Here is a 57,671-nt window from a genome sequence, read left to right as displayed (position 1 = left end):
GATACCGGTATTGATGAGTGAAGATCCAGAGATCATTCAGACAGCTCTGGACGAGAATGAGGAACTGAAGGAAGAAAAACCTCTCATCTACGCTGCGACCGAGGATAACTGCGAGGCTATGGCTGAAATAGCAGCTGAAAATGAAATACCTCTGGCAGTCTGCGGTGACGGTCTGGAAGAGCTGGCCGAGCTGACAGAAAAGATCGAAGAAGCGGGGGCTGAAGAGCTGATACTCGATCCCGGGGCCCGTGACCCTCTCACAGGTATGCAAAATCAGACTCAGATCAGGCGTCAGGCTCTGGAGAATAACTTCCGCCCCCTGGGATATCCCACCATGGCTTTTGCCGCAGGGGAAGATGCCCATGAAACTCTCATGGAAGCCTGCACCTATGTCTGCAAATATGCCGGCATAATCCTGCTCGAGGATGCCCGCAGATGGCAGGCTCTGCCCGTCACGGTGCTCAGACAGAATATTTATACCGATCCCAGAGTTCCACCCACAGTCGAAGCGAAAGTCTTCGAGGTCGGCGAAGATCATGACGAAAACGCTCCCGTCCTGATGACCACCAACTTTGCTCTCACCTACTTTACCGTGGCTTCCGAGGTCGAGTCGAGCAGAGTGCCCTCCTATATTGTCACCGTAGACACCGAGGGTCAATCGGTGTTGACCGCTTACTCGTCGGAGAATTTGACCGCCGAGGTAGCGGCCAACGCGCTCAATGATACCGATTTAACAGACAAAATCGATCATAAAGAGGTAATTATACCCGGTCATGTAGCAGTTATGAGCGGTGAGCTCGAGGTTGAATCGGGCTGGGATGTAGTTGTAGGACCGCGTGAAGCCAGCGGCCTTCCCGGATTTCTGCGGGATTACAGCCCGAACGGCCAGGAATAGCAGTTCCTTTCGGGTGCTCCAATTAAAACGAAGGTCAGGAGGAAAATAAATGCCCTACAATATAGCAGTTGCAGGTAAGGGTGGTACCGGCAAGACCACCGTAGCCAGTCTGGTCATAGGTGAGCTGGTCGAAAAAGAGCTTACGCCGGTGCTGGCAGTCGACGCTGATCCCAACGCCACCCTGAGTGAAGCTCTGAATATCGACGTTCCTTCTACTCTTGGCGATATTCTGGCTGAATCGAGGGATAGGGAAAATATACCTGCTTCCATGGATAAAAGGCGGCATATAGAGTTTCAGATTTCCACCGCCCTGGCGGAAAACAGCGGATTTGATTTGATGGTAATGGGCAGAACGGAAGGGCCGGGATGCTACTGCTCGGTCAACGATATTCTGCGCTCCTATATGGATGAATTAATGCCCAATTATGAGTATGCGGTGCTCGATAATGAGGCCGGAATGGAGCATATCTCCCGGCGCACAACCCGTGATATAGATTTGCTATTGATCGTCAGCGATGAAAATCCCATCGGCGTGCGTTCAGCCGGAAGAATTCACGAGCTGGTCAAGGATCTGGAGATAAATGTTGGCTCCACCTATCTGGTCCTCAACCGGGCCCGGGGAGACGTTCATCCCAGGCTTCAGGAGGAGATAGATAAACTCGATCTGGATCTGGCCGGCACTATACCTGATGATAAGGTGCTTGTAGATTATAATCTGGAACAGCGCTCGCTGCTGGATCTTCCTCAGGACAGCCAGGCTCGCAAAGCCGTGGCTGAGATGATGGATGAGCTGATGGCATGAAGCTGACAATCATCTATCAGGAGACCAATAGAGGCTGGGGCAGCAGAATGGCTTCATTTCTGAAGAAAAATGCTCCTGAGGTATGGAAGGTAAAACTGGTCGAAATGCCGGTTTTGAATCTTCCGGTCATCGATGAACCGGAAAATCATCTGCCGGAAGAAATGCCCGGGACAGATCTGATGCTGGCGCTGATCGAAACCGGATCTCTGGGGCAGCTGGTGCCGGAACTCAGCTTTAAATCCGGGGCCAGGGCTGCTCTTATACCAGTCGATTTCGAAACGGGTATGCCGGCAGGACTTCAACGTCAGATCAAAAGCAGGCTGGAAGAGCAGGATGTGGCTGTGGCTATGCCCGAGCCTTTCTGCTCTCTGACTCCAGTTGGTTACGATGAAAAATTGATCAGAAGCTTTGCTGAGGAATTTGGCCGGCCTGAATTCGAATTTTACTGTCAGGAAAGCCGGCTGGGAAAGGTCGAGGTTGAACGCAGTTCACCCTGCGGCGGCAGCCATTTTGTCGCCGGTGAGATTACCGGCAGCGAGCTTGACGAAGCATCTCAGGAAGCCGGCCTCGCCCATCAATACTATCCCTGCATGGCTTCTGTAGACATCATTCATAGATCAGCTCATGTTACCGAAGCAGCGGTCAAGCGGGCAAGGAAAGACTGCCTGCAGCAAAGCGGTTCGGAAAAAACAACCTCATAGGAGGTATGTATTATGGCAGTGGAAAAAGTAAAGAAGAGTTTTCCCAGGAAGATAAATAAGGTCACCATCGGTACGGGCGAGAACGCCGTCGAGATAGGCGGACATAATGGACTTCCCTTCATGTATGACGAGGCGGATGATCTGGGCGAGCCTGTTATCGCCATGGACATTTTCGATCAGGAGCCCGATAAGTGGACAGATATTTACAAAGATTCGATCGGCAGAGATGTAATCGAGGATCCGGTCAGCTGGGCTGAAAAAGCCGAAGAACTGGGAGTGGATCTTCTCTCTTTGCGTTTGACCCGGCATGCGGCCGAGGAAGATCCGGCCAGTCCCGAGGAATGTGCCGAACTGGCGACTGCGGTTAATGATGCAGTCGATCTGCCTCTTATAATCTGGGGCAGCGGTGATGAGGAACCCGATAACAAAATGTTTCCCGAGGTCAGCCAGGCGCTGGCCGGCGAGCAGTGTCTGATAGGTTCTGTCACCGAGGATAATTATAAAACTATCGCCGCTACCGCTATAGCCGATGGGCATAATATTATCGGTGAATCTCCTATCGATATCAACATTTGCAAGCAGGTAAATATTCTGCTCTCGGATATGGGTTTTCCCACCGACAAGATAGTTATATTCACCACCAACGGTGCCCTGGGGTACGGCATCGAATATGCATACAGCATCATGGAAAGAACCAGGATTTCTTCTCTCGGCGGTGATGAGATGATGGCCATGCCCATCATAGCCGATATAGGTCCAGAAACTCAGCGGGCTAAAGAGGTAAAAGTGTCGGCAGATGATGAACCCAGCTGGGGCAGCCAGGAGGAGAGAACCATAGCCTGGGAGACCTCGACCGCCGTGGCCTATCTGCAGGCCGGGGCCGATATTCTGACCATGGCCAACCCTGACGCGATAGAATACATTCAAAGTTATATCGATCAGATGACTCCAGGGGAATAAATCAGCAGGGCATATTTTAACATATACAGGACTGCTGTTTTATTGCTTCTGTTTCTACCGGGCATGTTCTGCAGGAGTTTGGATAGATAATATAATCGCATTAAAAACGGGGAGGTAAAAAAATGATAATTATCGGGGAAAGAATCAACGGTCAATTTACAGATGTTGAAGAAGCAATTCAAGATCGTGATGAAGAGGTGATTAAGGATCTGGCCCAAAGACAGGTTGAATGCGGGGCGGACTATCTGGACGTAAATGTGGGAACTTCAGTTCCATCTCACGAACGGGAAGAGGCCATGCTCTGGTTGATCGATGCTGTACAGGAGGCTGTGGATGCTCCTATATGTATCGACAGCCCCCGTCAGCCGGTTATTGAAGCCGGTCTGGAGAGAGTAGAAAAGCCCCCCATAATCAACTCCTGTCAGGCTGATATGGATGAGCTCGATACCTACATGAACATGGCCATGGAATATGATTCCGGGCTGATAGCTCTGACGATGGATAAGGATGGCGTGCCCAACGATGATCAAAAACGAGTTGCACTGGCCGGCAATATCGTCATGAAAGCCAGGGAACTGGATTTTGACTTCGATGATCTTTTTGTCGATCCAATCGTCCTGCCTGTGAGCGCTACTCAAACCCAGCCCGGATTTTTGCTGGAGGCCATGCAGCAGATGCAGAATCTTTCCGATCCTTTACCTCACTTTAACGTCGGTCTCAGCAATATATCTTCAAATACCAAGCATAATGAGCTTATCAACCGCACATATATGGTTATGTGCATAGCTCACGGAGTCGATACGGCTATCGTCAATCCCATGGATGAAGAACTGATGGATGCGATCATTACAGCTGAAATTCTGCTCAACGAGCACATATATAATGACGATTATCTGAGTGCCTATCGCAGCAGCAAATAATTTGTTGGTTCCAGCCGGAGTCTGACCGGCAGATGTTTAGGTGAGCAGGATCAGAGATGAGAAAATTATATAGCATTCCGAAATTTATTTCCGGTATACCTGTATTATTACACAAAAAGGCAGGTATACCGGTAACCTATTAGTTGGGGGTTTTGTGCAGTTATCCACAAGCTTTGTCCGGGAGGATGGGAAATATGTTATTGCAGGGTTATAAAAGGGGAGGGTTTTTAAAACAGCCGGTGGGGGATAAATTTTAAAAGATTATTAGCAGGATTTAGCTGGAAAGGAGTTTAAAAAATGACGGAACAATGCACTATCGAGGTAATGCCCGGCGACAAACAGCTCATCTGTGATAAAGGCGATTTTTTGCTCGAGGTTCTGCAGGACAATGAAATTCAGCTGAGGGCTGAATGCGGGGGAGAGGGAACCTGCTGCAACTGTCAGGTTAAAGCTGCTCCGGAAGATAGTATGGAGTACGAAGCTGGCGATAGGCTTGAGGCGGAAAAACGGGAAAACGGCTATTTTCTGGCCTGCCAGGTAAAAGTAACCGACGATATGCAGGTTGAAATACCGGCTTCTTCGCTTATATCGGGCCAGCAGATATTGCTGGGAGAGAGAGAAGAGGACTATCTCGAACACAGGCTGGATCATGATCTTGATATTAAAGCCGAGTCTCTTTATCAGAGGCAGCTGCTTGAGATTCCGGAGCCGAGCCTGCAGGATAATACCAGTGATTTAGAGCGTCTGCGCCGCGAGCTGCAGCAGGAAAACGGAGATGAATTTTATGATATATCCCTCGGGCTGCTCGATCAACTGGCCGGTCTGCTGCGTGACAATGACTGGGAGGTGACGGTGGATTTTTGTGATCAGCTGTCCCATCAGAAGATCATCGGACTTTCCGCCCCCGGTCCAGAGGATTATTACGGAATGGCTGTGGATATCGGCACGACCACCATGGTGGCTTCTCTGCTCGATCCTCAGAAGGGCCGGGAGATGGCTCGAGCCGGCGAATACAATCATCAGGCCCGCTTTGGTGATGATGTAATAGCCCGGATAAATTACGCCAGCAAGAACGAAGGTGGTATAGAGGAAGTTCACAGGGCAGTCGTGGAGACGATCAACGAGTTGATCGATAAAGTGAGAGATCGAGCCGATATAGATAAAAATCAAATAAGATATATCATTACAGCAGGCAATACCACCATGACTCATACCCTGTATGGTATAGACCCCAACCATATTCGCCATTCACCCTTCACTCCGACTTTTTCTCAGGCTCCTACGCTCAGAGCCAGCGAGATCGATCTGGATGCTCACGATCTCGCTCCCATTTACAGTTTTTCTGCCATAGGCAGTTTTGTAGGTGGTGATATAATTTCCGGCGTGCTCTCTTCAGGGCTGTCAGAGCAGGAAGAGATGTCGATGCTGATAGATATAGGGACCAACGGTGAAGTTGTAGTCGGCAATAGCGATTTCCTGATAGCCTGCTCGGCTTCGGCAGGACCTGCTTTTGAGGGCGGCGGCATCGAGAGTGGCGTTAGAGCCATGGATGGAGCAATCGAGCAGATTTATATCGATGATGATTATGAGCCCATCATCAAAACAATAGGGGACAAAGCACCTGTTGGAATTTGCGGAACCGGCCTCATCGATCTCATTGCATCGATGCAGAAAGATGGAATACTGAACCGCTCCGGCCGTTATAATACAGAGATAGAGACCGACAGACTGCGCCAGCGCAGCGAAGACAATCTGGAATTTCTGCTGGTCAGTCAGGAGAAAGCCGGCATCGATGAAGATATAGTTTTGACAGAACATGACATCAATCATGTTCTCAGATCGAAAGCAGCTATCTACGCGGCGGTCAAGATTATCCTGGACAGGCTCTCCTTTACAGAGGAGATGATCCAGAACGTTTATATAGCAGGAGGATTCGGCAATTATCTCAATGTCGATGCTGCCGTGAGATTGGGATTATTTCCCGATCTGCCCCGGGATAGATTTGTATTTATTGGCAACAGTTCGCTGGCAGGAGCCCGTCAGGCCACACTTTCAGCATCAGAATTTAAGCGCTCTCGCGAGATAGCCCGGGAAATGACCTACCTGGAGCTGAGCTCTGAAGAGAACAGCGCCGATTTTATGGACGAATTTGTGGCAGCTAAGTTTATTCCTCATACCGATGTTTCTCTATTCCCCAGTCTGCAGGAGTGAGCTCTGCTCGCTCCCGGCGCTGGAAGGAGGTTTGTAAATTGGAAGACATTTTTGTAGCGGCAACCGGACAGGATCGCGGCAAAACATCATTTGCGGTAGGATTTTTGTCTCTTCTCAACGATAAGGTGGGCAATGTGGGCTTTATGAAGCCGGTCGGCAATCGCTTTGTCGAGACAGAGGATGGTCTCAGGATCGATGAGGATGTGCAGCTGATGGATTCAATTTATGATTTCGACGACAATCTCAAGGATATCAGCCCGGTGATCCTCGACAGTTCTTTTGTCAGGCACTGCATTGAATCCGAGTGTCGTCAGGAGATGGAAAGACAGATCACAGTGGCTTATGATCGGATGGTTCAGGGCCGGGATATGATGGTTATAGAGGGTTCCGGTCAGACCAGCGTGGGTGAAGTGGTCAACCTATCGAACGCCAGGGTGGCCGAAATGCTGGGCAGCAAGGTAATTATTCTGGCCGAAGGTGGAATCGGCAATACAGTCGATAGAGTCATGCTGAATGTGAGTTTTCTCAAACAGTTCGATATCGAAATTCTGGGAGTGGTGCTCAACAAAGTTTATAAAAGCAAGATGGATAAAGTTAAGGAAAAAGCAGGTATGGCTCTGCGGGAGAGAGGTCTGGAGGTGCTGGGGGTCATACCCTATGAGCGCATGCTGACTTATCCCAGCATCGGCCATATAATGGATCAGTTTGAGCATTTTCAGCCCGTTACCGATGTGGGGAAATCCGTGGAAAGCCGCAGCATCAGCAGGGTTGTAATCGGAGCTATGACCCCCCGCGAAGCTTTAAAATATATCGAGGGCAATGAACTGCTGATAACGGGGGGAGATCGCGAAGATATGATGGTTTCAGCGCTCTGCCGCACCGCCATCCATCTCCAGTCAGGTAGAGGAGGGAGCGTTTCGGGTATAATTGCCACCGGCGGTATCACTCCTCACGAATCGATAATAGAAACGGCAGAAAATCTGGGTATTTTAATTATGGAATCACAGGAGGATACCTACACAGTGGCCAGCCGCATCAAGGATATGACCATTAAACTGCGGCCCAACGATCACAAAAAGATAGAGAAGACAAGAAATATCATAGGGGAAAATATTGAAATGGATAGGATAATGCATTTGCTCGAATGATAAATTGAGTTAAAAAGATCTTCTCCATATCAGCTGTTTCGGAGAAGAAACGGTTAAAAATAGTTCAGGTGATATCTGAAACTGGAGGAGGTTCAACGGTTATAAAAAGCTGAGAGAAAACGGGGAGCTGGTTCTGCCAGATCTCCAGAAATTTTTCTTCAGACAGGGTTCTGTTGCCTGGATCGCTCCGGCTGCGATCGAAGCTGCTGACCTCGGAATCGTAAAAATAAAGTTCGCTTTTTTCCGAATCGAATCCGATCAGAACCATATAATGCTGCCAGCTGATTCCCTGACCAACCAGAACGATAACCGGGATTTCTCTGGCAGCATAATGTTTTATATGCTCCAGATCCCCGGTTCGGGCGGAGGCATTTAAACTGTTCTCCTCAAAATTTCTCATTATGCGGTGGGGCGGCACTCCGATATCCACAGGTGAGTTATATGAAATTTCCCTGTACACGTCTGAGCCATAAACCTCATCGCCGTAATATCGCCTGATGAAGGCGGTAACGTAGCCTGCACACTGGTTGTGGCCCTGGACATCAAAACTAAGTGATATTTCAGGTATATGTGAGTCTGATGAAGGAATATGATTGCTATAGCCCGAGGCCTGACGGGGCAAAATTTCCGGCAGAAAACTGTGCGGGGAAAAGTAGGGCAGCATGAAGATTGCCGTGGCAAATAAGATGCTGGCCAGCAATGCAGCCAGCAGCAGCTTTATAACCAGTATAATAGTTGACTTTTCTTGCGAAAAATCATTGGAATTTCTGGCCATTTTACTGCTCTCCTTTACTTCAGGCCTTGAGGCTCTATAAGTGATCATATCGACCCACTTCGGCCTGATAAAGTAATGCGGCTAAATTATGAGAACATGAGCATATTTTTATCATAAAAATATCATATTTATATCACAAACTTATTATAATATACTTTTTATTAAAAATCAAGAAGCCCCGTCTTTATCCGACGGGGCCTTTAAAAATTATATCCAGATATGAATTCAGAGGTCGATAAGCGGTATTAACTCATCGATATTGACCAATTCGATATTGATCAATCAAATTCTAAAGCCTGTTCGAGATTTTCATTTCGACTGTAAATATCACCATAGTAATTGAGGCTGCCGTCTTCATAATCAGGCTTTACGGTGAAATATGTCAGATGTATATCGATCGGATCGGGCAGATTGACCAGAGTTTCCTCGCGCTCATTAATTTTCTTTTGAACTCTCTCCTCATCCCAATCATTCTTTTCTTCCAGCAAATAATGGGTCAGCTCAAGAGGCTTTTCCATTCTTATACAGCCAGAGCTGTAGGCCCTATAACTCTCATCAAAAAGATGCCTATCGGGAGTATCATGCAGATTTATCTGATGTTCGTTGGGAAAACGAAAATTAACCCTGCCCAGAGCATTTTGCGGACCGGCTTCCTGCCAGATATAATAGGGAAAATTATCCTGATTTTTTTCCTGCCAGTCTATCTCTTTGGGATCGACCTCGACAAATCGATCCTCTTCTTCCCGGTAAATTCGAAACTGCTTTTCCTCAAGATACTCTAAATCCTCCTGAATTTTAGGCAGGTGGTCACTAACGGCGATGGAATTGGGCAGATACCAGCGTGGGCTCAAAACCAGATGCGTAATCCGGCTGCTGATATCGGGAGTTTCTCTGTTCGTTTCTCCGACGACAGTTTTCATATCCAAGATGCGTCGATCATCCTCAAAGACTTCCAGGGTAAATGAGGGCTGATTGGCGATAATAAAGCGATCTCCCAAATCCTGCGGCAGCCAGCGCCACCTTTCCAGATTAAGCTTGAAAGATTTGATCACATCCGCTTGTTCACCTGTTTCAATTCTCTCCGCCAGTTCCTCTTTAAGCTGCCAGTAATATTGATGAGAAGGCTGTAATTCCTGCAGGGCGGGATAGAATTCGCCGCTGGAAATAATCCTTTCCAGCACCCCGCGAAGATGCTGTTTGTGCTCGGCCGAAAACTCGCGTCTTTCCAGGTTCTCGCTTTCCAGCTGTCCTAAAGCCAAATCGCCCATCATGCGGAGAAAACCATCAGTTAATTTTAACTCCATCTCCGCAATCCGGTCGGGGCTGGCCTCCTGAAAATTTTGCCGGGACAGGGAAAACCAGATGCCGTTTATTTCGTTGAGGTTGTAATCATCGACCACAAGTCCACGCTTATCGGCATCGCTCAAGAGAGAGTAGAGTTTTTCTCCCAGGGTTGAGAGCCCTTCATCATCGACCCATATCAGTTCATAATCTCGATTGCGATAAATGTCCGGCAGCACGGTTGAAGTCTTGTAGTTGTGTGAGTCTGAATTTATAGTTTCGCTGAGATAGTCGGGCAGAATTTCATCGGTAAATGCTGTCTGTGCCCGAGCAGAATCTGCCCCCGACAGGCTCATTCCGGCCGTAAAAGTGACCAAAAATAAAAATATAAACATAATTCGACATATCTGGCCGGCCCGATAATGTTTTTTTAACACTTTGTATTCACCTCTTATAAAGAATAAATACTAGTCTTTAACTCACCTTATCACAAAAAGACATTTTTGTTAACCTGTTGAACTAATAAATTATTATTATTTTTCTCTACAAATTTTAATCATATTTTCTAAAAAATTCTCCACCTGAGCAGCTCAAAGACATAATCATCGGTAGATATCATTCCGGACCAGCTTTGAAAATTTCTGCTGAACTTTTGCTTTCATGACCTTTTTCGCTTTATAATTATAGTCGAATAGTCAGAGTTTATCAATATTTATTCTTCAGCAGCTCATAAGGAGGGAAATTATAAATGAAGTCAGAAGACAGAGAAAGTTCACTGCAGCAGGCGGCCACCATGATTAAAGATGCTGATTATTTAGTCGCTTTTACAGGAGCGGGGATTTCGGCTGAAAGCGGCATCCCTACTTATCGCGGTGAGGATGGACTGTGGGATGAATATGAGCCGGAAAAAACCGCTTCGCTGAGCGCTTTTCGTGAAAATCCTCGTGTTTTCTGGAAGTTCATCAGGGAGACGGCTGTCGAGAAAGAAGCCAGCGCCAATCCGGCCCATAAAGTTCTGGCCGGCTGGGAAAAGGATAACAGACTTAAAACTGTTATAACGCAAAATATCGATCTTCTGCATCAAGAAGCCGGCAGCAGCGAGGTGCTGCCGCTTCACGGTTCGCTCGCAAAGGCCCGCTGCCTTGACTGCGGCGCCGAATACAGCTGGACCGAGATAGAGTCGATGATCGAATCTGAAGGCATTCCCGTCTGTCGCAGCTGTGGCAGCGAAAAAGTCAAACCCGGTGTGATTTTCTTTGGAGAGAGCCTGCCCCGGCAGGTTTTTCGCCGGGCGGAAAAAGAGATCAAAAGATGTGATGTTCTGCTTGTAATTGGTTCCTCTCTTTCTGTATATCCAGCAGCTGAACTGCCCGCGCGGGCGAAGCGATCGGGAGCAGAACTTGTTTATGTGAATGCTGATCGGGGCCAGAGACCCGAGATATTTGATATTATTATTACCGGCAGGGCCGGCAGTATTCTGCCCCGGCTGGAAGAAAAAATTTAGAGGGCAGCGGCTGAACATTAGTTTGCACAGGAAGTGTAAGTATGGTAAAATAGTGTTGTCGATTGTAAATTCGAGCTGAGGAGGGGAAAAGAGGTGAGAGAGGATAAGAAATGGATTTCACTGCAGCTTGTTGGGCATAAAAAAGGTCTGAAAGAGTTTGAGCGGGACAGAAGAGAGGGAAAGAGTTCTGCCGGGGCTGGCTGCGAGAGAGCAGGAAAGTCTGATCGGGAAATAGCTGATCTGCTCGGTCGGGCCTGGAATCAAAAGCTCAGAGTTATAATAACTTACTGTCGAAAAGATTGCGGCGAAAATGAAGGGAATTCCGGCTTCAGAATTTCACAAAGGCGGAAAAAGTGCCGGGGGAAAATAAAATTCCTGCAGAGAGATAGTCCTCAGGTGATCATGGCGACAGGAGAAAGACTCGATCTCGGAGAAATTCTCGACATAGAAATTTTGGGTTAACTTTTTACTTGACTGTAGGGGAAGTATGATTTATTATTTATGGTAATGGTTAAAATAGTGAGGAAGCACAATAGCAAAAATCAGGAGAATGGATAATGGAACTGATAGTTGCCGTTTTCATGGCAGTATTTTTTGCAGAAATGGGCGATAAAACACAGCTTACTACATTGATAATGTCCGGCTGCCCCTTTCCCCGCCAGGTATTTCTCGGGGCTATATCTGCACTTTTTCTGGTGACGGCCATGGCAGTCGGAGCAGGCAGGGTGGTATTCGAACTGGTGCCCGAAAATATCATTGTGCTGACAGGAGGCATCTTCTTTCTGGCAGTGGGAATCGTAGCTTTTTTCAGTCGAGGATCCGCAGAGGAAGATCAGCGAGCTATAGATTGCGAAAAAAAGGCCTTCACTCTCACCTTCAGCCTGGTTTTTTTGGCCGAGATGGGAGATAAAACTCAGCTTACGGTTATGAGTTTTGCTGCTGTAAGCGGCCGGCCTCTGGCTGTGCTGGCTGCCGCGATGGCAGCTCAGAGTATAAATCACGGACTGGCTGCATTTATGGGCTCTAAACTTCTTTCGCGTATTCCCCATCGCACTGTAAAAACGCTGTCAGCATTGATTTTTCTGGGACTGGGCATATTGATCATAGCTTTTTCCTGGCTTTGATGAATTTTAATCTGCAGGTTTGATGAAACCGGGAGGAATAAAAATGGCTTTCAGACCGGATATCGATATCGAAACAGTAAAGAGCTGGTGTCGTGAGGTGGGGGATTATCAGCTTGATAATTTTGAAGGCGATATAGATTTTGAGAGCAAAGATCAGAAGATAAATCTCGTCTCGGAGGTCGATAAAAAATCCGAGAGCATGCTCATAGAAAGAATTGCCGGTGAGTTTCCGGATCACTCCGTGCTGGCTGAAGAGCGGGGAGAGGACCGACAAAAATCATCTGTGCGCTGGATTATCGATCCTCTCGACGGCACCGTCAATTATATTCACGGATTTCCCATCTTCTCTATATCCATCGCGGTTTTCCAGGAAGAAACACCCGAACTGGCTGTAGTTTATCTGCCAGTGCGGGATGTATTTTTTACGAGCCGCCAGGGTGAAGGAAGCTGGCGTGATTCTGAGAGGCTGCAGGTCGATGATCAGGCGGAGCTGTCGACGAGCATTGTGGCCACGGGCTTTCCCTATGACCACCAGCAGGAGAGTGAAGAGGTGCTGAATTATCTGGAAGAAATCATTCCCCGGGCGGGAGGCATAAGAAGAACCGGCTCGGCGGCTTATGATCTGGCTCTGGTTGCTGCAGGGATATTCGGTGGTTTCTGGGAGATCAAACTCTCCCCCTGGGACGTTGCCGCGGGTATATTGCTGGTAAAAGAAGCCGGCGGCCTGGCCTCCGATTTTTCCGGCCGGGATATAAGCCTCTCCGGAGAGGAAATTGTGGCAGGTTCGCCGGGGGTACATGACGAACTCCTGACCTTTTTGCAGCAGGCCGTCAGATAATATCCGGGAATTATGCTTTAATTTGCTTTTTGAAGCTGAAGCTTCTATAATGTTTTTATGAGTATGAGAAGCAATTCATACTGGCAGGGTCAATTTAGGTAGAAGCCGATGCCGGGAGGTTTCAAAAATGGAGACTCTGATTGTATATTACTCAAGAACCGGTACCACCCGGGAAATTGCCGACAGGCTGTCCGTGCATCTCAATGCTGATCTGCTGGAGCTGGAAGACAGCCGTGATAGGTCAGGAATTTTTGGTCTGATACGTTCCGGCTTCGATGCCCTCACCTCCAATGTTACCGTCATTGATGATTTTGACCATCAGATTGATGAATATGATGCTATAATTATCGGCACCCCGGTCTGGGCGGGGAAAATGACTCCGGCTGTACGCACTTTTTTGCTGGGAAATGCCGGTGTTCTTCCCGAAGTAGCTTTTTTCGTAACGCTGGCCGGATCAAGCCCCCGCGGGACCCTGGAGGGTATGGAGGAGCTGGCGGATAAAGAACCGCTGGCCAATCTCATACTGAATAAGGATGAAGCTCTGGGACAAAAAGGGGATAGAGATAAAGAAATAGAGGAATTTGTCCGGATGATCTGTGACAAAATTGAGGAGAAGCCCGGGGATACCTGCGAAGCCAACAAAAAAAGTCCGATATAATGATAATAAATATATCTGAATTGGCGGATAACAATCATTTACAATATATCCGCTAAAGGAGGAATTAGTGTGCCACAACAGGAAGATATCCAGAGAGCTCTGGAAGCTACAGAAATTCATCATTTTCCAGAAAAATATCTTTCGACATCGGAAAAAACTAGACTGCATTATTTCGTGCTGACAGAACCTGCATACCTGGAAATATATCCCGAAGAGGGACCGGAAACCAGAATAAGAGAGGGCTGGATTACCTGGGAAAAGCCCAGACTCATAACGCCCGGTTATCTGCTTCAGGCGGATGGCTTTAGCGATGAAGCCCGGGAAGCACTCAGAATGCTGGCTGGAGAACATCCGGATATGGCCAGCATATTCTACAAAATGAATTATGCTCAGAAAATTGATGAAGTGAGGACCATGCCTCAGGCCATCGGAGAAACCGCTGCCAGGCTGGAGGAGGAGCAGTCCGAAGCTGATAATTTTCTGACTGCCATAGTCAGCGGTCTGGAGGAGCTGTGGGATGTTTCCCTGATGAAATTTATTCAGGAATACGTGATGGAGAGCGCTCAGGAAAATCAGGTGCCCGAGATGGAATCGCGGGGTTATCTGAGCAGAGATGAAGAAGGTCCGCCGCAGGTCACCCGCACTCTGGAAGGTCTGCCGATTGCGGCTCGCGATGAAATCGAGAAGTTTTTTGAAAAGGTGGAGGCCGGCGAGGCCCCGCCCTCAGAGCTGAAAAAAGAGCTGGATCGCTGGGGTGTTTATAAGCAGTACGAGGACAGGTTTCTGAAGCTTTTTAAATAGAGAAGGAAAAAATTTAAGAGTGATGCCCGGAATAATCCGGGCTCAAACTGGAAGGAGGGCGATGCTATCGCCCTCCTTATATAATTTGCCTTCAAAAATAAGCTTTTTTGCCGCACCTATTTACCGGCTGAAATCAAGAAGAATCCAAAAAATTCAATTTATGCTCAGCTGTTGAGCAGTTCGCGGCTGCTTTTGTCGGCCAGATAAGAACTGCGCACATAGGGACCGGCTATTACCTGCTCAAAACCCAGATCTTCAGCTTTCTCTTTTAAACGTTCAAACTCCTCCGGACGAATATATTCCTCCACCGGCAGATTGCTGTCAGTGGGCTGGAGATACTGGCCCATGGTCAGAATCTGGCAGCCAGCTCCGCGCAGATCCTTCCAGACCTTCTGGAGTTCCTCTTCGGATTCGCCCAGTCCCAGCATTAGTCCGGATTTAATCATCATTTCTCCTTCGGCGTCTGCCATCTTTGAGAGCAGCTTTAGAGACCTTTTATAATCGGCTTCCGGTCTGACCCGGCTGTAAAGAGAGGGGACCGTCTCTATATTGTGGTTGAAAATCTCCGGCTGTGCTTCCCGGATTAATTTGAGAGCTTTTTCCTCCAGCTGGAAATCGGGTGTCAGAACTTCGATGGTAGCATCTGGCTGGGCAGCTCGAATTGCTTCGATGACCCGGACAAATTGCCTGGCCCCTCCCAGCGGCAGATCATCGCGAGTCACCGAAGTTATCACCACGTGGTTTAAATCCAGGCGGATAACCGCCTGAGCCAGTCGGTTGGGTTCTGTTAAATCCACCGGCAGGGGAGAACCGTGTGTTACCGCGCAAAAATTGCAGCTGCGGGTGCAGCGGCTGCCCAGAACCATGAAGGTGGCGGTATCACGAGAGTAACATTCACCTATATTGGGACAGCGGGCGTTTTGACAGACAGTGTTGAGTTCCAGGCCTGCCAACAGCCGGCGGGTATTCATCATCTCTCTTTGAATCGGGTCTTTTTGGCGCAGCCAATCGGGCAGTCTGCTTCTATTCTCTGTCATTTTCTCACCTCCTGTAGTTCCAGGTGCTGTTTTTATATTTTTCCCGGGCGAGTTCCCCGGCAAGCCTGCGCTCTTTTTCTGTGAGCGAACCGGCTTTTAAATCGATAGATAGAGCTTCGGATATGCCTTTGCTGAGAGCTGCGCTCAGATCCTCAAAACTAAGAGAATCAGCTCCCAGTTCATCCAGCGAGGTCGATTTGAGCGAGTAAAAACGACGCATTTTTTCCCTTTCGTGATCGCTGGAAAAGTTGAAGAGATCAAAAATTTTTTGGCTGTCCTGGCGAAAGGGGAGTGAACCGTGCTGTAATATTGCTCCCTTTTTTCTGGTCTGGGCGCTGCCTATGAGTTTTTTACCATCACTGACAATTTCATACCAGGAAGGGGCATCAAAACAGGCTGAGGACTTTCCGGAGGGGGCTTTTTTTCCCTTCTGGCGGGGTTTGAGTTCTGCCGGGACCCCCACCTTTTGTAATCCGCTCACCAGTCCTTCGCTTATCTGACGGTAGCTTTCCACGACGGAGTCGGAAAGGAGGTCGAGATCCTCGCGAACTGTCAGGCTGTAGGTCAGCTCCTCGTCATGAAGAATAGCACGGCCGCCTGTCAGCCTTCTTACGATATCTATGCCTTTTTTACGGCAGGCCTCACGATCGATATCCTCTATCTGCTGAAAAAAACCCAGCGACAAAGCCGGGGGTTTCCAGCTGTAAAATCGCAGAGTGGGCGGAGTGCTGCCCTCCCGATGAGATCTCATGATGGCCTCATCCACGGCCATATTATAATGACCTGCAGCTGGATCGGTTATCAAAAGCCGCCATTCTGGCATATTTGGCCTCCTTCCCGGATTATTATAACATAGAAAAACGGCTGCTGCCAGAAGAGCAATCTGGAAACGATGGCGTCAAAGTTTTTGGTTGAAAACTATTCCAGATCAGATATAATTGTAATTGAAGGGGAGTGAATTACTCGTGATTAACAAAAATAGAGTTATTGCAGCTGAAGAGAAGTCAGAAGGAGAGGGAGCTTTAGTCAACAGGTTGTTTCCGACTGCTGAAATTAATCATCTCGATCCCTTTGTGCTGCTGGATGAATTTCAGGTGGAGCCGCCCAACAGTTTTGCCGAACACGGCCACCGCGGTTTCGAAGCTGTGAGCTATATTCTGGAAGGTGGTCTGAAGCACAGCGATAATCTCGATAACGAAGCTGCTGCCGAGGCGGGAGAACTGCAGTATTTCCGGGCCGGAAAAGGGATCAGACATTCCGAAGAACCGGTCGGAGAGGGTTTGAGTCGTGGTATTCAGCTCTGGATAAATCTGCCCCGGGAACTAAAAGAGACCAGCCCTGAATACCGGCTGATAGCTTCCGAAAATATCCCCCTCCAGGAAAAACCGGGACTGCGCATAAAGACCATTCTGGGGCCAGGAGCGCCGCTGGAAGTGTCAGCAGACGTCATCATGCAGGATGTGGAGCTCAGCCGGGAAGAGACATTCAATCTGCAGCTTTCGGACAGACATCAGGGACTGATATTTGTAATCTCCGGTGAACTGCAGGGGCAGAAAAAAGTCGCCCGGCATCAGGGTTATCTTCTGGCGCCGGCAGCCGGGTGCGAGCTCAAATCAACTGCTGAGAGCTCCAGGTTTATCGTTCTTATAGGCGAGCCCCTGGAACAGGAGATAAAGATAGAGGGTGGAGCTGTGCTTTAAAACTCTCTAAATCTCCTTTGTTTTCCAGGTCCCCCTGCGAAACCAGATCAGGAGCACCAGAAAACCCAGCATCTTGGCGAGCAGAATGCCCCACCATATTCCCTGACGCCCCCAGCTCAGTTGATAGGCGAGAAGATAGGAGAAGGGAATTTGAAACCCCCAGAGTGAAAGCAGCCTGAAAAAAGTCTGCTGGGCTGTTTTGCCGGCCCCGTTGAGTGCACCGCTGAGAACTATCTGAGCTCCAAGAAAAGCGTAGGCAAAACCGACGATATTTAAAAATTCTGCACCGACTTCGACCACCTGGTCTTCCGCCGTGAATACAGCTATTATATCAGAGGAAAAGATGAGCAGCAAAACGGCCAGTATCAGCATAAAACCGAAAGTTATTCTGGTTCCCAGCGAGGAAACTTTTCCGGCTTCGTCAGGGTGGTCCGCTCCCAGGTGCTGGCCGACCATTATTCCTGTCGCCCGGCCCATACCAAAAGCCGGCATGCGGATCATCGAAGTAACCCGATTGGCTATACCCCAGGCAGCCACAGTTGTCGTGCCGAAGCCCGCCACCAGCGAAGTCATAACGGTTATTGCTATAGCCAGACCGGAGTCTCCGAAAGCTGCTGGCAGGCCGATGCGAAAGATTTTCTTGATCAGCCCCGGATCAGGGATGAAATGTTTTGGTCTGATTTTGAGCTGGGTGAGTCCGCGCAGCATAATATAAATACCGACAATGCCGGCTGCCAGCCGCGAGAAAACGGTGGCTGCTGCAGCTCCGGCTATTCCCATTTCTGGGAATACCGACCAGCCGAATATCAAAAAGGGATCGAGAATTATATTAGCAATTACCGAAATGATTTTGATCTTCATCGGAGTTATGGTGTCTCCGATGCCCTCAAGAGAAGCCGAGAAGACGAAATATACAAAGATTATAGGTATGGCAGATACGAATATATTGAAATATTCCTCGGCCAGGGGCAGAACTTCGGCTTCAGCACCTATGAGAATTAACATTTCAGTGCTGAATATTCGGCCGGGAATCATAAAAAGCAGCGAGATCAGCACGGCAAACAAAAGCACCTGGGCTGCTGCCCTTCCGGCATTATCGTGCTCTTCGGCTCCGGTATACTGAGAAACAAGGGAAACACCTGCTATCGAAAAACCTGTCCCCATCGAAAATACGATGAAGAGAAGGGGAAAGGATAGGGTGATTGCGGCTAAATGTTCAGCACCGAGTCTGCCTATCCAGAAAGTATCTGCCAGCTGATACATAAGGTGCATTCCCTGTCCTACTATTATCGGCCAGGATAATTTGATCATCGTCGGTATGATAGGCCTGTCTATGATATTTTCCTGTGCTTCAGCCTGCTGTTTCATCTAAAATTACCACCTACTACAGAGATAGAACCCGATGTCACGATAAAGACGATATAATTAACCCGCAGGAAAAAGTATATCAAGCAATGTTTGAATCTGCAACCTTATTAGCAGCTGGAGTCCTGGAATTCAAAGAATGCCGGAAGAAGGTCTCCGGTTATTTTTCCAGAAATATAATCAAAAGCCAGGAGGTGACAGAATTATGTCCAGAGTATTCAATCCCCAGAATAGTTCCCGTCTTTTGTCCGAGGAGAGAAAGGAATGGCTTCCTCCCAAAAAAATTTTGGAAGCCTGCGGTCTAAAAGAGGGCGACCAGTTTTTTGATGTAGGCTGTGGCAACGGATTCTTCAGCCTGCCGGCTGCTGAAATGGTGGGAAGTGAAGGAGAAGTTCACGGGTTCGATATATCCTCCGATATGCTGGAAGAACTCTCCGAGCGGAGGGCAGAAAGCGATCATACCAATATCTATCTCCATCAGGTGGAAGCTGAGGGTCTGCCGGAAAACCGCATGCCGGGTTTGAATGGAAGAGCTGATGTGCTCTTTTTTGCCAACATACTGCATGAAGTTGAAGACCCCGGAGAATTTTTCGGCTCCTATCTGCGGCTGCTCGAAGAGGAAAGCGGCAGAGTTGTCATCCTGGACTGGCGCTATGATGAGATGGAGCCAGGGCCCGACCTGGAGGAAAGACTAAAATCGGGAGAGATCAAGGCTATACTCAAAGAGAATGATCTGGAGATTATTTTCAGCAAAATTTTAAATAAACGCTTTTACATGTTTGTAGGTGTCAGTGCTTAGAAAGCTTATAAAAGTTTCTCAGCCAGCAATTTTATGAGGAAGTTATAAATGCGCAAAATAACCAAAATCCTGATAATCTGTCTGTTGATAATTCTCGCCGGCTTCGCCTGGCTTTCTCATCTGCATCGTGAGAACAAAGAGAGAAGCTCAACTACGGTTTTTGTGATAGATGCTGGTTTTCAGCCGGAAGTGCGGAGAGAAGTTCAGCCACGTTCCCCCGCTCCGCTGCCCGGACACGGGCAGCTCACCTCTGATTTGATCGCGCGCCGGGCCGGAGAGCTGGCGGTAATACGAGAGCTGGAGCTGGAGGGAGCCGGTGAGAAACGCAGACAGAATTTTCTCGAACATCTGCTTTATATAGGCGATTATGCCCGGGCCAATCCCGATAAAAAAATATTTGTCAATATCAGTCTGGCCTTTTCCGAACCCTCGCCGATTGAGAAAAGGGCAATCGAAGATCTGGAAAGATTAGATGTGCTGGTGGTGGCCGCTGCCGGCAACAGCGGAGATGAAAGGGTGTTTTATCCGTCCGGTTATGCCGGGGTTTTGAGTATCAGTGGAGCTTCTTCGCGGGGCAGGTATAATTATGCCACCTATGGCGAACATATTGATCTTGCAGCTCCGGGAGGGGTACGCCGGCTGCTTCCGCGCGACTTTGGTTCTTTTTCTCTGACCCGCTTTGAATCACAGGGCACCTCTTTTTCCGCTCCCCGGGTCGTCGGAGAACTGGCCCGCCTGGCTGCTCTCACAGATCAGGAAGTCGATCCCGGGCAGCTGGCTGAGCTGAGTCAGCGCAAGGCTGCCAGTATCTCAGATGATATTTATCGCGAGGGGCTTCTGGGCAGCGGATTGTTTCAACCCGGCCATCTGGAGAGATATTTCCTCCCTGAACTTTTCTGGCGCACCCGCCTTCTATATCTTCTGGCGGTTATGATCCTGCCGACCATCTATTTTATGACAGGCGATTTCACTCGCTGGCGCCGCCGCAAAAGTATAACTGCCGCGGCCGGCGAGAAAAAACTGGCTGATCTGGCCGAAAAAGTCCCCGGTGACTATATCTCGCTGATCGATAAGAAGTTGCGCAGCTCCAGACATATGTCCCGGAGGAAATTCTGCCGGTATCTTTTAAAAGATGAGGTCGATTTCTCCAGAGTTGCAAATTTTTTGGGAGAATTATCGGAGGAAGAGGTATATCATCTGCTGATCGATGTGCTTGAACAGGAAAAGATAGACCCCGAAAAGCTTGCGCATAATCTGGTCAGCGTTGATAGAAATCTCGCCCGCAAAATGACCAGGAGAGTTGACTGGCGCCGCCGGGCGGAAAAATGCGACCGGAGAGAACTCGAGATGAGATTTTTGCTGCGTAATTTTTTGGAGCTGAGAAGTTTTGCAGAAGCCGGAGAACTGGCAGCGCTGATAATCAAAAAATCCTCTTCACCCTGGCTGCTGCATTATTCTCTGCGGGCTTTAAAACGCCTGGATTCCTCTTTGGGGGAAATCGGCCTTAAAACGGGTGATCTGCAGCGGCTGGAAAATTTAGATCACCCGCTGATTGCCGGCGAATTGAGCGGAATCAGGGCGAAAATCCAAAATAACGGATTGGAGGTGGAATGATCAATGAAAGAAGCTGAACGCGGCGAAGCGCGGCTCAGGCTGGAACAGGGAGATATATCCAGACAGCAGGATGTTGAAGCTGTTGTTAATGCTGCTAATGCCCGATTGGAAACTGGAGGAGGAGTAGCTGGAGCCATTCATTCGGCAGCCGGGCCTGAACTGGCGGAAGAAGCCAGTCAGTATGCTCCCATAGAGCCCGGTGAAGCGGTGATCACCGGAGCCCATAAGCTCCCCAATGACTTCGTAATACACTGTCTGGGGCCGGTTTACGGCCGCGATAAACCGGAGGATGAGCTTCTGGCCAGGTGTTATCGGGAATCTCTCAGGCTGGCAGAAGAAAATGAGATTGAGCGGCTGGCGTTTCCTGCTATCTCTACCGGGGCTTTCGGCTATCCCAAACGTGCGGCGGCAGAGATAGCTCTGCAGACGGTGCTGGAAGAGATGCCGGAGCTGGATGTTGTGCGCCTGATAAAATTCGTTCTTTACAGCGAATCGGACCTCGAACTCTTTGCTGATGTTCTGGAGAATGCAGTCAGGGAGGGGGAGAAATAAATTGAACAGCAAAATTGTTGTTCCGTTGGCGCGCGGTCTGGAAGAGATAGAGGCCATCACAATTGTGGATACCCTTCGCCGGGCGGGCAATGATGTTACCACCGCCGGCCTGGGCAATACCAAGATAGAGGGTTCTCATCAGATCAAGCTGCAGGCCGATCAGCGCCTCAAGAATATAAATGCCCGTGTTTTTGATGGTATAGCTCTTCCTGGAGGCATGCCGGGAACTGAAAATTTAAAACACGAATCCCGGGTGATTCAACTGGTGAGGGAGTTTGATGCCACCGAGAGGCTGGTGGCGGCTATATGTGCAGCACCTCTGGTTCTGCTCGATGCCGGGATACTCGAAGACCGGGCGGTGACCAGCTATCCTTCCTTTGCTGACAGATTTTCCGGGCTGGATTACAGGCAGCAGCGGGTGGTGAAGGACGATCATATTATCACTTCCCGCGGACCGGGAACGGCTCTGGATTTTTCTCTGGAGATTGTTGGCTATCTCAACGGGCCGGAAAAACGGGCCGAGCTGGCGGAAAATATGATTCACATTTGAGAATATAAAAAGCCCGGGGGTTATAATTATCCCCGGGCTTCAATGTGGTGCGTATGCTGATGGCCCCTGTTGTTTATGTCGAAAATTAAATCATATAGAGCATCTTGTAATAATCATCCATCATTCTGCGAGCCGAGAACTTTTCATGGGTGGTTTTGAGGCTGTATTGCATCATCATCAGCCATTTTTCTCTGTCATCATAATAGGTAGGAATAACTTCGTTGCCCAGCACATGGTAGAGGGCATGTAAATCGTGTTCATCCTGCCCCTCACCTACATAGGCATCACCGAACTGCCAGCCGTTGATGCCATGCTGACAGGCCTCCGCCCACCAGCCGTCGAGCGTGCTCAGGTTGAGAACGCCGTTCATGGCGGCTTTCATGCCCGAGGTTCCGCTGGCTTCGAGAGGACGACGGGGATTGTTGAGCCACACGTCACAGCCTCTGGTCATCAGGCGGCCTATCTTGATATTATAATCCTCCAGATAAACGACGTTTTCCGGATATCTTTCGGAAATATCTATTATGCTGGCGATGATGTCCTTGCCTATATTGTCCTCGGGATGTGCTTTTCCGGAGAAAACCAGCTGAATCTTGTTGTCTTCCAGCAGAGGTCTGATCGTGTCCATATCCCAGAATATCATATCGGGTCGTTTATAGCTGGCTGCCCTGCGGGCGAATCCGATCAGCAACCTGTCGTCATCGAGATACTGATCGTTTTCTTCGGCTATAAACTCCAGCAGTTCTTTTTTATTCTCCTGATGCAGCCTGGAGATCTCCTCCTTGTCGAAGAGAGCCTCATACATTCTTTCGTCGACCCAGCTGCCGCGATGAACACCGTTGGTAATCGACATTATGGGTGCGCGATCATCCACCTCATTCCACATATCCCGGGCGGTGATGCCGTGCAGGCGGGCAACTCCGTTGGCGCGGGAGGAAAGTCTGAGTCCCGCTACAGTCATGTTAAAGGGATTATTCCCTATATGTTCCATCTGTTCGCGGTTTAAACTGTTGAAAGCGCCCATGCGCTCGAGATTTTCTATCGGGTGAGACTCATTACCTTCTTTTACCGGTGTATGGGTGGTGAATACGATTTCATCCCGCGTTTTTTTCCAGGCCTGATGAAAATCCGGTTCTTCCTGCTCTTCCATCTTCTCTCTAATGAGCTCAGTACCGGCTAAAGCGGCGTGACCTTCGTTAAAATGATAGATGTCGATCTCTATATCCAGTTCGCGCAGAGCTTTAACTCCCCCTATACCCAGGACTATTTCCTGAGCAATGCGCTCCTCGGAAGAACCCACATAGAGGCGTTTGGTGATTTCGCTATACTCTCCGTTCTCTTCCAGATTGGCATCGAGCAGGTAGATGATATTGTTGTTAAATTTTTCTACCTTCCATATTTTACATTTAATCTCCTGATCTTCTACGGTAACTGTAACCGAGCTTCCGGTATCTTCGACGTGTTTGTAATTCTTTTCTTCGGCAGCAAAATTGTCATAGGGACGACCATAATCATCGATGAGCTGTTTGGTATACCCTTTACTCCACATGATGCCGATACCCACCAGGGGCAGATTGTTTTCCCGGGAGGCCTTCATTATGTCTCCGGCCAGTACTCCCAGACCTCCGGAATAAATCCGGAAATCCTCGTGCAATCCGTATTCCATACAGAAGTAGGCTATCCTCGGCAGTTCTTCTATTTCCTTATCGATTTCTCTCTGCAACTTGATGATCACCTCGGTAAAGATTTTTGTAAATCAGCAAAGAAAAATTGAAAATTTAAGAATTAATCCCCCTATGTTCGTTTACTTATATCCTTTTTAATTATATAATAAATAAGGAGAATAGTAAAATCCAATCCTTAAATTGTCGATAAAAAGCGGGGAGGAGTAAATTCTTGGCGAAGACTTCCAGTCAAAACGATCCTGATGTATCGAAAAAAAGAACGTTTAACAGAGAAAAGCTGGGGGCATTTTGCAGCCCTAAAACCACGATTTTTCACTTCTGGGTAAAGGATGCCCAGGCGGTAAGTATCAGTCTCACCTCCAGGGAAGAAGGTCCGGCCGAAAGGACTCTGGATCTTTATCCGCTGGCCGACAATTACTGGTATCTTCAGCTCGATGAGGACCTTCATGGAACCTATTACTGGCTGGAAATCAACAGGGAAGGCAGAATATACAAGGCTGTCGATCCCTGGGCTAAAGCAGTCAGCACCAACAGTCAGCGGGCGATAGTGGTCGACACCTCCAGGACCGATCCCGAAGGATGGCAGGAGGACAGCCGTCCAGATTGTGATCGGGCGGTCGATGCAGTAATTTATGAGGTGCATGTGCGGGATTTCAGCAGCCACCCCCAGTCAGGCATGGAAAACCGCCGTCAATATCTGGCTTTCACCGAGGGGGGAACCACAAATTCTACCGGCCTGAGCACCGGCCTGGATCATCTTGAAGAGCTCGGCATAACTCATGTGCAGCTGATGCCAATATATGATTTTGCCACGGTCGATGATACAGACCCCGAGGATTACAACTGGGGTTATGACCCATACTGTTATAATTCGCCCGAAGGTTCTTATGCCTCCAATCCGGAAGATCTTTCGCGCATTACCGAACTCAAGCAGCTTATCATGGCTTTGCACGATAGAGGTATAGGTGTCATAATGGACGTGGTTTTTAATCATACCTACCATACCAGACATTCCCCTATGAATCTGATCGCTCCCGGTTACTTCTACAGGTGGGAAACTGAGTATGAGGTTGCCAATGGATCAGGGGTGGGGAATGAGGTGGCGACAGAACGCGAAAAAGTACGCGATTTTATTCTGCAGTCAGTGACCTACTGGGCGGAAGAGTACCATATCGATGGGTTCCGCTTCGATTTGATGGGACTTATCGATCGAGAGACGATGTTTGAGGTGAGGGATAGGCTGGATGAGATCGATGAATCGATGCTGGTCTATGGTGAACCCTGGTATGCCCTTTCTCCCAATATTCCCGAGAAGAGGCTGATGGTCAAGGGAGCTCAGCGCGGCCGCAGAATTGGTGTTTTTAACGATGAATTTCGCGAGGCCATAAAAGGCGACAACGATGGTCCTGTCCCTGGTTTTATCACGGGCCGGGAAGGACTTGAACACGAAATCAAAAAAGGTGCGGTCGGACATATACCCTATCGAGAATCATTGATGGGACTGGCCGATGAACCCGGCGAATCGATAAATTACGTGAGCTGTCACGATAATTTAACTCTCTGGGATAAGCTGAAAAAAACCTGTCCGGAAAGAAGAGAAGAGGTGCTGGTTCAGCTGCATCGCTTTGCCCACGCCATAATTTTCACCTCCCAGGGAGTGGCCTTTATGCACGGCGGAGCGGAGTTTCTGCGCACGAAATACGGCGATCACAACTCCTACAAATCGGGAGATCGTGTTAATGCTCTCAAATGGAACCGCAAAACACGGTATCAGGAGACCTTTGAATATATCCGGGGTTTGATTGAGCTTCGGCGCGAGCACCCGGCCCTGAGGCTTCCTGACAGTCAGGCGATCCGGGAGAATCTGGAATTTCTCGATACTCCGGAAAAAACTGCAGCCTTTAAACTCGGCCCTCATGCCGGCGGGGATTCCTGGGCTGAAATACTGATTATTTACAACGGAAATTGGGACTGGACTAAAATAGGCCTGGGAGAAAGAAAAAAACGACATGTGGTGGTCGATGAAAGCCAGGCCGGCCTGGAGACCATCAGAAGTTTTCAGGATGTGGAAGTTGAACTGTCCCCGCACAGCGCTATGGTGATGCACTGTGAAACTGTAAGGTGAACAGCAGATTTAAAGGGCTTATATATAACAAAAATTGCCGGGGTTTTAAGAGCATCGGAAGATATAAAGCAGAGTGATACTCGAAATTTTTCGAATCTCAGGTTAAGTCCCTGGCCAAAAAATAGTGTCCCCGGCTCAGGATGTGCCGGGCTGAGCGGGAGCTCAGGGACAAGCTTTTGCGAAGAGAGCGCAATTTTTTTGGCCGAAAACTAAACTTATGCCGGGGAAAAATTTCATTAAAAAATAAAAAATCCGCCTCACCGGCTGTTGAGCCGGCAGGGCGGATTTTTGCATTTTGAGAGCACATTTTTTGAACCCAAAATTTTCAATCCATCAAAATGTACGGTTTAAAGCATATGGCTCATAAAGAGATTGGCCAGCGAAAAGTAAATCACCAGCGCGGTTATATCCTTCAGCGTCGTTATGACGGGATCAGAACCGGCGGCCTGGTCGAAATTGAAACGGAAGAGTATATAGGGAATTATGAAGCCGAGGCTGCTGGCAAGGGTGATTGTAAGCGCCATGGACAAAAACACCGTCAGACCGAAGCCGGGAATCCCCTGCCAGTAATGAGCTATCACGCCTGAAGCTGCTCCCAGTATCAGTCCCATGCCGAGACCTACACTCATCTCTTTAAAAAAGTAACGTTTGAACTGGCGCACGTTGACGTGGCCCAGAACCAGACCGCGGGCGAAGATGGTCGATGACTGAGTGCCTACATTGCCGCCCATATCCATTATGACCGGAATAAAGACAGCCAGGGCTGCTATTGCCTCCAGAGTTTCTTCGAACCCATCGATAACCCCTCCGGCTAAAAGACCTCCGGCCAGAGCTATCAATAAGTAGGGGATTCTGACTTTCCAGATCTGGGGCAGCGAGCCCTCGATCATGGTGCGGCTTTTGGTAGCTTCATCGGAGCGCAGCGAGCCCAATCCGGCCATCTCGAAGATGTCCTCTGTTGTTTCCTCCTCGATGATTTCGGCGGCGTCATCGACAGTTACCGTGCCGACAAGTCGATTTTCATGATCGACAACCGGCAGATTGACCAGGTCCTGTTCCTGCATCAGCCGGGCAGCTTTCTCCTGATCAACATCCGTATTGACCTTGACAGGATAGGGCTTCATTATATTTTCAACTTTTTCGTCAGGATCGGAAAGAACCAGATCCTGCAGGGGCACTTCTCCCTCCAGCACTCGAGTTTCATCTGTCACATACAGGCTGAGAATGTTCTTTTTGTGGTCTTTTATGGATCTGACCTTTTCGAGAGCTTCTTTTACGGTCGATCCCTCCTCTATGCGGGCATATTCCGTCGTCATGATTCTGCCGGCGGTTTCCTCTTCATAACCCAGAAGTTCCGAAGTTTCCTCTCTTTTTTCCTGACTCAGCTGATTTAGCAGCCGCTTGGCAACTCCTGCGGGCAGCTCATCCAGGAGCCGAACTCTGTCATCAGGAGCCAGTCTTTTGAAGGTGTCGGCCGCTTCCGTACCTGCGAAGTCCTTGATCAGCGCTTCCTGCAGTTCAAGATCCAGTTTTTCGAACACCTTGATAGCTGTATCCTTTCTCAAAAGCCGGAAGCTCACCACCCTGCTTTCAGAATCCAGCTCCTGCATGAGCTGCACCAGCTCGACCAGATCGGCATCGTTTAACAGCTGCTTCAGTTTTTCCAGCTTCTCCTCATGCAAAAGTTCGATCGCCTGTTCATAAATACCGGTGCTTACTTTCTGCATCCTGTTCTTAACCTCCTCTTATGGTTTTGGTATCAAATCGTTATTTTCAAAGCCACCGTGAAAAGCAGATGATCGCAGGATGAGTCCATGCTTTAACACCTCCAGTTATAATGGTTTTTCTCTCCTGACGCGGAGATGAAAAGGCGGTAAAACCTTACAGCAGCAGATATCTAAATAAAGTAGAAAAGGCTTCCCTCACGGGAAGCCGTATGCTGCCGGCAGAGCCTGCTGGAGAGGGGCATTTTCTGCCGGCGGCTGTATTTCAACGTCTCCTCGTCAGGGATTCAGCACTGACCGACGTAGATGGCATATGCACCATCAGCTACCTTGGACCTCCCTTATGCCGGGTGGGCCTGTTTTACCCGTTGGCGTCTCTGGACGTTTCCGGGCAGCAGCATCTTTTCGATCAGGAGCCTCACTTAACAAGAACTGTACTGGTTATTTAGTTGTGGCGGGTGAAAATCGGTACGAAAATGATCCTTTTCATCTCCGCAGGTAATTATATGATACTCGGAAAAAATTGTCAAGCCCGGACAGAGATCAAATCTGCGATCCTTTTTCCACAATCAGCGGGAAGCTCGAATCTCCTTTGAGCTCCTTGCCAGGGGAAACTCTCACGTTTTTATCTGTTATAACATTCTCCAGCACTACATCTTCTTTGATCTGGCTTTTTTGCATGACTATGGAATTCTTTACTTTAGCTCCTTCAGCTATTTTCACCCCGCGGAAGAGAATCGAGTTTTCGACCTCGCCGGCTACATAGCAGCCGTTGGCTGCCAGCACATTTTTGATTTTCGATTCTGGAGTGTATTGAGTGGCGGCCTCATCTTTCGGCTTGGTGTATATGGGCCCTTCCTTCTCCAGCAGCTCGGCGAAAATATCGGGCTGTAGAATTTCCATGTTGCGGCGGTAAAATTCGCTCAGGGAACCGATTATAGCCACATAATTGTGAACAGGATAGGCCCTGACATCGTACTGGCTGAGCCGGGAGGCGATTCCGTTCTTTTCGAAATCCCACTGGCCGATCGATACGGATTCGTCGATCAACTCGATCAAGAGATCCTTGCTCATCACGTATTTTTTGAGCGAAATTTTGGTATTGCGCCGCGTGTCGGGATCTATTTTCATGTCGATAACACGATCATCAGCGTCCAGAGTCAGCGTGGTGTAATGAGAGTCTCGATGAAGTGTTTCCAGATCCTTGTAAACAACGGTAATATCGGCGTCCGAACTGCGGTGAAAATCGAATATTTCCCTGTAATCAAGATTGCAGACCACAAAAGGGTAGTCGACTATAACGTATTCCTGGCGGGAGCGATGCAGGTAATCCTTATTGGTATAAAAGTTTTCCACGTCTCCCTTATAGAGCTGAGATTTATCGTAAATATGAGCCGGAGGCAGCAGAAATAAACCATCCCGCTTGGTATCGAGCCCCCAGGGTTTGCCGGGGCCTATGTGATCGAGCAGTGAGCGGAAACGGCTTTCAAGCATGATAGCCACATTGGTGATGCCTGAGTTGACCATATTGGAGAGGGGAAAGTCTATCAACCTGTATCTGCTGAATATGGGAACGGAAGCCAGCGAACGGTGGCCGGTGATCTCTTTTAATGAGATTCCCTGCGGATTATTGTTGATAATGCCCATTACATTGTCCATATATTTTGTGATCCCTCCCTGTTTTTATCCTATCGTCGAACCATTTTCGATCGTCTGACCGTGAGTTATCGTCTCGCCTTCACCTATAACGGTCACATCCAGCTCTCTGTTCTCGCCCACCCCCACGCGGGCGTTGTCGCGGATGACGGAGTTTTGCCCCACGATGGCTTTATTGATATAAGCATCCTCCTCTACGGTGACATTGGGCATCAGCACAGAATTTTTGACCACGGCGCCGCGGGCTACCGAAGTTCCATAAAAAAGCACCGAAGAATCGACCCTGCCCTCTACTTTAGTTCCTTTATTGATCATCGCGTTGGAAATTTCAGCTGTCTCGGAAATGTACTGCGGTGGCCTGTTGGGGTTGACGCTGCAGATGATCCAGTCGCGGTCATAAAGGTTCAGATTTTTCTTCCTTTCTTCGAGCAGATCCATATGACCATTCCAGTAACTTTTTATAGTGCCCACATCTTTCCAGTACCCGGAAAATTCATAGGTGTAAAGAAAACGATCATCATTGAGCAGGGAGGGTATTATATTCTTGCCAAAATCGCGATCGGACTCAGGATTGGCGGCATCGGCCTCCAGATAATCGCGCAAAAGAGGCCAGTCGAAGACATAAATGCCCATCGAAGCTAAATTGCTGCGCGGCTCGTCGGGCTTCTCCTGGAAATCATTTATGCGTCCATCTTCGTCGGATATCATCACGCCGAAGCGGGTGGCCTCATCCCAGGAAACCTCCCTGACAGCGATAGTGGCCTCAGAATCTTTCTTTTTGTGGTGATCGATCATCAGAGAGTAATCCATTTTATAAATATGATCGCCCGATAAAACCAGCACATAATCGGGATCATAAAGATCGATATATTGAATATTTTGATAGACTGCATCGGCTGTGCCCTGGTACCAGCGTCCGCCCGAATCGCTCAGATAGGGCGGCAGCACCGTCACCCCGCCGTCGCGGCTGTCAAGATCCCAGGAGCTGCCGTTGCCTATATACGAATTAAGCACCAGCGGCTCGTACTGGGTCAAAACTCCGACGGTATTGAGCCCAGAATTCATGCAGTTGCTGAGAGGAAAGTCGATCAGGCGGTATTCGGCACCAAAAGGAACGGCGGGTTTGGCAATATTTTTGGTCAGCACCCCCAGTCTGGTGCCTTTTCCACCGGCCAACAGCATGGTGACTACTTCCTTTTTGGACATATAATCCCTCCTCTAGGGAAATGTTAAAGAATTTAGTGCTCATCTTATCCGGTCTCGGGTTTGAGATAAATTACGGCCAGGGGCGGCAGATTTACTGCCAGCGAATGTTCGAGCCCGTGCCATTCCTGCGGCTGGCTGGAAAAAGAGGATTGCTGTAAATAGCCGCTGCCGCCGTATTTTTCTGCATCGCTGTCGAAAATCACGGCATAGTTACCCTGTTCAGGGACTCCAATTCTGTAATCATCTCTGGGCACAGGCGTGAAATTGCAGACGGCCAAAATCGGTCGGCCTTCTTCATCGCGCCGGAAAAAGCTGATCGCGCTCTGCTCATGATCGTTGGCCTCGATCCATTCGAATCCTTCCTCCTCATGATCCAGCTGCCAGAGTGGAGGATGGTTTTGATAGATTCCATTGAGCTCTTTGACCATCTTCTGCATCTGCTCGTGTTTTTCGTATTCGAGCAGAAACCAGTCCAGCTCCTGACGGAAATTCCACTCTATGAACTGCCCGAATTCGCCGCCCATAAAGAGCAGGTTTTTACCGGGATGGGCCAGCATATAGGAGTAGAGAAGTCTCAGGTTGGCAAATTTCTGCCAGTAATCTCCCGGCATCTTATCGACCAGGGATTTTTTGCCGTGCACGACCTCATCGTGAGAAAGGGGCAGAACAAAATTTTCCGAGAAAGCATACATGATGGAGAAGGTGAGTTTGTTGTGATCCCATTTTCGGTAAAGGGGATCTGTTTCCATGTAATTCAGCACATCATTCATCCAGCCCATATTCCACTTCAGGTTAAAACCCAGACCGCCGATATATCCCGGAGCTGTAACCTGGGGCCAGGAGGTCGACTCTTCCGCAATCATCAAAACGCCGGGGTATTTTTCGAATACCACTTCATTCATCTTCCGCAGGAATTTGATGGCATCTATATGTTCCCGTCCTCCGTACTCGTTGGGGCGCCATTCTTCATCCTCGCGGCCGTAATCATGGTAAAGCATATTGCTGACGGCATCTGCTCTGATTCCGTCTACATGATATTTGTCGAACCAGAAAATGGCGCTGGAGATCAAAAAGCTCCAGACTTCAGGCTGGGCAAAATCGAAATTCAGGGTGTCCCACTGAGGGTTTTCTGCCCGCAGAGGATCAGCACTCTCGTATAGTTCGGTGCCGTCAAAAAGCCTCAGACCGTGATCATCGCGGCAGAAATGGCTCGGCACCCAGTCAATTATCACTCCGATTCCTGCCTGATGCATGCGATCGACAAAATACATAAAATCTTCGGGCTCTCCAAAACGGCTGGTCACGGAATAATAGCCCGTGGTCTGATAGCCCCAGGAACCGTCAAAGGGATGTTCGGTTATAGGAAGAAGCTCCACGTGGGTGAAGTTAAGGTCCTGCAGATACTCCACCAGCCTGTCGGCAAGCTGACGATAATTGAGATAATCACCTTCTTCGTTCCGGGCCCAGGAGCCGAGATGCACCTCGTAAATCAATCCGGGCTCTTTGAGATGGTCGCGATCTCTGCGCCGGCGCAGCCACTGTTCATCATTCCAGTTATAATCCGAAAGATCTCTTATTATCGAGGCTGTCTTCGGTTTCTTCTCGGCAAAAAAGCCATAGGGGTCGGATTTAACTCGGGTGGTGCCGCCGGGACCGATTATGTGATATTTATATTTCATCCCTGGTTCAGCTCCAAAAATGAAAACGGTCCAGAGGCCGCTCTCTTCGATGCGGCTGAGGGGATCGGAATTTTCGGACCAGTCGTTGAATTCACCGGTTACGAAAACTTTTTCCGCATTGGGAGCCCAGACGGTGAAACGGGTCCCCTTTTGGCCGGACTCGCTGCCCGGGTTGGCACCCATAAATTCATAGGCCCGGTGGTGCTGGCCGCGGTGAAAAAGGTATTTGTCATAATTGCTGGGGGGTTCGGCAGGCATATTATCCTCTCCTTCCTGACATTATAAATATTCTTGAAAAACTTTGAAAACCCTCCTTTCGCTGCCGTAAATCGCCGGAGACGAATAAAAGAGGAGATTGGCTTTTTTTATGCAATTAATTTATAAGGGTAAAAATAGGCAGTCGGTCGATAGTTATCGCATAAGATCACTATCAGAACCTTATATTCAGACCAGGGCGGCAGCGGTATGGAAGCAGTGTTTTTTCCTGCCGCCAGCAGGGAGGAATTTAATTATGAGTGATGAGGGATTAAACATACTTCATGTGACTCCAGAGGCTTCGCCCTTTGTAAAATCGGGAGGCCTGGGAGATGTAGTTGGGTCACTTCCTCGGGCGCTTCGGCGTCAGGGCCATGATGTCCGCTGTGTGCTGCCGGAATATGATCAGATACCGCTCAAATACCGCAGCCGGCTCGAGCACCTGCTGCATTTCCGCACCCGGGTAGTCTGGAGAGAGGAATACACCGGTGTCAATCGGACGGTGCAGGGCGGGGTGCCTGTATATTTTATCGACAACAAAGAAAAGTTTAATCGGGGAACACTCTATGACAGCCCCGATAGGCACGTGCAGTTTACATTTTTCATAAGGGCGGTACTCGAGATGCTGCCCAAAATAGATTTTCAGCCGGATATCATCCACTGCCACGACTGGCAGACGGCAATACTGCCGCTGCTGCTGGAAGAGAATTACAGCAGTTTTGATTTTTACAGCGATATAAAAACCGTTTTTACAATTCATAACCTCCGCTATCAGGGAACTTTCGGACCCGGAATTATAGATGACACCCTGGGAGTCGACTGGGATCACTGGCATTCCGGCCGTATAAGACATGATGGAATGGTTAATTTTATGAAGGCGGGTATAGAATACGCCGACAAAATAACTACAGTCAGCCCCGGTTATGCCCGGGAAATTCAGACTTCCGAGTACGGAGAGGGTCTTGATTACGCCCTGCGCATGAACAGCGATGATCTGGAAGGGATAGTAAACGGCATCAGCTATCAGGAGTTCGACCCGGCCGAAGATGAGGAAATTTATTCCACATATGACCGCCATAATTTTCAGGGTAAGCGCAAAAACCGCCGCAGGCTCAAATCAGAAATGGGGCTGGCCGGGGAGAATGATCGACCGCTGCTGGGCATGGTCAGCCGTCTGGTCGATCAAAAAGGTATCGAGCTTTTGGAGGGAATCGGCAGTGAGATAGTCGATCTGGGCTTTCAATTCGTGGTGCTGGGCAGCGGCCGCGGCCGCTATGAAAATCATCTGCAGCTTCTGGCAGAAAAATATCCCGATATGGTCGCCGCCGCCATCAAATACGATTTCACCCTCGCCCGCCGCATCTATGCCGGGAGCGATTTCTTTTTGATGCCCTCGCAGTTCGAGCCCTGCGGCCTGGGACAGATGATCTCGATGCGCTATGGTACCGTCCCGGTAGTCCGTGAAACCGGCGGTCTCAAGGATACAGTAAAACCCTATGATGAGGAGGGCGGCACCGGCATCACCTTTTCAGAATACAGCCCCAAAGCTCTGCTGACAGCGCTCGAAAAAGCTGCCGAACTGGGCCATGATCGTGAAGAGCTGGAAAAGCTGCAGAAGAGAGTGATGAAAAAGGATTTCAGCTGGAATAATTCAGCCGCGAGTTACGATGAGCTTTACAGAAGTCTGGAGGGATGATTTATGGTAGAGATGAACGATTCGGATCTGGGAGATACCGAAATCACCGGTGAAGTGCTGGAAATAGTGGCCGGCATATCTGCCACAGAGATCGAGGGCGTGGCTGCTATGAGCAGCGGTTTTACGGGAGGCATAGCCAAGATGCTGGGTCGCAGCGATCTTTCTCGGGGGGTCAGCATCGAGGAACAGGAAGAGGGTGTGATTGTTAACCTCAAAGTTATCATGGAGTTTGAGGTCAATATTCCTGAGGTCAGTTATCAGGTGCAGAAAAGGGTCAAAAATGCCCTGGAGAAAATGACGGGGGTTACAGTCAAAGCCGTGAATGTAAATGTTCTGGGGATAAACATCAATGATGAAGAGGAGGAGCCGGAGGCGCAAATTTCTTCTGCCGGGGAATCCGAACCTGATGAAAATGATGAAGAGGATAATCGATAAAATTTTAAGGCCCAAAGTCCTGCTGGTGCTGGGGCTTCTGGTCATAGTAATAATCGGCGGCATATATTTTTGGCTGCGTCAGAGCCTGCCTCCTGAGGAGGAAGTCTATAGCTATCTCGAGGGGGATGAAAATATAGAGGTGGCCGCGACCGAAGCTGAGATAAAATTCTGGCCCCGGGAAAGGCTGGAAAACAGCAGGGGCATAATTTTTTATCCCGGCCCCCAGGTCGAGGCTGCAGCTTATGCCGGCCTGGCCTGGAGCCTGGCAGAAGAGGGCTATCCAGTTATTCTGGCTGAAATGCCCTTTCAGATGGCAGTGCTGAACTGGAGCAGAGCCGGAGAAATAATCGAAGCTCACGATGAGATAGAGAGCTGGGTTCTGGCCGGTCATTCGCTGGGAGGGGCCATGGGCGTGCGTTTTATAGATCGCAGCCGGCCTGCAGATGTGGAGGCTCTGATTTTGCTGGCTTCATATCCGCGGCAGTCGGCCGATATTTCGGAAAAAGATCTGGATGTTCTCTCGCTTTACGGCAGCGAGGATGAGGTTATTGACAGAGAGCGCCTGCAGGAACGAAAAGAGCTTCTGCCCCCGGATGCTCGCCTGGAAGAGCTGGAGGGAGCCAACCATGCTGGTTTCGGACAGTACGGAGAGCAGGGGGGCGACGGAAAGGCTGAGATCAGCGGCAGCGAGCAGCGGCGACAGACGGTTGAGCTGATAATAGAATTTATCCAGGGTGATTAATACTGCAAAAAACAACCCCTTCTGTCAATGAGCCAAAAAGCTTGCTATTTTGACCACAAAATGTTATATTTTATAATGGACGGAAATATGCAGAGGGTAAATTTGACCCGGAGCAGTAATTTTTTTGGATGAAAGATAGAGGCAAATTTCAAGGGAGGTAATAACATGGCAGAATTCCATGAGGACAAAGAGGATCTTGACCAGGAAGCCATTGAATATCACCGGATTATTCAAAGCGTAATCGAAGAACTGGAGGCAGTTAACTGGTACAATCAGCGGGCTACCGCCACCGAAGACGAATCCGTAAAGAACATAGTTGCCCATAACAGGGATGAAGAGATCGAACATGCCTGCATGGGCCTGGAATGGCTGCGGCGCAACAGCGAAGTCTGGGATGAGCATCTCCGCGAATTTCTTTTCACTGAAGAGGAGATTACCGAGATAGAAGAGGGCGAAGACCACGATCATGATGATGAACATGAATCCGCCGGCGATAACTCGCTGGGCATAGGCGATTTAGACTAAGGAGGAGATAAAAAATGGGAGATATTTTGAACAGAGATCTGGCGCCAATTCCGGAAGAAGCCTGGGAGCTTCTGGACGAAGAAGCCCTGGAAGTTCTGGAAAATAGATTGAAAGGACGCAAAGTAGTCGAGGTTTCCGGTCCTCACGGACTGGAAAAGGCTGCTGTCAATACCGGCCGCCGGGAAGAACTCACCGGTGTGTTTAGCTGCAGAGAATCATGCCCCATGATAGAGATGGAAATCCCGTTAACCGTGGACAGAGCTGAAATAGAGGCTTTCCTGCGCGGTGCCGAGGACGCTGAAGTAGATCCGGTACGGGAAGCTGCAGCAGAAGCAGCCCGGCTTGAAAACGAAGCTATTTTCGAAGGTATGGCTGAAGCTGAGATAGAAGGAATTCTGCCTTCTTCCGAACATGATGCTATCGAGGTAGAAGAGGATAGAAGTGCATTTTTATCCGCTATCTGGGAAGCGCGACGCACCCTGGATCTGGAAAATGTTCCCGGACCTTACAGACTGGTGCTGGGTGATAGACTCTATCAGCTGCTGAACGAACTGGAAGGTTCCGGTTATCCGCTTTATCGCAAAGTTGAGGATCTGGTCGGTTCCGAAATCATCTATGCTCCCGAGCTCGATGATCGCGGAGTCCTGCTGGCAGCAGGCGATGACTTCGAACTGGTGCTGGGTCAGGATCTCTCGCTGGGCTATCGCGACAGCAGCGCGGAAGAGTTAGATCTCTTCCTGTTTGAGACATTCACCTTCAACGTTTATGCACCGGAGGCTGCGATAGTTCTCGAATAACAGCCGGTCTGATCGGTTTTTTACAGCTGCAGGTCAAAATTAACATCCGGCGGGTTTTAAAGCCCGCCGGATTTTTGCGATTTTTGCTGTGATTTTAACTTCTGCAGCTATTTTCCCTCCTGATCAGCTCTATTCAGAGACCGGAAAAGATGTTATTATAGTTTATGCGGAGGAAAAATTTTATTGAGAATGGAGCTTTATGTCTGGTGCAGCATTCATCCTTTTAAAACGACCAGCGGTTTGAGTCGGGCGGCCGGATAGGCCAGATTGCTGCGGGTTAATGAGGATATAACATCGCTTATTTCCTTATAGGCCAGAGGCGATTCATCGAGTATATTTTCGCCGCTGGAGGAGGTGCTTTTGACCTCGCCCATGCTCTGGCGGTGCCGGTCATAGGAGATTGTCTTTTTGGCCTGGGTGCGGCTCATTTTGCGGCCGGCCCCGTGGGCTACCGACTCCAGCGAAAGCCCGGTCTGTTCGCTGTTCATCGAGAGCCCCACATAACTGGCAGTGCCCATCGATCCCGGGATGAGCGCTATACCATCGGGTGGCAGGTGAGTTGCTCCCTTGCGGTGGATCAAAACCTCACGCTCCTCCCCTTCGATCACATGAGTCTCCCGACGGGCGATATTGTGAGCGTGATCGTAAAACAATTCCAGGCGGCTGTGAGGAAAGTATTCGCGCCAGGTCTCCTCCAGATTGCGCATGAGCAGTTCCCGATTGGCATAGGCGAAATTGGCCGCACACCTCATAGCCTTGAGATAATGTTCAGCTTCCGAACTCTGCCCCGGAAAATAGGCGAGATTCTTGCGGGGAAATTTCAGGTTGTATTTATGAGCTTTATCCTTGGCCTGCTGGGAGTAATTTTTACAGACTTCGTGGCCCAGCCCCCGGGAACCTGTGTGCAGCATGATGACCAGCTCGCCCTCGTTCAGAGGCAGGTTATCGTCGGTGGAAGCAACAACCTGCAGCTCGACGAAATGATTGCCGGAGCCCAGACTGTTCAGCTGGTCGATTCCCCGGTTTACGGCTTTGCCGGGGACTGAATCGGGATCGGCTCCGGCCATAAAACCCTCGTTCTCGCAGTTTTGACCGGCGTCAGCAGGAGCCAGACCCAGCCCGGGAAGCGCGGATACGCCGTAAGCGAGTACCTCTCTGAATTCGGAGCGCGAAAAATTTAAGCTTGAGCCCTCTCCCAATCCGGCAGGCACCGTTCCGGACAGCATCCGCAGGATTTCCTGGCGTCTTCCTTCGATTTCATCTGCCTGCATGCCGGTTCTTATAAGCCTCACACCGCAGTTTATGTCGAAACCGACAGCTCCCGGGGAAACCGGCCCGTCCGTTGAACAGGCCATAACTCCGCCTATGGGGAGCCCATAACCCTGATGAAGATCGGGCATGCCCACCACTGCTGTAACTCCCGGCAGGGTGGCTGCGCTTAAAAGCTGATTGAGGGCTGTGTCCTCTATCTCATCATATATTTTTTCGGAGGCAAAGAGCTTAACATCGCACTGCATGTCTTTTTCGGCTGGAAAATTATAAAAAATACCCATGGATTTTACCCCCTTAATTTTTGTCCTCTCCTCGGCACTTTAATTTTATCATGAACTCCCGCTCAGGGCCAGACCGGTTTTGGCAGGGCAGGGAGGATACCTCAGAAAGGAGGCGGCGAGGTGACAGCTCGAAAAAAGTTTAAGGTTATGTCCATCTTTGGCACCAGGCCCGAGGCGGTCAAACTGGCGCCGGTGATAGAGAAGATAGAATCCAGCTCCCGACTCGATCACACTCTCACGGTCACCGGGCAGCAGCGGGAGCTTCTTGACCAGATGCTGGTCAGTTTCGAGCTCACACCCGATATAGATCTGGAATTGATGGAAGAAGATCAGCATCTGAGCGATCTGACCGCCCGGGTGCTCGCGGGCCTGCGCGGGGTGCTGGCCGAACATGATCCCGGGCTGGTTCTTGTTCACGGCGACACCGCCACAACCCTGGCTGCCTCGCTGGCCGCCTACCATCAGCAGATTGCGGTGGGGCATGTGGAGGCGGGGCTGCGCTCATACGATCGTTATTCTCCCTTTCCCGAGGAGATGAATCGTCAGCTGACGGACGCTCTGGCCGAGCTGCATTTCGCTCCTACCTCCGCCAGCCGCGATAATCTGCGGGCCGAAGGCATCGAAGAGGAAAGGATTTTGGTCACGGGTAATACCGTGATAGATGCCGTGCAGAGGATAGCCGGCCTGGATCCTGAACTCCCTCCCCGGCTGCAGTTGTTGAAGAATAAGGCCGCGGCGGATGAGATCGATCTCGTCATGCTGACCGCCCACAGGCGCGAAAATTTTGGCGGGAAGATGAAGAAAATTTTTGCCGGGGTTCGGGAACTGGCAGCTCGATATGAGCGGGTTGAGGTGGTATTTCCCGTGCATCTAAATCCGGGCGTGCAGAAGCCGGCAGAGGCTCTGCTCAAAGATCAGGCAAACGTCCACCTCACCGAACCGCTGGCTTACAGTCATTTTATCTCTCTTATGTCCCGGGCGCGGCTGGCATTGACAGATTCGGGAGGCATTCAGGAGGAGGCTCCGGCTCTGGATGTTCCGGTTGTGCTGATGCGCGATAATACCGAGAGGCCGGAGGCTATAAGGGCCGGCACAGTGCTGAAGGCAGGAACAAATAAAGAGAGTATACTCAAGACAGCCGGGCGGCTTCTGGAAGATGATGAATTTCACCGCGAGGTGCGCTCCCGTCCCAACCCCTATGGGGATGGGAGAGCCTCGGAAAGAATTCTGCAGGGAATTCTGCATAACTTTGGGCTCAGCGAGGCTCCTCCTGATGAGTTCGGGATCTGATCTGTTTGTTGTTATGCTGTCGATATGGTATAATGCAATTCTGCAGGATTGAAACTTTCCTGTATTTTAGGAGGGGATATATTTGTCCGCTTGTGAAGACGCTAGCAGTGATGAAGGAAATTATGATTATACCTATAAAGAGATGCTGGGAAGATTTTATCGCATTCATCTGAAGAATTACCGCAATGATTTTATCAAAGTCCAGTTTCTGCATATTGTAGCTGCGGTATTATTGCTGATACCGCCTCTGATAATGCGCGAAATTATCGACGAAGCCATTCCGAACCAGAATTTCGGCCGCCTGGGGATGCTGGTGGGAGCCGCTCTGGTCATATTCATAGCCAGAGCGCTGGTCCGAAAACACACCATATATCACGGCCACCGCATAGCTCAGGAAAGCGTGCGGGATATGCGCAATGATCTCTATCAGCACTATCAGCGTCTATCGATGAATTTTCATGATCGCAAGAAAACCGGCGAACTCATGTCCCGGATAATTGACGACCTCAACAAGCTGCAGGAGTTCGTACATCACGGCCCGGAAGCTGTGATCAATTCGCTGGTGCTCATCGGCGGTACCGTGCTGATAATGCTCTATATGAGCGTCTCCCTGACGCTTGTTACCCTGATCTTTGTTCCGGCTCTTTATATATTCTCGCGGCTTTTGATCCAGCGGATGCACGAAGCTTTCCGCGAGACCCGCGAAGCTAAAGCTGATATCAGCGACAGGCTCGAGGATAATCTGGCCGGCATCAAGGTTATCAAAGCTTTCGTAAGCGAGAGGGAAGAGCTGGAGAGATTCCAGGAGACCACTCAGGAGCATACCGATAAAAGGCTCAATGCCATAAAATATATCAGTCTGCTCTTTCCCGGGTCCCGGCTTTTAAACAGCATGGGAGTGCTGATTGTGCTAGGTTTTGGCGGGTATCTCACCGCGCTGGGTACGATCACAGTCGGTACTATCGTCTCTTTTTATGCCTATCTTCAGCAGTTCCGGGCTCCTATTTTGAGAATGGTCCACATGACCGAGGATTTGAGCCGCTTTTTTGCCAGCATGGAGCGCTATTATAAGCATATGGAAAGAACACCGGAGATTGAAAGCGAATCTGTCGGCGTGCCCAAACCGCCCAGCTTTGAAGGCAGAGTCGAATTTGAAGACGTGAATTTTTGTTACGAGGAGGAAGAACAGGTTCTGAAAGGAGTATCCTTTGCGGCTGACCCCAGGCAGACGATAGCTCTGGTCGGTCCCAGCGGCGCCGGTAAAACGACGATAGTCAGGCTGATGCCCCGTCTTTACGGGCTCGACTCCGGTTCGATCAGAATTGACGGCAGCGATATCAGGGGTTTTTCCGTGCGTGAGCTGAGAAGTGCTTTCGCCATGGTTATGCAGGATGACTATCTATTTTCTGACAGCGTGGCCGAGAATATCGCCTACGGTAAACCGGGGGCTGATGAAGATGAGATAATAGAAGCTGCCCGGGCTGCCAATGCTCACAATTTTATAGTCAACGATCTACCGGAAGGTTATGATACTCAGGTCGGACAGAGAGGGCTCAGGCTTTCGGGCGGCCAGCGGCAGCGCGTATCTATAGCCAGAGCATTTTTGAAAAACCCGCAGATTTTGATTTTAGACGAAGCCACTTCCTCCGTCGATCTCGAGACCGAGAAATTGATACAGGAGGCTATAGAGCGGTTGACCGAGCACCGAACAACCTTTGTTATTGCTCACAGGCTGGCTACTATAGTAGATGCAGATGAGATACTTTTTGTCGAAGACGGCCGCATCAAGGAGCGAGGCAGTCACAAGGAACTGGTTGCCCGGGGCGGGGACTATTATAGATTTTATGAGATGCAGTTTGAGGAGGGCTCCGAGAAAACTGCTTCCCTCAGCTGAAGGAGTTTCGCTCTGAGAATAATATCATGTGGATGAATAACTATCAGAAAGGGGCGAGATCAGTGCGAGAAAAGTATCGGCAGGCCCGGGAAGAGATGATCGAAAACCAGCTAAAAAGACGGGGCATAGATGATGGAAAAATTCTCGAAGCTTTCAGACAGGTCCCCCGCCATGAATTTGTGCCCGAAAAAAACCGGCATAAGGCCTATCGGGATCACCCCCTGCCCATAGGTGAGGAACAGACCATAAGTCAACCATATATTGTCGCCTATATGATGGAGAAGATAAAGCCGGAAGGCGATAACAGGTTGCTCGAGGTCGGCAGCGGCTGCGGTTATGTGCTGGCCCTGCTGGCTGAGATAGCGGCAGAGGTATACGGGGTGGAGCGCCGCAGTTCGCTGGTCGAGATGAGCAGAAAAAATCTCAAGGATCTGGGGTATGACCTGGAGATAAAGCACGGAGACGGAACCCGGGGCTGGTCGGAAAAATCCCCTTTCGATGGTATCATAGTCAGCGCGGCTGCCGGAAAAATCCCCGATCATTTAAAAAAACAGCTGGCAATAGGCGGCCGCATGATAATTCCGATCAGCCGCAAAGTATTTCAACAGCAGCTGGTATTGGTCAAACGCACGGGAGGCGGGCGCTATGATACCCGGAAACTAAATCCGGTCAGATTCGTCCCGCTTCTCGAGGGCAAAGAGTAGTGGATCTTCCTGTCTTCAGCTGGTTAAAAGGTGTGTAAAAAACCTCATTTAGTTTTACTGTAAGATATAAAGCTTCGTTCACAATGAAATTTTTCCTCTGTTTAAGTGAAGTTTTCGTCCAAAAATTGCGCTCCCTTCGCAAAAGCTTGTCCCTGAGCACACGCTCAGCCCGGCATATCCTGAGCCGGGGACACTATTATTTGGCCATGGGCTCAACCTGAGTTTCGAAAAATTTCGAGTATCACTTCGCTTTATATCTTACAGCCAATATTTTCACTCCTGTTGCCAGTTTACGGGCAGCTTTTCACCCGGCCTGATGCCGCTTAAGCTGACCCGGGATCTGTAGGCGGAGATGATCACGCCTGCATCCCGAGCTGACTTCAGGCTGTCGGCGAAGTCAGGATCTATCTCCCGGCAGGGCCGGAAGCTGGCAGCATCATTCCTGCCCAGAAGAAAGAGAACCATGGCTCTGCCCCCGGTCTCCTGCTGCCATCTGATCAGCTCCTCCACATGACGCCGTCCCCGGCTGGTCACTGCATCGGGAAAGCAGGCGATCTCCTCTCGCACCCAGGTGACGCTTTTAACCTCGAGCAGAAGCCGGTTTTCACCTTTTTCTTTTTGATTCTCATCATCTTTTTCAACTTCTTTTATCATCTCCTTTCTTTTCAGCAGGAAATCAAAACGAGAGCTGCCCCAGCTGAACTCGCTCTTCTGCAGCTGCCATTCTTCGAGCTGGCTGAAAGCACCCGTTCTGAGGCCCAGTTCGGCCACGCGATTGGCCCGATGAGAATTGATCGAGACCAGAGTATCGCCAACAGCGGCCAGCACGGCCGTGCCCTCTGTTTTTCTATCCGATTTTTCGGCCGGATGGTAGTATATCATGCGGTCGGGAACGGCTATCTCCGGCAGCCTTCCCGGATCGGCCAGATAGATTTTGCGCTTTTTTTCGGTAAAACAGCATCTGCAGTCGAGTACAAAGCGATTCGGTCTCTCAATGATCCTGGCCCTGTAAAGAGGCCGGGGTATTTTTACCTCGGCGGTATTTTTTGTGATGGTATCATCTCCCGATAGGGGTTTGCAGTCCTGGTATTTTGGATCTTCCAGCTATTATTATCATTTATTTTTTGGCTCGTGATCTTCGCGAGAAAAATAAAAACTAATAACCGGCCGGCAGCGCTCGCTGCCGGCCGGAAATCCAGCTGGAGCATCAAAGAAGCTTTTTACTCATCTATGAAAATCCGACCGCCGATCAGGCCAGATCTATTTCATCGCAGAGATAGACATCCTGGATGCTGTTGAGTATTTCTATACCTTCTTCCATCGGTTTCTGGAAGGCCTTGCGTCCGGTTATAAGTCCCATACCGCCGGCTCGTTTGTTGATGACAGCGGTTCTGACAACCTGCTCAAGATCGTTTTCACCTGAAGCGCCGCCGGAGTTGATCAGGCCGATGCGTCCGTTATAGCAGTTGAGCACCTGATAGCGGGTGAGATCGATGGGATGGTCGGAGGTCAGCTCTTCATAAACAAGATCATCGGTGCGGCCAAAATCGAGCTCGCGATAGCCATCGTTCGTCTCCGGCTGTTTTTGCTTGACGATGTCGGCTTCAAGTGTCGAGGCCAGGTGGTTGGCCTGACCGGTTAGATCGGCAGCGGAGTGATAATCCTCTTCCTCAGTTTTGAATTCGCTGTTGCGCAGATAGGCCCAAAGTACGGTGACCAGACCCAGTTCGTGGGCATATTCGAAGGCTTCAGCTACTTCCTGGATCTGACGGTTGCTTTCGGGAGAACCGAAATAAATTGTGGCCCCCACACCGGCAGCTCCCAGCTCGAAAGCTCTTTCCACGCTTGAGAAGAAGATCTGATCATATCGTTTGGGATAGCTGAGCAGTTCGTTGTGATTTAATTTCACAATAAAGGGAATTTTGTGGGCATACTGTCGGGAAACGCTGCCCAGAACTCCCAGGGTCGAGGCGACGGCATTGCAGCCTCCTTCGACGGCCAGTCTGGCTATGTTTTCGGGATCGAAATAATCAGGGTTGGGGGCGAAAGAGGCGCCGGCCGAATGCTCTATACCCTGGTCGACAGGCAGAATAGAGATATAGCCGCTGCCGCCCAGGCGGCCGTGATCGATGATGCTCTGCAGATTTCTCAATACCTGAGGCGAGCGATCTGTGCGGGCGAAAACTCTGTCCACCACATCCGGTCCTGGCTCCACCAATTTTTCTCCGGGATAGGTCGTACTCTCGTGTTCGAGCAGAAATTCAGCCTCTTCTCCCAAAAGTTCAGCAATTCCTTCATAATCGAGCATGTTTTATGCCTCCTCTGCCAGCTTATAATTGTATCCATAATCATTTGTGCCAGCTTAATATTATTATAACTCATTTTCCCCCTATGTCCAAACCTTTTTGTCGACTTTTTCGATAAACTGAATCCGATCTCCAGCTGCGAAAATTTTCATTCTTCAACAAGGTTTTTCCGTTTTAATATTTAATTTTACTTATAGAGCTTTTTAACCGGGCATCTGCAGCGGAGCTGAAGCTGCTGATGCTGATTTAACACTGCTGAGGCGGGATCGGGAAAAGGGGTGTGTTATAGATATGAGAATAGAAGATCATCCGGTGCTGGATTTTGAGCGGGCGGAGAAGGATAAGATCACATTTTATTATGAGGATGAGGAGATAGAGGCCTATCGCGGAGAGACCATAGCAGCAGCGCTCCATGCTGCCGGGGTCAGAGAGCTTAAAAAGAGCCTTCACCATGATCGTCCCCGCGGCTTTTTTTGCGCCATCGGCAACTGCTCGTCCTGTTATATGATCGTCGACGGGCGCCGCAATGTCAAAACCTGCGTCACCAGGGTCGAGGAGGGCATGGTGGTTGAAGAGCAGAGAGAGAATAGAGGTGATAGTCGTTGAGAGAGTGCAATCTGGCCATCGTCGGCGGAGGACCGGCCGGTCTGGCGGCCGCGCTCAAAGCTGCTGAGCTGGGGCTGGAAGATATTGTCTTGCTCGAGCGCGATGATTTTCTGGGCGGGCAGCTGGTAAAGCAGACCCATAAATTTTTCGGCGCTCATGATGAGTATGCCGGAATGCGCGGCATTGAGATAGCCGAACATTTTCGTCAGCAACTTTCCCAAAAAGATGAGGTAGATATTCTGCTGGGTTCGCCGGCCCAGGGTTTTTATGAGGATGATGTTCTGACCTACACAGACGGTGAAAAAATGAAGAGGCTGAAGCCGGAGCGGTTGATATTAGCTCCCGGGGCCTCGGAAAAAATGCTGGCCTTTCCGGGCAATGATCTGCCGGGAGTTTACGGAGCTGGAGCTGTGCAGACACTGATGAATCAGTACGGGATTCGTCCCGGTGAAAACGTTTTGATGGTCGGCGGGGGCAATATAGGTCTGATCGTCGCCTATCAGCTTCTGCAGGCTGATATTGGAGTGGCAGCTGTGGTCGAAGCGGAAAACAAAGTGGGCGGTTATGCCGTTCATGCCACCAAGATAAGGCGCTGTGGAGTGCCTGTTCTGACGCGCCATACCCTCATTCGAGCCAGAGGAGAACAGGAGGTCGAGGGTGCGGTAATTCAGGAGATAGATGAGAACTGGCAGCCGGAACCGGGAACCGAGCGCGAGCTGGAGGTCGACACCATCTGCCTGGCGGTGGGGCTTTCTCCCCAGGTTGATCTGGCTGTACAGGCCGGCTGTGAGATGGTTTATTCTCCGCTTCTGGGTGGGGACGTTCCCTGGCGTGATTCCTCGCTGAGGACCAGCCGCGAGATGGTCTTCGTAGCCGGGGATGCCGCGGGAGTTGAAGAGGCCACTGCGGCCATTTTGGAGGGAGAGCTGTCTGCTGCCCGGGCAGCGGAAGATGTTTTCCAAAAAAAGAGCGGTCCGACCGACCGGTTTTCCGGGGCCATCGAAAAAGCTCGCGCAGGCCGCAGGCAGGCCCGGTCTGGCCTGGAGGAGCTGCGCGGCGGACCGATAAGTTCCGAAATCAGAGAGGGTATCGCCCGTTTGAGGAGGAAAAAAGATGCTGAAAAAGACAGGTATTCCTGCAGAAGCTGAGCTCGATAAGGCGCTGCCTTCCCGGGAGCGGCTGGAAGAGGGGCCGGTGGCCGTTTTTGAATGTTTCGAAGAAATCCCCTGCGACCCCTGTTATTATGCCTGTCCCGTGGAGGCAGTCGATGAGTTTGAAGATATAAACGAACTGCCCGAGCTGGATTCGGAAGCCTGTACCGGCTGCGGACGCTGTATTGCGGCCTGCCCCGGCCTGGCGGCTTTTGTGCTGGACTATACTTACAGTGAGGATAAAGGTCTGGTAGGACTTCCCTATGAATTCACTCCGCTTCCGCAGGAGGGGGAGGAAGTCATTGCTCTCGATCACGCCGGTGAAAAGACAGCCCGGGCCGAGGTGGTGCGGGTAAATACCTACCGGGGTGCGCAGAAGACGCCGGTGGTCTGGTTGGCCGTGGAAAAGAACGGGCTGGCCCGGACCAGACATTTTCGACGACTAAAGGAGGATGAGGAGACGATAATCTGCAGGTGTGAGGATATAACTCTGGCCGAGATCAAACAGGTCGTGGCCGAGGGTTATACCACTGTCGAGGAGATAAAGCGCAAAACCAGGTTGAGCATGGGCCCCTGCCAGGGTCGCACCTGCCTGGAGCTTATCTCGACCATTCTGGCCCGGGAACTCGACCGGGATCAGGAGGAGATCGATCTGCCCGTAAGTCGGCCGCCGCTGGAAGGAGTCGAACTGGGCGTGCTGGCCGCCCGATCTGAAGGCGGTGAGAGCGATGGTTGATACAGCCGAAGCTGTCATCATCGGCGGGGGTGTTGTCGGTCTGGCCACGGCTTTCAATCTGGCCCACCAGGGCCGCGATGATATCGTGGTGCTGGAAAAATCCTATCCGGGCAGCGGCGCCACCGGGCGCTGCGGAGCCGGCATCCGCCAGCAGTGGGGAACCGAGATGAACTGCCGGCTGGCCCGGGGCAGCATGGATATCTTTGAAAACCTGGAGGCCAGGCTCGGTTATGAGGATGATATCGGTCTCAAGCAGAAGGGTTACCTGCTTTTGGCCTTTTCGAAGGAAGAGATGGAACAGTTTCGTCGGAATATAGAGCTGCAGAGAAGCCTGGATATTCCCTCCCGGGAAGTCAGTCCGGAAGAGGCTGAAGAGCTGGTTCCTCATCTCAACACCCGCCGGGTGGTCGGGGGAGCTTTCTGCCCGACCGATGGCCATGCCGACCCTTTCAAAGTGGTGGATGCATATGTAAAGGCCTGCCGGAGAGCAGGGGTGGATGTCAGAACCTATACACGGGCTCTGGATATCGAGCTGGATGATTCGGGCCGGGTGGCAGCAGTGATCACCGAGGACGGCAAAATAAGCACACGCCAGGTGGTTAATGCCGCCGGAGGCAGGGCCGGTCAGGTGGGTGAGATGGTCGGACTCGATCTGCCTGTCAAATCCGAAAGACACGAGATTCTTGTCACCGAGCGGTCCGAACCGATACAGGGCCCGATGGTCATGTCTTTTTCCTATAATATTTACTGCCAGCAGACCCCTAAAGGGCCTTTTGTCATGGGGTTTGGGGATCCGGACGAGCCCGAGAGCCTAAACATAAATTCGAGCTGGCATTTTCTGGAGGAGATGGCGGAAAAAGCGGTCAACCTGCTGCCGCCGCTGGCCGAACTCAGAGTGCTGCGTCAGTGGGCCGGGCTTTATTGTCTCACACCCGATCATCAGCCCATAATCGATCAGCCCGAGGAGGTACCCGGCTTTTACATGGCGGTCGGTTTCAGCGGGCACGGCTTTATGATAGCGCCCATGACGGCTATAATTCTGGCCGAAATGATGACCGATCAAAAGCCGCGGCTCGATCTGGACCTCGAGTTAAAGAGGTTTGAGCGGGGTGATCTAATCCTGGAGCCTTCCGTGGTATGAAAGTTTTATTTTAGCTTTTGTTGTTACACAGATTTGTTGATATTCAGACAGGACACAGATTGAAACTCGGGTTTTTCTCCGGAACCGCCGGTGAAAAATTTCATTGTGAACGCAGCTTTATATCTTACAGTAGAACTAAATGAGGTTTTTGACGCACCTATTTGCCAACTAAAGACAGGAAGATCCATAAAAAATACAATCTGAGGTGAGAAATTTATTATGGGCAATAACAAAATTTTCGAGCTGGAAAGACCGGAAAACGAGCCGGTTCTCGATTATGCTCCCGGCAGCGAAAAACGACAGGAGCTGAAGGAGGAGCTGGCCAGGCTCAGAGAACAGGATCCGATCGAGATTCCCCTCTACATCGGGGGAGAAGAGGTAAAAACGGGCGATCTGGTCGATATAAGATGCCCGCATGATCACAGCATTCTGCTGGCCCGCTACCATCGGGCCGGGGCCGAAGAGGCCGAGATGGCCGTAGAAGCTGCGCTCGAGGCTAAAAAAAGCTGGAACCAGCTTGACTGGGAGGACAGGGTCAGTATCTTCGAGCGGGCCGCTTCTCTGCTTTCAGGACCCTGGCGGGCGACGGTGAATGCCTCGACCATGCTGGGACAGAGCAAGAGCGCCCATCAGGCCGAGATCGATTCTGCCTGCGAATTGATCGACTTTCTCCGCTTCAACAATTATTTTTTGAGCCAGCTTTACAGCAATCAGCCCGCTTCTACCGAGACCGAGATCAACATGATCGAATACAGACCGCTCGAGGGGTTTGTATTTGCGGTCACACCCTTTAATTTTACCTCTATAGCCGGAAATCTGCCCGGAGCGCCGGCGGTCTGCGGAAATACAGCAGTCTGGAAGCCCGCTTCTTCTGCCATCTATTCCAACTACTATTATTTTAAGCTTCTGCAGGAAGCCGGCCTGCCGGCTGGAGTAATCAACTTTCTGCCGGGCAAAGGCAGGGAGATAGGACCTGTAATTCTGGGCAGCGAAGAGCTGGCCGGAGTCCACTTCACGGGATCAACATCAACCTTTCGGGAGATATGGAGCCAGGTCGGCCAGAATATCGAAAATTATCGCGACTATCCCCGTCTGGTGGGCGAGACTGGCGGCAAGGATTTCGTCATCGCCCACGAGAGCGCCGATCCCGATGAGCTGATGACCGCCCTTATCAGAGGAGCCTATGAATATCAGGGGCAGAAGTGCTCGGCCATCTCCAGGTCCTATATTCCCGAGGATTACTGGAGCGATATGGAGGAGGAGCTTCTGCAGAAGATAGATAATCTGACGATGGGCGATGTCGAGGATTTCAGCAATTTCGTCAATGCCGTGATAGATGAAGCTGCCTTCGAGAAGATCACCGAATATATAGAGGACGCCCGGGAGGCCGACGAAGCTGAAATAATCTGCGGCGGAGATTATGATGACAGCGAGGGCTATTTTATCGAGCCGACAGTGATTCTGGCGCACTCTCCCCGCTACCGGACGATGCGCGAGGAGATATTCGGTCCGGTGCTGACCATCTATCTTTACGATGAGGAAAGTTTTGCGGAGATACTCGAGATCTGCGATGAAACCTCACCTTATGGCCTTACCGGAGCAATATTCGCCCGTGATCGGCAGGCTGTCGATCTGGCCCGCGAGAAGCTCACCTATGCGGCCGGCAACTTTTATATAAATGACAAACCCACCGGTGCTGTGGTCGGCCGACAACCCTTCGGCGGTGCCCGGGCTTCAGGTACCAACGACAAAGCCGGCAGCCGCTGGAATTTGATGCGCTGGCTTTCGCCCAGAACCATCAAGGAAAATCTGCGTCCTCCCCGGGATCATGGCTATCCCTTCCTGGATGAAGAATAAAATCCTTCGAAATTCGCCGCTGCAGCCGTCTGTTTAAAAATCCAAAAAGATCCGGAAATCAAAAGCCCCCGGCGGAGAGCTCAGTCCGCCGGGGGTTTATTAGTCCCTGAGTATTTAACCGCAGCGGGACCAGCCGCAGCTGCGGCAGACCACGCAGCCTCCATCGCTTTCGAGCTGGCTGTCGCAGTCGGGGCAGGTCCGCTCCTGTGAGAGACGGGCGGGTTGATAACCGGAAAATTCAGGTTCCGAATTTTCACCTCTGTCATCTTCGCCCCCGGCGGCAGCGCGGGCGGCTTTCTGCTTTACAATCTCCGAGTTGTGCAGGATATCATCGAGATTTATCTCGTCCCGATCGGTTTTTTCGGCAAAATCCTCCAGGGCCCGACCTATGGCATCGGGACAGGAGAGGTTATGAACTTCTTCGCTGATCATGGCCGCCTCACAGCGAATTCCCTTGAGCTGTCTGCTTATCTCCTCTAAGGCCACCCCGCTGCGCAGAGCCAGCGAAGCCAGCCTGCTGATAGCTTCCGACTGAGCATGACAGCCGCCGCCCTTGCCGGTGGTGGTAAAGACCTCACAGATACCGACATCATCTGAGTTGATGGTAATATAAAGTTTGCCGCAGCCGATCTCCGTCTTCTCGGTGGTTCCCACTGTGATTTGAGGTCTTTCTCGTTTGGTGAGACCGGATTTTTCGGCCGGTTTTTGCTGCGAATCATCTGTGGTCAGTACCTGTTCGGAGCGGCTGCCGTCGCGGTAGATGGTAACACCCTTACAGCCCAGCTCGTAGGCCAGTCGATAGACCTCGCGCACATCATCGATGGTGGCATCATTTCTGAAGTTGACGGTTTTGCTCACCGCATTATCGACGTTTTCCTGGAAAGCCGCCTGAGTTCTCACATGCCATTCGGGACTGATATCATGAGCGGTGACGAAGATATCTCTGATATCGCGGGGGATTTTCTCCATATCCTGGATCGAGTTCCGACCGGTCAGGCTGTCGATCAGCTCATCGCTCAATATGCCCCGCTTTTCCGCCATCTCTTTAAAAACAGGATGAACCTCGATCAGGGTGTCATCCAGCACGTTGCGCTCATAGCAGAGGGCAAAGATAGGCTCGATGCCGCTGCTGGTGTCGGCCAGGATGCTGATAGAGCCGGTGGGAGCAATAGTCGTCGTGGTGGCGTTGCGGTAGGGTTTGTCGTAGATGCTGTCCTGATAGTTGGGAAAGGGACCGCGTTTTTCCGCCAGCCGGTGGGATTCAGAACGGGCTGTCTCGCGTATAAACTCCATAATTTCGCGGGCGGTGTTCACCGCCGGTTTGCTGTCATAGGGCAGTCCCAGTTTGAGCAGCATATCGCTGTAGCCCATAACTCCCAGACCTATCTTGCGGTTTCCCCGGACCATCTCCTCGATCTCGGCCAGGGGAAATTCGTTCATGTCTATGACGTTGTCCAGAAACCTCACAGCGGTACGGGTGGTTTCCTCCAGTTTATCATAATCTATCCCGGCCTGACCCGGCTCACCTTTAACCATGCGGGAGAGGTTGATAGAACCCAGGTTGCAGGCTTCGTAGGGCAAAAGCGGCTGCTCGCCGCAGGGGTTGGTGCTCTCAATATCGCCCAGGGCGGGAGTGGGATTGTCCTCATTGATGCGGTCGAGGAATATTATCCCCGGCTCTCCGTTGCCGTGGGCCCTTTCGACAACCATCTCGAATATCTCCCGGGCGTTTTCGCTGGCCACCGCCTCTTCGGTGCGGGGATTGATAAGCTCGTAGGTTCCTCCGGATTCGACTGCCTTCATAAAATTCTCGGTCAGGGCCACTGAGATATTGAAGTTATTGAGCTCATCCTCATCTTCCTTGCAGGAAATGAATTCGCGGATGTCGGGATGATCCACTCTCAAAACTCCCATGTTGGCGCCGCGCCTTTTGCCGCCCTGCTTGACGGTGTCGGTAGCAGCATCGAAGACGTGCATAAAGGAAACCGGCCCGCTGGCGACGCCGCCGGTCGAGCGCACGCGGTCATCTCTGGGGCGCAGACGGGAAAAGCTGAAGCCGGTGCCGCCCCCGCTCTTATGGATCAGGGCAGCATTTTTTATGGCCTCGAAAATATCTTCCATGCTGTCCTCCACGGGCAGTACAAAACAGGCGCTCAACTGCTGCAGATCATTATCAGCGTTCATAAGCGTGGGGGAGTTGGGCAAAAACTCGAGCGCTGTCATGACGTCATAAAATTTTTGGGCGGCCGGTTCGACCGGTTCATCATATTTTTGATTGGCTTCGGCTATGTTTCGGGCCACCCGGTAAAACATCTCTTCTGGAGTTTCTATCAATTCGCCATCGCCATTTTTTTTCAGATAACGGGCTTTGAGTATCTGTTCGGCATTTTCGCTCAGTTCGATTTCTTTCCTGCGTTCCATAAATTTGCTCACACTCCCTATTAAAGTTTTGTATTTCTCACAATGCAGGCAGGAGAAAATCTTCCTGCCTATAATTTTATTAAAGAAGATTATGATGGGAAAAATTCAAAATGGATAAAAGGACCGGTTTTACCGGTCTAAAATTTACAGGGGGTTTAATGATAATGATAGAAGGAAGTTTCAGTTTCAACGAAGTTCTTGAGATGGCCAAAGATATCGAAGAGAAGGGCGAGAATTTTTATCAGAACCAGGCTGAACTGACCGATAACAGCGAGGCTGAAAAACTTTTCCTGCGTCTGGCTGCTGACGAAAACGATCATTACCGGCGCTTTCAAAAGCTGCAGGAAGATTTCCAGCAGGAAACCGGCCGCGAGGACGAGTACGTGACTGACAGCGATGTCAGCGCCTATCTGGAAGCTCTGGTCGAATTCTCGGTCTTTCCGGCCGACGAAGAAGAAAAAGTCGAGGCCCGGGATCTCGAAGAGGTCCTCGGTATGGCAATTCAGGCCGAAAAAGACTCTATATTGCTTTACACCGAGATGAAGGAGGATAATACCGGCACGACAGCCGAAGCTCTGGATAAATTGATAGAAGAAGAAAAAGAACATCTTGTAGATCTGCTCAGGCTCGATGCCGAAATATGATGTCTCATTACGCTTACATGCTGCTTTGCAGCGATGACACTATCTACACGGGCTATACGACCGATTTAAAGCGCCGGGTAAGAGAGCATAATGCCGGTGAAGGAGCTGCTTATACCCGGGGCCGAACTCCGGTTGTCCTCATTTACTGGGAGGAGTTTGATACCCGTTCCGGGGCTCAAAAGCGGGAATATGCCCTCAAACAGCTGTCCCGTTCGGAAAAGGTGGCGTTAACTCATCCGGGGGAAAATCACCAAGAGGACGGGGTTCGGGTTCCAGAGTGATGTCGAACTCCTCCTCGACTCCTCTCTGCACCCTGCGCATCAGTTCGATCACCTCGGCGGCCTCTGCGCCGCCTTTTTCTATGAGATTCACTATAAAGCCGGCGTGTTTTTGGGAAACCATAGCGTTGCCGACACGACTGCCTTTAAAACCGGCTGCTTCTATCAGGCGTCCGGCGTAATCATCTTCCGGTCGCTTGAAGGTGCTGCCGGCGCTGGGACAGTCCATCGGCTGCTTGAGCCAGCGTTTGTATTCGAGCTCGGCCATTCTCTCCAGAATCTGTTCTTTTTCGCCCCGGCTTAACTCGAGCACGGCCGAAACCGCTATACAGCCTTCCTGCTGCAGCCGGCTGCTGCGGTAAGAAAGCTCGAGCTCTTCTTTTTTCAGCCGGTAGGATCGCTTATCCTGCGGCGAAAAAACTTCTACCTCTTTTAAGACATCCTGCATCTGGCCTCCGTAAGCTCCGGCGTTCATAAAAATTGCTCCGCCCAGAGTACCGGGTATACCGCTGGCGAACTCGAGTCCAGAAAGGGCGGACCGGGCGGAAATTTCGGCCAGTCGACCCAGCAAAATCCCGGCCTCAGCCTTTATCGAGCTGCCCTCGATCTCAACCCGATCGAGATCGGAAAGTTTCACTGCCGCTCCCCTTATACCTCTATCAGCCACCAGCAGATTGCTGCCGGCTCCTGTCACCGACCAGGGAATATCAGCTGATTCAAGTTTTTTGAAGACCTCCAGGGCGGCTTCGCGCCGGCGGGGGACAATGAATAGATCGGCCGGCCCTCCGATGCGCAGACTGGTATGTCTTTTCATGGGTTCATCTTCGCTGATCGAAATTCGTCTGACTTCGGCAAAAGAAGAGATAAGCCGCCGGTATCGATTCTGTTTATTCATCCTGTCCTGTGTCCTTTCCGGAGCTGATTTGCTCGCGCTGCAGAGAATTCAGCGCTTCTGTCACCAGAGAATCTATATCGAGATCCTCTTCCAGCTCTTTTACCCGTTTTAATCGGGGGCGGGTGATGGGGTTGTCGGGTATGAAGAGGGTGCAGCAGTCCTCGTAAGGTCTTATCGAAATCGAATATGTGTCGATGTCGCGAGCCTGAGAGATGATATCCTGTTTGTCGGCTGTCAAAAGCGGCCGCATCAGCGGCAGCTCTGAAGCAGCCGAGATAGTCCTGAGGCTGGCCAGTGTCTGACTGGCTACCTGACCTATGCTGTCGCCGGTGACAATTCCAGCTGCTCCCAGCTCTTCGGCCAGGCCGGAGGCGATGCGCATCATCATCCGCCTGAGCAGCGTGATGGAAAAAGAGCGGGGCAGATTGGACCAGATCTGTTTTTGGATCCCGGTGATATTCGAGATATAAAGATCTGTCGGTCCGTTGTAGCGGGCCAAAACCCGCGTCAGGTCTCTGACTTTCTCCAGCGCCCTTTCACCGGTATAAGGGGGCGTGTGAAAATAGAGGTTGGTCAGCTGAACTCCTCTCCTGATGACCTGCCAGCCGGCCACGGGACTGTCTATTCCTCCCGAGAGCAGAAGCAGAGCTTTTTCCGAGGTGCCGGCCGGCAGCCCCCCGGGCCCCTCGTAACGTTCGGTGAAGATGAAAATGCCGTTATCGCGCACATCGTATTCGAGCAGAATCTCCGGGTCATGCACATCGACCTCGAAATCGAACTGGTCGGAGTCTTCGAATTCCCGGAGCACCCGGGCTCCCATCTTTTTGCTTATCTCCATGCTGTCGTAGGGGTATTTCTTGTTGGCCCGGTTGGTTTCCACCTTGAAGGTCAGCTCGCCTTCGGGGGCGGTTTCAGGCAGCAGTTCGACACCCTTATCCCCCAAAAGCTCGAGATCGGCATCTGCCGGCAGCTGGATGGCAGGGCTGAAGCTGACTATTCCGGGGGTGTATTTTAAAGCTCTGATAATATTATCATCGATGTGAAGCAGTTCTCCCTCTGGATATATAAAAATACGGCCGTATGTGGTGTCGAAGCTGAAATCCAGACAGGGTCCCAGCCGCCTTTCGATATCATCCAGAAGCGACTGCTGAAACTCATCAAAATTTCGGCCTTTAAGTCCCAGCTCGCCGTATCTAACCAGTATGGTGCTGTACATCACAAAACACTCCTTTTTGAGCTGCCTGTTCGGATCAAAAGAGAAGCTGGCTTTCTTCGGCACAGGCTGCAAAAAATTCATCCAGTTCTTTTCTGGTGGTAGAGGGTGAGAGGCTGACCCGTAAAGCTCCTTCCAGCCTGGGCCCTTCTATCTCCATAGCCTGCAAAACCCGGCTCAGTCTGCCTTTCTGAGAATGGCAGGCGGAGCCGGTGGAAATATAGATATTTCGCCGACTCAAAGCATTTATAATGACCTCACCCTTGATGCCGGGCAGAGAAAAATTTATCAGATGGGGGGCGCAGTCCTCCCGGGGGCTGTTGAGCACCGCCCGGGACATTCGTTCTTCCAGCTTCTCAAGAAAATAAGCCCGCAGATCTTCGAGCCGGCTGCTGGATTCGCCGGGGGAGAGGCCGGGCAGTTCCCTGAGAGCGACCTCGAGCCCGGCCAGGCCCGGCATATTTTCAGTCCCGCTGCGCATATTTTTCTCCTGACCGCCGCCCCGCAGCTGCGGTTCTATCAGATTGGGATCTTTGGTATACAGAAATCCGGTGCCCTTCGGCCCCTGGAATTTATGGCCGCTGTAGCTGACCAGATCGGCCTGCCAGGCGGCCGGCCGGGTGCCCACGTTGCCCGGAGCCTGAACAGCGTCGACATGAAAAAGCGGCAGCTCGCTGCCGCCGATAATATTACCGATTTCCGCGAGAGGCTGACGGGCTCCTGTTTCATTATTAACCTGCATCGCGCTGAGCAAGATGGTGTCAGAGCGCAGGCTTTCCTGCACCCGTTCCGCCGATATAAAGCCGCGCTCGTCCGGTTTGAGTCGCGTCACCTCGAAGCCCCTATTTTCTTCCAGATATTTTATCGGCTGGTAAACTGAAGGGTGTTCTATCTCCGTTGTCAGAATATGTTTGCCCTGATGTTTTTGACGGCCGGCCGTTCCCATAATGGCCAGGTTGTTGGCCTCGGTACCGCCGGAGGTGAAAAAAATTTGCTGCGGGGAGGCGGCCAGAAAATCAGCCGCTTCCTGCCGGCAGCTTTTAAGCAATTTGCTGGCCTCAACTCCCCGGCCGTGCAGCGAGGAAGGGTTGCCGTAATTTTGTCTAAGAGCCTTTTTTACAGCCCTGGCTGCAGCGGGCAGGCAGGGAGTGGTGGCGCTGTTATCAAGATATATTTCTTTCCCATCGTCCACAAAAAATTCTTCCTTTCCAGGCTGGATTTTGGATTGATGCCGGGTATACTTCCCGGCGAAAAAGCTTATTTAGTTATACTGCAGGATAAAAAGCTTCCGATATTTTTTAAGCCTCAGGTTAAGCCTCAAAGATTAAGGTTATGAGCACCCCTGAGATTCCAGCATCGAACTATAATTATAACATAATAAAGCGGCAGCGAAAAGCCGGAGATGAAAAACAGAAGGATAGTGGTGATTATATGTCGTAGCCGGCGAAGCTTTCCTGGAAGTTCTCGACCAGTTCCTCCATCTGCTCTATATAATCGGTCATCTCCTTTATCTTCTCGGAATAATCGCTGACGCTGGCGCTCATCTCCTCAGCCGAAGCCGAATTTTCTTCGGCAATGGCGGCCAGTGAGTTGAGGTTTTCGATGACCTCCTTGATTTTCTGAGTTTCGCTGTTGAGCCGGTCGACGATGTCGACTATCTGATGGGAGGTGTCCTCGATTCTGTTGCTGGCTTCTTTATTGGCCTCGGTTACCTCGGAAAGAGCCCTGTCGCTCTTTTCCAGATTTTCAAACTGGGCACTGATTCCCTCGGTCAGCTTCTGAACTTCCTCGGTGAAATGCTGAAGATTTTTTTGGATTCTTTCACCGGCCTGGCGTGATTCCTCGGCCAGATCACGGATTTCATCGGCGACCACCGTAAAGCCCTGGCTGTTCTCGCTGGAGCGGGCAGCCTCAATAGAGGCATTGAGCGAGAGCAGGTTGGTCTGGCTGGCGATGTCAGATACGGTTTCGACTATCTCCATGATCTCCTCTATCTGCTCGGAGAGCTCTCTGCCCCGTCGGTCCACATCGGCGAAGGATTTGCGAATATCAGCGATCATATCGTTCACTTCCTCAACCCTGCCGGCCGAATCCTGTATATTTTCGACAGCCTCATTCAGCTGCTGTTTGCTGTCTTTGCCGGCTTCGACCAGATCCTCGATCTGGGATACGTTCTGATCGACGATGTAGGCTGAGTCCTCGGTTTCTTCGGCCTGTTCCTC

At 50.5% G+C, this 57,671-nt stretch carries 52 protein-coding genes and 1 riboswitch (2 of these 53 cut by a window edge); of the genes, 34 read left to right on the top strand and 18 right to left on the bottom strand.

Going from position 1 to position 57,671, the window contains the following annotated elements:
- The 7 genes from acsC to BLT15_RS00495 form a co-directional block, all read left to right on the top strand.
- Positions 1-895 carry the 3' portion of an acetyl-CoA decarbonylase/synthase complex subunit gamma gene (acsC, locus tag BLT15_RS00525; protein WP_089757608.1) on the top strand. Its footprint begins 467 nt before the window's first position, so 895 of the gene's 1,362 nt are visible here — the last part of the coding sequence; its start codon lies beyond the left edge, outside the window; it ends in the stop codon at positions 893-895.
- Between the two features lie 49 nt (positions 896-944).
- Positions 945-1,697 (top strand): ATP-binding protein, encoded by a 753-nt coding sequence (locus BLT15_RS00520; RefSeq protein WP_089757606.1) that lies wholly within the window; start codon positions 945-947, stop codon positions 1,695-1,697.
- Entirely contained in the window at positions 1,694-2,398 is a 705-nt protein-coding gene (locus tag BLT15_RS00515) for a DUF166 family protein (protein ID WP_089757604.1), read from the top strand. Before BLT15_RS00520 ends, BLT15_RS00515 begins: the two co-directional genes overlap by 4 nt.
- 12 nt (positions 2,399-2,410) lie before the next feature.
- Positions 2,411-3,358 (top strand): acetyl-CoA decarbonylase/synthase complex subunit delta, encoded by a 948-nt coding sequence (locus BLT15_RS00510; protein ID WP_089757602.1) that lies wholly within the window; start codon positions 2,411-2,413, stop codon positions 3,356-3,358.
- A gap of 122 nt (positions 3,359-3,480) precedes the next feature.
- The gene (locus tag BLT15_RS00505) at positions 3,481-4,278 is read left to right on the top strand and encodes a dihydropteroate synthase (protein ID WP_089757600.1); all 798 of its coding nucleotides are present in this window, start codon (positions 3,481-3,483) and stop codon (positions 4,276-4,278) included.
- Between the two features lie 297 nt (positions 4,279-4,575).
- On the top strand, positions 4,576-6,489 hold the full coding sequence (locus tag BLT15_RS00500; protein ID WP_089757598.1) for an ASKHA domain-containing protein: 1,914 nt from the start codon (positions 4,576-4,578) through the stop codon (positions 6,487-6,489).
- Positions 6,490-6,527: 38 nt separating this feature from the next.
- Positions 6,528-7,637 carry an AAA family ATPase gene (locus BLT15_RS00495; RefSeq protein ID WP_143422982.1) on the top strand — a complete coding sequence of 370 codons (1,110 nt, stop codon included), beginning with the start codon at positions 6,528-6,530 and terminating at the stop codon, positions 7,635-7,637.
- A 64-nt stretch (positions 7,638-7,701) separates the two neighbouring features.
- Here BLT15_RS00495 and BLT15_RS00490 read toward each other — a convergent pair whose 3' ends face one another.
- Together BLT15_RS00490 and BLT15_RS00485 are read right to left on the bottom strand one after the other, a co-directional pair.
- Positions 7,702-8,412 (bottom strand): C39 family peptidase, encoded by a 711-nt coding sequence (locus tag BLT15_RS00490; RefSeq protein ID WP_089757595.1) that lies wholly within the window; start codon positions 8,410-8,412, stop codon positions 7,702-7,704.
- Positions 8,413-8,690: 278 nt separating this feature from the next.
- Positions 8,691-10,088: a L,D-transpeptidase family protein gene (locus tag BLT15_RS00485; protein WP_143422981.1), complete on the bottom strand. Its 1,398-nt coding sequence runs from the start codon at positions 10,086-10,088 to the stop codon at positions 8,691-8,693.
- Between the two features lie 353 nt (positions 10,089-10,441).
- Between BLT15_RS00485 and BLT15_RS00480 the strand changes: the two genes are divergently transcribed.
- The 6 genes from BLT15_RS00480 to BLT15_RS00455 all read left to right on the top strand — a co-directional run bounded on the left by BLT15_RS00480 (position 10,442) and on the right by BLT15_RS00455 (position 14,618).
- Positions 10,442-11,197, top strand: a complete 756-nt coding sequence (locus BLT15_RS00480; protein WP_089757593.1) for an SIR2 family NAD-dependent protein deacylase — start codon at positions 10,442-10,444, stop codon at positions 11,195-11,197.
- 93 nt (positions 11,198-11,290) lie between these two features.
- Entirely contained in the window at positions 11,291-11,659 is a 369-nt protein-coding gene (locus BLT15_RS00475; protein WP_089757591.1) for a hypothetical protein, read from the top strand.
- A gap of 95 nt (positions 11,660-11,754) precedes the next feature.
- The gene (locus BLT15_RS00470; protein WP_089757589.1) at positions 11,755-12,321 is read left to right on the top strand and encodes a TMEM165/GDT1 family protein; all 567 of its coding nucleotides are present in this window, start codon (positions 11,755-11,757) and stop codon (positions 12,319-12,321) included.
- Between the two features lie 43 nt (positions 12,322-12,364).
- Positions 12,365-13,159, top strand: coding sequence for an inositol monophosphatase family protein (locus BLT15_RS00465; protein ID WP_159429741.1), 795 nt, complete (start codon positions 12,365-12,367; stop codon positions 13,157-13,159).
- A gap of 127 nt (positions 13,160-13,286) precedes the next feature.
- Complete coding sequence (locus tag BLT15_RS00460; protein WP_089757585.1) at positions 13,287-13,817, top strand: flavodoxin family protein; 531 nt, start codon at positions 13,287-13,289, stop codon at positions 13,815-13,817.
- Positions 13,818-13,886: 69 nt separating this feature from the next.
- Complete coding sequence (locus BLT15_RS00455; protein ID WP_089757583.1) at positions 13,887-14,618, top strand: hypothetical protein; 732 nt, start codon at positions 13,887-13,889, stop codon at positions 14,616-14,618.
- 164 nt (positions 14,619-14,782) lie between these two features.
- Here the strand turns inward: BLT15_RS00455 and lipA are convergent, their stop codons facing one another.
- Together lipA and BLT15_RS00445 are read right to left on the bottom strand one after the other, a co-directional pair.
- On the bottom strand, positions 14,783-15,655 hold the full coding sequence (lipA, locus tag BLT15_RS00450; protein ID WP_089757581.1) for a lipoyl synthase: 873 nt from the start codon (positions 15,653-15,655) through the stop codon (positions 14,783-14,785).
- 4 nt (positions 15,656-15,659) lie between these two features.
- Positions 15,660-16,478, bottom strand: a complete 819-nt coding sequence (locus BLT15_RS00445; RefSeq protein ID WP_089757579.1) for a lipoate--protein ligase family protein — start codon at positions 16,476-16,478, stop codon at positions 15,660-15,662.
- A 142-nt stretch (positions 16,479-16,620) separates the two neighbouring features.
- On the opposite strand from BLT15_RS00445, the gene BLT15_RS00440 reads away from it, so the two are divergent.
- Entirely contained in the window at positions 16,621-17,355 is a 735-nt protein-coding gene (locus BLT15_RS00440) for a pirin family protein (protein ID WP_159429740.1), read from the top strand.
- Between the two features lie 6 nt (positions 17,356-17,361).
- Here BLT15_RS00440 and BLT15_RS00435 read toward each other — a convergent pair whose 3' ends face one another.
- A complete protein-coding gene (locus BLT15_RS00435) occupies positions 17,362-18,723 on the bottom strand; it encodes an MATE family efflux transporter (protein WP_089757575.1) in 1,362 nt (453 codons plus the stop codon).
- Between the two features lie 202 nt (positions 18,724-18,925).
- On the opposite strand from BLT15_RS00435, the gene BLT15_RS00430 reads away from it, so the two are divergent.
- Genes BLT15_RS00430 through BLT15_RS00415 form a run of 4 tightly spaced genes read left to right on the top strand, consistent with a single transcriptional unit; the run spans position 18,926 to position 22,235 of the window.
- Complete coding sequence (locus tag BLT15_RS00430) at positions 18,926-19,519, top strand: class I SAM-dependent methyltransferase (protein ID WP_159429739.1); 594 nt, start codon at positions 18,926-18,928, stop codon at positions 19,517-19,519.
- 48 nt (positions 19,520-19,567) lie between these two features.
- Positions 19,568-21,133, top strand: a complete 1,566-nt coding sequence (locus tag BLT15_RS00425; protein WP_089757571.1) for a S8/S53 family peptidase — start codon at positions 19,568-19,570, stop codon at positions 21,131-21,133.
- A gap of 3 nt (positions 21,134-21,136) precedes the next feature.
- Entirely contained in the window at positions 21,137-21,685 is a 549-nt protein-coding gene (locus BLT15_RS00420; RefSeq protein ID WP_089757569.1) for a macro domain-containing protein, read from the top strand.
- Between the two features lies 1 nt (position 21,686).
- Positions 21,687-22,235 (top strand): DJ-1 family glyoxalase III, encoded by a 549-nt coding sequence (locus tag BLT15_RS00415; RefSeq protein WP_234985445.1) that lies wholly within the window; start codon positions 21,687-21,689, stop codon positions 22,233-22,235.
- Positions 22,236-22,320: 85 nt separating this feature from the next.
- Here the strand turns inward: BLT15_RS00415 and glgP are convergent, their stop codons facing one another.
- Positions 22,321-23,958 carry an alpha-glucan family phosphorylase gene (glgP, locus tag BLT15_RS00410; RefSeq protein ID WP_268762206.1) on the bottom strand — a complete coding sequence of 546 codons (1,638 nt, stop codon included), beginning with the start codon at positions 23,956-23,958 and terminating at the stop codon, positions 22,321-22,323.
- A 173-nt stretch (positions 23,959-24,131) separates the two neighbouring features.
- Between glgP and pulA the strand changes: the two genes are divergently transcribed.
- Positions 24,132-26,045, top strand: a complete 1,914-nt coding sequence (pulA, locus tag BLT15_RS00405; protein ID WP_089757566.1) for a type I pullulanase — start codon at positions 24,132-24,134, stop codon at positions 26,043-26,045.
- Between the two features lie 347 nt (positions 26,046-26,392).
- Here pulA and mgtE read toward each other — a convergent pair whose 3' ends face one another.
- From mgtE to glgB, 4 genes are all read right to left on the bottom strand, one after another.
- Positions 26,393-27,772: a magnesium transporter gene (mgtE, locus tag BLT15_RS00395; RefSeq protein WP_089757562.1), complete on the bottom strand. Its 1,380-nt coding sequence runs from the start codon at positions 27,770-27,772 to the stop codon at positions 26,393-26,395.
- Positions 27,773-28,034: 262 nt separating this feature from the next.
- A riboswitch (M-box (ykoK) riboswitch) is annotated at positions 28,035-28,206 on the bottom strand.
- 106 nt (positions 28,207-28,312) lie between these two features.
- A complete protein-coding gene (gene glgD, locus BLT15_RS00390; RefSeq protein ID WP_089757560.1) occupies positions 28,313-29,428 on the bottom strand; it encodes a glucose-1-phosphate adenylyltransferase subunit GlgD in 1,116 nt (371 codons plus the stop codon).
- A gap of 24 nt (positions 29,429-29,452) precedes the next feature.
- Positions 29,453-30,631: a glucose-1-phosphate adenylyltransferase gene (locus BLT15_RS00385; RefSeq protein WP_089757557.1), complete on the bottom strand. Its 1,179-nt coding sequence runs from the start codon at positions 30,629-30,631 to the stop codon at positions 29,453-29,455.
- 44 nt (positions 30,632-30,675) lie between these two features.
- Positions 30,676-32,568, bottom strand: coding sequence for a 1,4-alpha-glucan branching protein GlgB (gene glgB / locus BLT15_RS00380; protein ID WP_089757555.1), 1,893 nt, complete (start codon positions 32,566-32,568; stop codon positions 30,676-30,678).
- A 253-nt stretch (positions 32,569-32,821) separates the two neighbouring features.
- Between glgB and glgA the strand changes: the two genes are divergently transcribed.
- The 5 genes from glgA to BLT15_RS00355 all read left to right on the top strand — a co-directional run bounded on the left by glgA (position 32,822) and on the right by BLT15_RS00355 (position 36,760).
- Positions 32,822-34,261, top strand: coding sequence for a glycogen synthase GlgA (glgA, locus tag BLT15_RS00375; RefSeq protein ID WP_089757553.1), 1,440 nt, complete (start codon positions 32,822-32,824; stop codon positions 34,259-34,261).
- A 3-nt stretch (positions 34,262-34,264) separates the two neighbouring features.
- On the top strand, positions 34,265-34,696 hold the full coding sequence (locus tag BLT15_RS00370; RefSeq protein ID WP_089757551.1) for an Asp23/Gls24 family envelope stress response protein: 432 nt from the start codon (positions 34,265-34,267) through the stop codon (positions 34,694-34,696).
- Entirely contained in the window at positions 34,668-35,438 is a 771-nt protein-coding gene (locus BLT15_RS00365) for an alpha/beta hydrolase (protein ID WP_159429738.1), read from the top strand. Before BLT15_RS00370 ends, BLT15_RS00365 begins: the two co-directional genes overlap by 29 nt.
- A 165-nt stretch (positions 35,439-35,603) precedes the next feature.
- Positions 35,604-35,963, top strand: coding sequence for an encapsulin-associated ferritin-like protein (locus tag BLT15_RS00360; protein ID WP_089757548.1), 360 nt, complete (start codon positions 35,604-35,606; stop codon positions 35,961-35,963).
- A gap of 14 nt (positions 35,964-35,977) precedes the next feature.
- Positions 35,978-36,760, top strand: coding sequence for a family 1 encapsulin nanocompartment shell protein (locus BLT15_RS00355; RefSeq protein ID WP_089757546.1), 783 nt, complete (start codon positions 35,978-35,980; stop codon positions 36,758-36,760).
- Positions 36,761-36,975: 215 nt separating this feature from the next.
- Here the strand turns inward: BLT15_RS00355 and BLT15_RS00350 are convergent, their stop codons facing one another.
- Positions 36,976-38,313 (bottom strand): RtcB family protein, encoded by a 1,338-nt coding sequence (locus BLT15_RS00350; protein WP_089757544.1) that lies wholly within the window; start codon positions 38,311-38,313, stop codon positions 36,976-36,978.
- Between the two features lie 120 nt (positions 38,314-38,433).
- Between BLT15_RS00350 and wecB the strand changes: the two genes are divergently transcribed.
- The 3 genes from wecB (at position 38,434) to BLT15_RS00335 (ending at position 42,201) form a co-directional block, all read left to right on the top strand.
- Positions 38,434-39,603, top strand: a complete 1,170-nt coding sequence (gene wecB / locus BLT15_RS00345; RefSeq protein WP_282549715.1) for a non-hydrolyzing UDP-N-acetylglucosamine 2-epimerase — start codon at positions 38,434-38,436, stop codon at positions 39,601-39,603.
- 82 nt (positions 39,604-39,685) lie between these two features.
- Positions 39,686-41,497, top strand: coding sequence for an ABC transporter ATP-binding protein (locus tag BLT15_RS00340; RefSeq protein ID WP_089757542.1), 1,812 nt, complete (start codon positions 39,686-39,688; stop codon positions 41,495-41,497).
- Positions 41,498-41,529: 32 nt separating this feature from the next.
- Positions 41,530-42,201 (top strand): protein-L-isoaspartate(D-aspartate) O-methyltransferase, encoded by a 672-nt coding sequence (locus BLT15_RS00335; RefSeq protein WP_200769652.1) that lies wholly within the window; start codon positions 41,530-41,532, stop codon positions 42,199-42,201.
- A 273-nt stretch (positions 42,202-42,474) separates the two neighbouring features.
- Here BLT15_RS00335 and sfsA read toward each other — a convergent pair whose 3' ends face one another.
- Positions 42,475-43,227 carry a DNA/RNA nuclease SfsA gene (gene sfsA, locus BLT15_RS00330; protein ID WP_268762207.1) on the bottom strand — a complete coding sequence of 251 codons (753 nt, stop codon included), beginning with the start codon at positions 43,225-43,227 and terminating at the stop codon, positions 42,475-42,477.
- A gap of 223 nt (positions 43,228-43,450) precedes the next feature.
- Positions 43,451-44,509 (bottom strand): class I fructose-bisphosphate aldolase, encoded by a 1,059-nt coding sequence (locus BLT15_RS00325; protein WP_089757539.1) that lies wholly within the window; start codon positions 44,507-44,509, stop codon positions 43,451-43,453.
- 289 nt (positions 44,510-44,798) lie between these two features.
- Between BLT15_RS00325 and BLT15_RS00320 the strand changes: the two genes are divergently transcribed.
- The 5 genes from BLT15_RS00320 (at position 44,799) to pruA (ending at position 49,998) form a co-directional block, all read left to right on the top strand.
- Positions 44,799-45,113, top strand: a complete 315-nt coding sequence (locus BLT15_RS00320) for a (2Fe-2S)-binding protein (protein WP_089757538.1) — start codon at positions 44,799-44,801, stop codon at positions 45,111-45,113.
- Positions 45,110-46,261: an NAD(P)/FAD-dependent oxidoreductase gene (locus BLT15_RS00315; protein ID WP_089757536.1), complete on the top strand. Its 1,152-nt coding sequence runs from the start codon at positions 45,110-45,112 to the stop codon at positions 46,259-46,261. The genes BLT15_RS00320 and BLT15_RS00315 overlap by 4 nt, the downstream gene beginning before the upstream one ends.
- Complete coding sequence (locus BLT15_RS00310; RefSeq protein WP_089757534.1) at positions 46,227-47,000, top strand: (2Fe-2S)-binding protein; 774 nt, start codon at positions 46,227-46,229, stop codon at positions 46,998-47,000. The genes BLT15_RS00315 and BLT15_RS00310 overlap by 35 nt, the downstream gene beginning before the upstream one ends.
- Positions 46,993-48,141: an NAD(P)/FAD-dependent oxidoreductase gene (locus BLT15_RS00305; protein ID WP_089757532.1), complete on the top strand. Its 1,149-nt coding sequence runs from the start codon at positions 46,993-46,995 to the stop codon at positions 48,139-48,141. Before BLT15_RS00310 ends, BLT15_RS00305 begins: the two co-directional genes overlap by 8 nt.
- A gap of 219 nt (positions 48,142-48,360) precedes the next feature.
- Positions 48,361-49,998 (top strand): L-glutamate gamma-semialdehyde dehydrogenase, encoded by a 1,638-nt coding sequence (pruA, locus tag BLT15_RS00300; RefSeq protein ID WP_089757530.1) that lies wholly within the window; start codon positions 48,361-48,363, stop codon positions 49,996-49,998.
- Positions 49,999-50,112: 114 nt separating this feature from the next.
- Here pruA and BLT15_RS00295 read toward each other — a convergent pair whose 3' ends face one another.
- A complete protein-coding gene (locus BLT15_RS00295; protein WP_200769651.1) occupies positions 50,113-52,419 on the bottom strand; it encodes a vitamin B12-dependent ribonucleotide reductase in 2,307 nt (768 codons plus the stop codon).
- 164 nt (positions 52,420-52,583) lie between these two features.
- Here BLT15_RS00295 and BLT15_RS00290 point away from each other — a divergent pair, with 164 nt between their 5' ends.
- Entirely contained in the window at positions 52,584-53,063 is a 480-nt protein-coding gene (locus BLT15_RS00290) for a ferritin-like domain-containing protein (RefSeq protein ID WP_234985444.1), read from the top strand.
- Positions 53,060-53,344 (top strand): GIY-YIG nuclease family protein, encoded by a 285-nt coding sequence (locus tag BLT15_RS00285; RefSeq protein WP_089757528.1) that lies wholly within the window; start codon positions 53,060-53,062, stop codon positions 53,342-53,344. Before BLT15_RS00290 ends, BLT15_RS00285 begins: the two co-directional genes overlap by 4 nt.
- Here the strand turns inward: BLT15_RS00285 and murB are convergent.
- The 4 genes from murB to BLT15_RS00265 all read right to left on the bottom strand — a co-directional run.
- Positions 53,259-54,236 (bottom strand): UDP-N-acetylmuramate dehydrogenase, encoded by a 978-nt coding sequence (gene murB, locus BLT15_RS00280; protein WP_089757526.1) that lies wholly within the window; start codon positions 54,234-54,236, stop codon positions 53,259-53,261. The genes BLT15_RS00285 and murB overlap by 86 nt on opposite strands.
- Positions 54,229-55,452 carry a tRNA uracil 4-sulfurtransferase ThiI gene (gene thiI / locus BLT15_RS00275; protein ID WP_159429737.1) on the bottom strand — a complete coding sequence of 408 codons (1,224 nt, stop codon included), beginning with the start codon at positions 55,450-55,452 and terminating at the stop codon, positions 54,229-54,231. The genes murB and thiI overlap by 8 nt, the downstream gene beginning before the upstream one ends.
- 34 nt (positions 55,453-55,486) lie before the next feature.
- A complete protein-coding gene (locus tag BLT15_RS00270; RefSeq protein WP_159429736.1) occupies positions 55,487-56,641 on the bottom strand; it encodes a cysteine desulfurase family protein in 1,155 nt (384 codons plus the stop codon).
- 235 nt (positions 56,642-56,876) lie between these two features.
- Positions 56,877-57,671 carry the 3' end of a heme NO-binding domain-containing protein gene (locus BLT15_RS00265; protein WP_089757521.1) on the bottom strand. 1,017 nt of this gene lie beyond the right edge of the window, so 795 of the gene's 1,812 nt are visible here — the last part of the coding sequence; its start codon lies beyond the right edge, outside the window; its stop codon occupies positions 56,877-56,879.

This window comes from Halarsenatibacter silvermanii (assembly GCF_900103135.1).
Taxonomy (GTDB): Bacteria; Bacillota; Halanaerobiia; order Halanaerobiales; family Halarsenatibacteraceae; genus Halarsenatibacter; species Halarsenatibacter silvermanii.
Note: the sequence above shows the minus strand (reverse complement) of the source record. Positions and strands in the feature narration are given on the sequence as shown.

Coding starts and splice junctions, on each gene's coding strand:
- BLT15_RS00520 (WP_089757606.1), top strand. CDS start 945: ATGCCCTACAATATAGCAGTTGCAGGTAAGGGTGGTACCGGCAAGACC.
- BLT15_RS00515 (WP_089757604.1), top strand. CDS start 1,694: ATGAAGCTGACAATCATCTATCAGGAGACCAATAGAGGCTGGGGCAGC.
- BLT15_RS00510 (WP_089757602.1), top strand. CDS start 2,411: ATGGCAGTGGAAAAAGTAAAGAAGAGTTTTCCCAGGAAGATAAATAAG.
- BLT15_RS00505 (WP_089757600.1), top strand. CDS start 3,481: ATGATAATTATCGGGGAAAGAATCAACGGTCAATTTACAGATGTTGAA.
- BLT15_RS00500 (WP_089757598.1), top strand. CDS start 4,576: ATGACGGAACAATGCACTATCGAGGTAATGCCCGGCGACAAACAGCTC.
- BLT15_RS00490 (WP_089757595.1), bottom strand. CDS start 8,412: ATGGCCAGAAATTCCAATGATTTTTCGCAAGAAAAGTCAACTATTATA.
- BLT15_RS00485 (WP_143422981.1), bottom strand. CDS start 10,088: ATGTTTATATTTTTATTTTTGGTCACTTTTACGGCCGGAATGAGCCTG.
- BLT15_RS00480 (WP_089757593.1), top strand. CDS start 10,442: ATGAAGTCAGAAGACAGAGAAAGTTCACTGCAGCAGGCGGCCACCATG.
- BLT15_RS00470 (WP_089757589.1), top strand. CDS start 11,755: ATGGAACTGATAGTTGCCGTTTTCATGGCAGTATTTTTTGCAGAAATG.
- BLT15_RS00465 (WP_159429741.1), top strand. CDS start 12,365: ATGGCTTTCAGACCGGATATCGATATCGAAACAGTAAAGAGCTGGTGT.
- BLT15_RS00460 (WP_089757585.1), top strand. CDS start 13,287: ATGGAGACTCTGATTGTATATTACTCAAGAACCGGTACCACCCGGGAA.
- lipA (WP_089757581.1), bottom strand. CDS start 15,655: ATGACAGAGAATAGAAGCAGACTGCCCGATTGGCTGCGCCAAAAAGAC.
- BLT15_RS00445 (WP_089757579.1), bottom strand. CDS start 16,478: ATGCCAGAATGGCGGCTTTTGATAACCGATCCAGCTGCAGGTCATTAT.
- BLT15_RS00435 (WP_089757575.1), bottom strand. CDS start 18,723: ATGAAACAGCAGGCTGAAGCACAGGAAAATATCATAGACAGGCCTATC.
- BLT15_RS00430 (WP_159429739.1), top strand. CDS start 18,926: ATGTCCAGAGTATTCAATCCCCAGAATAGTTCCCGTCTTTTGTCCGAG.
- BLT15_RS00425 (WP_089757571.1), top strand. CDS start 19,568: ATGCGCAAAATAACCAAAATCCTGATAATCTGTCTGTTGATAATTCTC.
- BLT15_RS00420 (WP_089757569.1), top strand. CDS start 21,137: ATGAAAGAAGCTGAACGCGGCGAAGCGCGGCTCAGGCTGGAACAGGGA.
- mgtE (WP_089757562.1), bottom strand. CDS start 27,772: ATGCAGAAAGTAAGCACCGGTATTTATGAACAGGCGATCGAACTTTTG.
- glgD (WP_089757560.1), bottom strand. CDS start 29,428: ATGGACAATGTAATGGGCATTATCAACAATAATCCGCAGGGAATCTCA.
- BLT15_RS00385 (WP_089757557.1), bottom strand. CDS start 30,631: ATGTCCAAAAAGGAAGTAGTCACCATGCTGTTGGCCGGTGGAAAAGGC.
- glgB (WP_089757555.1), bottom strand. CDS start 32,568: ATGCCTGCCGAACCCCCCAGCAATTATGACAAATACCTTTTTCACCGC.
- glgA (WP_089757553.1), top strand. CDS start 32,822: ATGAGTGATGAGGGATTAAACATACTTCATGTGACTCCAGAGGCTTCG.
- BLT15_RS00370 (WP_089757551.1), top strand. CDS start 34,265: ATGGTAGAGATGAACGATTCGGATCTGGGAGATACCGAAATCACCGGT.
- BLT15_RS00365 (WP_159429738.1), top strand. CDS start 34,668: ATGAAAATGATGAAGAGGATAATCGATAAAATTTTAAGGCCCAAAGTC.
- BLT15_RS00360 (WP_089757548.1), top strand. CDS start 35,604: ATGGCAGAATTCCATGAGGACAAAGAGGATCTTGACCAGGAAGCCATT.
- BLT15_RS00355 (WP_089757546.1), top strand. CDS start 35,978: ATGGGAGATATTTTGAACAGAGATCTGGCGCCAATTCCGGAAGAAGCC.
- BLT15_RS00350 (WP_089757544.1), bottom strand. CDS start 38,313: ATGGGTATTTTTTATAATTTTCCAGCCGAAAAAGACATGCAGTGCGAT.
- BLT15_RS00335 (WP_200769652.1), top strand. CDS start 41,530: ATGAATAACTATCAGAAAGGGGCGAGATCAGTGCGAGAAAAGTATCGG.
- BLT15_RS00325 (WP_089757539.1), bottom strand. CDS start 44,509: ATGCTCGATTATGAAGGAATTGCTGAACTTTTGGGAGAAGAGGCTGAA.
- BLT15_RS00320 (WP_089757538.1), top strand. CDS start 44,799: ATGAGAATAGAAGATCATCCGGTGCTGGATTTTGAGCGGGCGGAGAAG.
- BLT15_RS00310 (WP_089757534.1), top strand. CDS start 46,227: ATGCTGAAAAAGACAGGTATTCCTGCAGAAGCTGAGCTCGATAAGGCG.
- BLT15_RS00305 (WP_089757532.1), top strand. CDS start 46,993: ATGGTTGATACAGCCGAAGCTGTCATCATCGGCGGGGGTGTTGTCGGT.
- pruA (WP_089757530.1), top strand. CDS start 48,361: ATGGGCAATAACAAAATTTTCGAGCTGGAAAGACCGGAAAACGAGCCG.
- BLT15_RS00295 (WP_200769651.1), bottom strand. CDS start 52,419: ATGGAACGCAGGAAAGAAATCGAACTGAGCGAAAATGCCGAACAGATA.
- BLT15_RS00290 (WP_234985444.1), top strand. CDS start 52,584: ATGATAGAAGGAAGTTTCAGTTTCAACGAAGTTCTTGAGATGGCCAAA.
- BLT15_RS00285 (WP_089757528.1), top strand. CDS start 53,060: ATGATGTCTCATTACGCTTACATGCTGCTTTGCAGCGATGACACTATC.
- murB (WP_089757526.1), bottom strand. CDS start 54,236: ATGAATAAACAGAATCGATACCGGCGGCTTATCTCTTCTTTTGCCGAA.
- thiI (WP_159429737.1), bottom strand. CDS start 55,452: ATGTACAGCACCATACTGGTTAGATACGGCGAGCTGGGACTTAAAGGC.